Raw genomic sequence first — 56,692 nt, 5'->3', positions numbered from 1 at the left:
CGCTCCACGCTCTCGCCCTTGTCGTCGACCAGGGCGAGCCAGCGCGAGTACGGGATACGGATCAGAATCCGGCCGGGCGTCTTCACATGGATGGTCAGCTCCCCCGCACCGGCCCGGTCCACCGTGGCCGGCGGATCGGCCAGCGGCACCGGGCTGTCCACCTCGAAGAGCCGCCAGTTGGCGTCCGCCCAGACCGGCTTCAGATACGGCAGCCCCTCGTCGACCAGCTCCGCCTCCTGCACCGCGCCATTGGAGTCCGGGGTCCCCTTGGGCAGCACCACGTAGTGCACCGCCCAGCGGTCGAGCCACTGGCGGTAGCTCGCGCTGTCCAGGGTGTCGTCGTAGAAGAGCGGGTTGCGCTCCATGTCCGCCTGCCGGTTCCAGCCACGGGCCAGATTGACGTACGGCGCGAGCGCGGACGCCTCCCGGTGGCTGCTCGCGGGCACGACCTCGACCCTGCCGCGCTCCGCGCCGACCTCCTGCAGCTCATTGACCAGCGGGGCCAGCTCACGCGCCCAGGAGGCGGTGGGGGCGGTCCGGACGATGTCGTAGACGCCCTTGACGCCGATCCAGCAGTTCAGCCCGACGAACGCGACAACCAACGCGTACCAGCGCCGGGAGCGCGGCGCCGTGTACGGCAGCGCGGCGAGCAGCACCACACCGGCGAACAGCATCGCCATCCGGGTGACGTTCGAGCCGATCTGCGAGTCGATCACATAGGTCAGCAGTGTCCCGACGCCGTACACGGCGGCTGCGGTACGGACCGTCTTCCAGTCGCGCGGTACGAGCACGAAGACGAGGACCGCGAAGAGGAACGGCAGCGACAGGGTCGCGATCGACATCGGCTGCGTACCGGAGAACGGGAACAGCCACGCGGACAGCGCCACGACCACGACCGGGGCCAGGCCCAGCGCGTACGCCCCGGGGCGCCGCTTGTTCAGGAAGAGCGCGGCGGCGACCACACCCAGGAACAGTCCGGCCACGGGGCTGCTCGCCGTCGCGAGCCCGGCGAGCGGGGCGGCGACGGCCGCCTTCGCCCACCGCCTGCGAGAGGCGCAGCGACAGTTGCTCCGGTGGGGCCGGTGCTCGCACCGCAGGTACGGCCAGCAGAACACCGCGGCCACCGCACCCACCGCGAACATCATGCCGAGCCCGAACGTCACCCGCCCGGACAGCGCGTTGCACAGATACGCGAACGCCCCGGCGAGCGAGCAGGTGAGCGGATTACGGACGGCCCGGACCCGGACCAGGATCAACGCGGTCAGCGCCGCCGACACGGTCCCGGCGACCATCATCGTCGTGCGCACACCGAGCACGGACATCAGATACGGCGACACGACGCTGTACGACACGGGGTGCATTCCCCCGTACCAGGCGAGGTTGTACGCGGTACCGGGATGCCGGCCGACGAACTCGGCCCAGGCGTCCTGGGCCGCGATGTCGCCTCCGCTGTTCGCGAAGAAGAAGAACCAGAGAAGGTGGGTGACCGCGGCGGCCGCCGTCGCGATCGTCACCGGGTGCCGCAGCAGCCGCTCGGCGCGGGCCCGCCGGGACGGGGCTGCGCACGGCTCGGAGGCGTCCGGGGCGGGCGCGGCCGTCCGCATGCTGCCGCTGCTGCTACCCGTCGCACCTCTGCTGTCGGCCGCTTCGCTGCCGGGCTTCGGCTCCGCGGTGGTCACTACGGCTCTCCCCGTCTCCCCGTATCCGCCGGCCTCACGCCCCGTACCCCGTACCTCTGTGAGGACGCCGTCCCGGCATCCTTGAGGTGCTTGGGGACGCTAACACGTACGCAGCCGGGAAGGGGGCGCCGGGATCGGCACCCCCCTTCCCGCTACCAGGCCGTTTCGGCCATCGGCCGGTCAGCCGAGCCGGGTCAGCTTCTCCCCGGACGTCGGCTCCGCCAGATCGCTCTGCAGTGCGACGGCCACCTTCACCTGACTGGTGCCCTCACCCACGGTGAGCGTGCCCACGTGGGTGCCGGCCGCCGCCGAGTGCGGGATCGTCTTTCCGCCGTCGGACAGTTCGAGCTTGACCGTGAGACCGGGCCAGCCGACCGCCGACACGTCCTTGGTCGCGACCACCGGAGTGCTGCCGCCCAGGCCGTCGGAGACGGTGCCGACGACATCGCCCTTCTTGACGACCTTGGCGCCCTCCAGCAGATCCTGGGTCGCCAGCATGGCTTCCTTGCTGGCGGCGTTGACCGTGTCGATGATGGACTGCTTGTGCTGGCCGAGGATGGCGCCGACGATCAGCTGGTCGGTGTCGCCGACCATCTTGTGCGCGGCGAAGAGCAGGTTGCCACCGGCCTTGGTGGTGGTGCCGGTCTTGATGCCGAGCGAGCCGTCGAACGGAACGAGGCTGTTCCAGTTCCGCCACTCGTGCCCCGAGGGGTCGGTCCACGACGGCAGCACGGTGATCGCCATCAACGCCGGGATCTCCACCAGCTTCTCGCCCAGCTTCACCTGATCCTCGGCCGAGCTCATCGTGGTCTCTTTGAGGCCGGACGGATCGGTGTACGTGGTGTTCGTCATGCCGAGCGACTTGGCGGTGTCGTTCATCTTCTTGACGAACGCCTCCTCGGAACCCGCGTCCCAGCGCGCCAGCAGCCGCGCGATGTTGTTCGCGGACGGGATCATGATGGCCGCGAGCGCCTGCTTCTCGGTGAGCCTGTCACCCTTCTTCACGGTGTCGAGCGTCGACTCGTTCACCGCGTTGAGCTTCCCGTCCTCCTCGGCCTTGGCGTCGACCGTGATGGACGGACCGTTCTCGCCCTTCTTCAGCGGGTGGTCCTTGAGCACGATGTACGCGGTCATCGCCTTGGCCACACTGCCGATCGGCACGGCCTTCTGCTCGCCGAACGAGTCCACTGTGCCCAGGCCGGTCGCTGTCATGTGGCCCTGGCCCTCGCCGGGCCACGGCAGGGACGGCTTGCTGCCCTTGAAGGTGTACGTCGGCGTCGCCGACATCTGGAGCTCGGGGTTCGGCAACGGACGCACCATCTGCACGATCGCAAAGACGATCAGCAGAAGCAGGACCAGCGGGGTCCAGATCTTGACCCGGCGGACAGCGGTGCGGACCGGCGTCTGAGGCGGCGGAGGCGTGTTCGTCAGCTCGGCCAGCAGGTCGAGCGGCGGCTTGGGCGGCATCGGCTGCTGCGTGGTCCGCTCGGCGCTTGCGAGCGAGGGAGCGGGGGGCGTGCCGGGCGTCGCGGCGGAGGCGGCGGCCGGTGCCTCGGGCTTGCGGGGTACGGGTGCCGGTCGTACGTCGTCCCCGCGCAGGGGTACGAACGTACTGGTCCGCTCGGCGGCGGACTCGGGCTCCGACTCGGGCTTCGAGGCAGGCGGGGTGATCTTGAGCGCGGTCGTCGGCTGGTCGACCTTGACCGCGGCGGGCGCCCTGAAGACGGCGGTCGGCTGATCGATTCCGCGCTTGTCATCGGCGGCGCCGGCCTTGTCGGCGTCAGCGGTGTCCTTGGCGTCGGCTTCCGGGCCTTCGGCGTCTTCCCCGTCCTCCGCACCCTCGGTGGCAGAGGTCTCCGTGCGCGATTCCTCACGCGTCCTGGGAACCCGGGCCTCGTCGGCCGTGTCGTCGGACGGCTCGTCTGCGGCATCGCCATCGCCCGACGTGCTCGCCTTGCCCGTCGACGCTCCGTCGGCCGGAGCAACCTGCCCAGGCACATCGCCGTCCGCCACGCCGTCGCCGTCCGTGTCCGCGTCACGCACCGCCTCGTCCTCGGACGTGGCGGCCTTCGCGTCGTCGCTCTTCGGGCCCTCGTCGCTCCCGCAGTCGTCGTCCTTCGTCACCCAAGCGGCGACCGCCGCGCACAGCCGCGCATCGCCCTCCTCGGGCGCCGCGGCATCGGCGGGCTCGCTCCCCGCGTTGCCGTCGGGCTCGACAGCGTCCACGGCCTTCGGGGCTCCGGCGCCATCCGCGTCCGAAGACCCGTCGACGCCCACGCCCTCCGATGCCCCGGCAGCATCCACGCTCCCGGAGTCCTGGGAGGGCTCGGATGCCTCCTCCGGGCCCTCGGCGGCCTTCCCCGTCCCGCCGGCCGCCTTGGCCCCTTCAGCGCCCGTAGAGCCGTCAGCACCCTCAGCAGCCGAGGAGCCCTCCGACTGCCCCGCGCTCTCACGGTCCTGGCCGCTCTCGTCGCGCTCACGGCCCTCGCCGTCGCCGGACGGCTCCGTACGGAAAACTGCCGTTGCCGTGTCCGTCCGGCCTCCGGCCTCTTCCCCGGCCGATGATTCACGGAAGACGGCAAGCCGCGGATCATTCACGCTCCGAGCCGTCCCCGACGACTTCTGCTGCTTCGACTTGTCGGGGGACTCGCCCGCCACCGATGCCTCCTCCATGCGGCGCGGGAACATCCCCCGCGCTGTCCGAACCATCTACCAGTGTCCTGTGTGAACCACCGGCCCGGCTGCTAGACGAGAACGACATACCTACCGGTTCCCTTACAAAGCACCCAGGCACTCTCGACAGACCAATGTGAGAGGGGTCACCCTGTCACTCATCCACGCGGGGAGGCATGGATGGGCAGGAGCCGCAGAACAATTCCGGAGGAGCTTCTGCTGCTCGCTCTGGACCCGGCCACGGGTACCACAGCGCAGCCGCAGTCGCTCGACCTCGGCCTCGCCGGAGCTCAGCTAGTGGAGCTGGCTCTGGCAGGACGGATAGCCCCTGACGGGGATCGTATCGCCGTGGTGATGCCACGGCCGACAGGAGATCCGACTCTGGACTCCGCACTGGAACTGCTGCGCCGACGCGGCAGCCCGGTTCGGGCGGTCCACTGGATTGGCGGGCCCCGGCTGGGGCTGCGCCAGATCTACCTCGCTCATCTGGAGCGATGCGGCATGGTGCATGCCGTGGCGGGCCAGATGTGCGGAGTGCTGCCGACAACTCGCTACCAGGCGACGGACACGGCAATCAGCCGGGACATCAGAACCAGGCTGGACAGTGCGATCCGCACCGGCGTACCGCCGGACCCGCGGACCGCGGCGCTCGCCGCGCTGGCCCACGCGGTCGGACTCGGCAAGCACCTGTATCCCGGGAACGAGGGGCGTTCATCGCGCTCCCGGCTCCGGGACCTGATCAGACACGACCCGATGGGCGGACTCGTGGCGCATGCCGTGATGGACGTCCAGAACGGGGCGGCCGTACAGCCGCGCCGTAACCAGGCGGCCGGAATGCCGTTGCAACCGCAAGTGCAGTCGCAGTCACGCCGCGGCAGCATGGCGCACACCGCGGTTCACTAGGACCGCACCTGTCGCCACAAGCACCGCAGCACCGCAGCACCGCAGCACCGACCGAATACCGCCGCACCGTCGTCCCCAGGACCCGGTTCGGGAGCCGCACCAAGCGCGGGGCAGCCGGAATCACGGCTGCCCCGCGCGCTTGCGTGTGGCCATTTGCCAGCGCGGCCGGGGGCAGGGGTGGCAATCTGCTCAGCAGTAGATACGCACAGCTACATAGCCGGAGGTGCCGTTTCCGTGCCGTCCAACGTCAATCCCACCGTCAGGCGACGCCGGTTGGGTCAGGAATTGCGCAGACTGCGCGAGCTCAAGGGCATGACGGCCGAGGAGGTGGCGGAGCGGCTGCTGGTCTCGCAGTCGAAGATCAGCCGCCTGGAGAACGGCCGCCGCTCCATCAGCCAGCGCGACGTACGTGATCTCTGCGGGGTGTACGAGGTCGAGGATCACCGTATCGTCGACTCGCTCATGCAGATGGCCAAGGATTCGCGCCAGCAGGGCTGGTGGCATGCCTTCGGCGACATTCCGTACAGCGTCTACATCGGCCTGGAGACCGATGCCGAATCGCTGCGGGTGTACGAACCCCAGGTGGTTCCGGGCCTGTTGCAGACCCGGAGTTACGCCGAGGCGCTGATTCAGGGCGCGTTGCCGGAGGCCCCGCCGACCGACATCGAAAAGCGCGTCAGCGTCCGGGCCCGCCGCCAGGACCGGATCACCTCCCCGGAGCATCCGCTGCGGCTGTGGGCGGTGATCGACGAGTCCGCGCTGCGCCGGCTGGTCGGCGGCAAGCAGGTGATGATCGAGCAGTTGGAGCGGCTGGTCGAGCTGTCGCACCTGCCGCATGTGACCGTGCAGGTGCTGCCGTTCGAGATGGGTGCGCACCCCGGCATCAACGGGCAGTACGCCGTTCTGGAATTCCCGGACGCCGCGGACTCCAGTGTCGTCTATATCGAGGGCGTCACCAGCGACCTCTATCTGGAGAAAGCCAATGATGTGCAGCGGTACAGCGTCATGTACGAGCACCTGCGGGCACAAGCACTGAATGTGGAGCAGACCCGGGACTTCATCAGCGACATCGCGAAGGAGTACGCCGGGCGCCCGAGGGGGCAAAGTACACCGCCGCTCGCCCGCAATGGAAGCCCTTAGTGGTTCATACCATCCGGTCGAGTGAACGACCCCTTCACTCAAGAGTCTTGGCGAGTAGCGTCGATCACGCCAACCGGAACGCTGTTGGCGTCTTTCACACGACTCTCTGAACCGGAGTGAACATGGCCATTCGTCAGGGTGCTACGGACAAGTGGACGAAATCCTCGTATTCCGGGGGCAACGGCGCGTGCGTCGAAGTCAAGTCCCCTCTCACGCAGGCCATTGCCGTGCGCGACTCGAAGGCCCCCGAGGGCCCTTCGATCACGTTCGTCCCCGCCGCGTGGAACGCCTTCGTACGTGACGTCGGCAAGGGTGCCGTCGACGTCTGACCGATGCATTCCACCGTTCGCACAGCAGCATCGATTCCGGTGTTACCGGTAGCCCTCTCGACTGGTCCGCCGTCCTGGCCGAGGGGGCTCGATGCTTGACCCGGAGAATGCTTGCCCCGGAGAACACTTGACCGGGAAATACCCGACCGGGAAATGCCTGCCCCAAAGATCCGGGGCTCTCGGCGCAACCGGTCGACGTGGAGATCGGTGCCGGGCACGGTCGGAATGAACGGCGCCACCAGCTCCACCCGCCCCGGGCCGAATTCCGCGACCATCGCGTCGAGACCGGTGAAATGCCCGTACCAGCAGTCCCGCGGGTCCTCCTGGAGGAACCACAGCAGGGTCAGCCGGGTGTCGACACCGTCGACCTGCTTCGCACAGGAGCTGCCGCGAGGACTCCCACAACCGGACTTTGCCTCAGTTGCGGGAGCCCTCGTCGTCCCAGGATCAGTGCCCTACCCCAGCCCCATGGCCGGGTAGGGCCGGGATGGAGTTGCTGCTACAGATCCCGCTCGATCCGGTTTTCCGGAACTTGTTCCTTCTGCCGGTTCTGCTCGTTCTCGATGGTGTACATCGCCTGCTGCCCGCGACCCTGGACGTTTCGGACCGTGCCCTGGCACTTCTGGTTGTTGTTGTCCCGGTACTCGACACGCTGACCCTCGCTGTGAGGCATTGAGCTCTCCACTTCTCGATGTGAATTGGGCCCGGCTCTTCGGCGCGGGCCACATTCGTCCGGCGCCCGCTCCAGTCGCGGTGCGCCATCACCAGACCACCCTGTGAACGCCTGACCGGCGACCCCAGAGAGCCGGTTGGGGGAACTTGCGAAATCCCCCTACTGGACCAGCGGCTTCACCGACGGCGAGGGCCCGAAGCTGTCGAGGACGGTCACGAGCGCCACTACCAGCGGTCGGCAGACGGGTGACTCCCGAAGTCGTGAACACCGACCTCGCCGCCCGGCGACGTACGACGCCGACCCGGGGTCGGCGTCGGGCAGGCCACGCCCCTGCTCCGGGTTGATCTCCAGCGCGGCCCCGACGGTCTCGACGGCGGCCCGCGCCCGTACTTCGGGGCTCAGCCGCGCGGGTAGCGGGTCAGCCAGCCCGGTGCGGCGGCCGACGGGCTGTGCAGGGCCGGGCCCTGCGTCATCTCCATGGCGAAGTCGTCGGCGAGTTCCAACAGCGTCGCCCGGCCCTCCAGTTCGGCGAGCCAGGCGGGCGGCAGCGCCGTCTCGCCGTGCAGTGCGCCGAGCAGCGCCCCGCACAGGGCTCCGGTGGCCGCGGAAGGGCCGCCGTGGTTGACGGCCAGCCGCAGCCCGTGCCGCACGTCCTCGCCGACCAGGGCGCAGTACACGGCGACGGCAAGAACCTCCTCGGCGGAGTCCGTATCACCCAGCGACTCGATGAGTGCCGGTCCGGGAATTCCCTGTCGTACGGCTCCGAGGGCGTGCCGCAGCGCCTCGGTGACGGGCTCATGCCCCGGCCGCTCGGCGAGCAGGGCCAGGGCGTGCTGCACGGATCCGTCCAGGGTCTTGCCGCGGGCCAGCCCGTGCATCATGACGGCGAGGGCGCCCGCGGAGAGCAGCGCGGTGGCCGCGGCACCGTTCAGACCGCGACGGACTCCCAGCAGGCGATCAGTTTCCGGGCGAGCGATGGGGCGCCCGCGGCCAGGACCGGTGATTGGGGGCCGAACTCCCGCCCGCCCGCACCCAGTACCGCCCCGCCACGTTCTCGTACGAGGGCGGTGCCGGCTGCCACGTCCCACGGCTTGGGGCCGAGGCATACGCAGGCGTCCAGCCAGCCCTCGGCCACCCCGACCAGATCCAGGCTCATCGCGCCCTGCAGCCTGATGCGGTAGGCCTCGTCGTACAGGCGGCCGATGAGCCGCGCCGCCCGGGGATTCCCGCGGCCCGTCCCCGTCAGACCCACGACCGCCCGGGAGAGGTCCTGAGCACCGGCCGGCCCACCCGAGGCCGTTGTGGCCGCCTCCCCGGTGCTCCATCGCCGCCCGAGGGCCGGCGCATGAATCACGCCCAGAACCGGCGAGCCCTCCTCCACGTACGCGAGCGAGAGGGCGTATCCCGGCGATCCGCGGGTGAAGTTCATCGTGCCGTCGATGGGATCCAGCAGCCAGCACCTGGCGGGCGGGTAACCCACACCACCAGTCGACTCCTCGCCGACGACCGGAACCCCGGGCGTACGGTCCGCCAGGACCCGCGTGACCCGACGCTCGACCTCGACGTCGGCAGCCGTGACCTCTTCCCCGGACGGTTTGAACCGCACGCGCGCCCACCGGTCGCCCGCGCCTTCCCCGGCAAGCCACCGGACCCCAGCGTCCACGGCGTCGTGGGCGGTGCGGTACAGGGCGTCCCGCTGGTTCACGCGGAGGCCAGCGGCAGCTCGACCACCTTCTCCGCATGGGCGCCGTGTTCACCCATCACGTAGAAGCTGAGCCGGTCGAAGGTCCACTCGGCGGGCACGTGGGTGCGCTCGGGCGCGGTCCGGACGAGTTCAAGGGCCGCCTCCTCGTCGGTGCGGCCGAGCGTGATGTGGGGCGCGTAGGCGTCGCCGGTGTAGCGGTACCCGTACTGCGTGAAGCTCGCGCGCTCGGTCTCCGTGAACCTCGACGTGTCCTTCGAAGTGTCGAACGCCTCCCGGTCGAGATGGGGTGCGAGACGGTCGAGCACCGCTTCCTGCAGCTTCTGAAGCAGCACCGGCCTCTCGACCGCCATGAACAGCCAGCCGGTCGGCTGATGGACGATACCGACGGACGCCAGGGACAGCTCCTTGGGCAGATTCACCGAGGCGCTGATCCTGGCCAGCTCCCGCTCCGGTTCGAGGGTGCCTTCGAAAGGACCCTGGAACACGGTCAGATGGGGCAGGTTGCCCTCCTCGCTCAGCGGAGGCCGAAGCGGCCGGTCACCGCCCAGGCTCTTCTGCAGCTGGATCGCCGAGCGTGTGTGGTCCGTACGGGGAAGCAGTGCGACACCAAGCCACCTGGTCATGGATGAGCTCCTATCTTTGTGATCACATGCAAAGCCGCGTCGAGCCCTCTGCGCAAGCATGCCCTCGGGGGTTCGCCGAGCAGCCAACCGGCGACAACCCCTGCGTTGAAGGCGTCACCGCCCCCGGTCCGGTCCACCGGCTCCACGGCCGTCGTCGGCTCGCGGACCACTTCGCCGGATGCCGCGGCCCATAGAGCGCCGTCGGCCCCGAGCGTCAGAATCACATCTCCCGCGAGCTGTTGCGCGTACCGCCGCGCGTTGGCGGCGGCGTCGCCCGGCCGGGCCCCGGGCAGACGACCCGCCTCGTCGGCGTTCATCAGGTTCAGCCCCGGTCCTTCGGCGAGCGGGCTCATGTCCCGGCCGTTCCACTCGACCGAGACGGAACGGCCGACCCGGCGCGCGAGGCCGACGACACGGCCGAGCGCCGCTGTGGGTTCCCCGACGACATGCACATGGTCCACCTGCCGCACGTCGGCCTCCGTCACGGCGTCGAACGCCAGGTCACGGTCGGCCCCCGCGAAGGTCATCATTCGTTTCCCGACGCCGGACGAGATCACGATCGCCATGCTGGTCCTCATGGCTGTGTCCACCCGTATCAGCGCCGTGTCCACACCCCCGGCGCACAGGTCGTCGAGGCACAGCCTGCCGAGCGCGTCGTCCCCCACTGCCGACACGAGCCGGACGTCACAGCCCTGCCGGGCGAGCCCCAGAGCGGTGTTGGCGGCGGACCCTCCGGGCAGCGCCGCACACTCGTTGCCCCGGACCTTCTCGTGCTCCTGCGGAAACCTCTCCGCCTGAACGATGATGTCGAAGTTGGTTCCCCCCAGCACGAGAACACGCTTCGTACCGGTCACGGATCCCCCAGGCGATAGCTCTCGAACAGGACGTGACGCACCAGCCGTTCACGGCTGGCCTGGCTGTTCTGGAGGGGGAACGAGGCGTGCGCGATCAAGTCGTCCACCACGCCCTCGAAGCGGCCCTGGTCGGCACCCAACTCGTGGAACCGGCGCATCAGTTCCCGGTACAGATCGTTCGGTCGGGTACCGAGTGCCGAAAGCCAGGCCTGGTTCGCGATGAGCACATTGGCTGCGGCGGACCGTAAACGTGCCTGCGTCGCGATCGGAAGCACGTCGGAGTTGAGCAGCTCGAAATAGTCGTCCTCGTCGCGGGCGTGCATCCGCAGATTCTGCCCGCCGACGGCCAGGACGTCCCGGTTCAGGTGAAAGAGTTCGAGGCCCAGATGGTGTGGCACGTCAAGAACACGAACACCCAGGTCCCGCAAGCCTGCCTCGTCGGTGGAGAAGACCGAGAGAACATTGGCGAACATGTCGCTGTACTTCGGTACGGCGATTTCCGCACCGGCCGGATTCGCCAGGAACTCCTCGGCCGTCGCCCGGCCCCAGCGGCCACCGCGTGCGGCGAGAAGATAGAAGTTCCGGCCGCCCATCGAGTGACCGACACGACCGACGGACACCACCTTGGACTTCAGCTCCTCCTCGCCCTCGATCATGCTGGTCAGCCGTTGTTCGTTGTAGATGGCAAGGTCCAGCCGCCCCTGCGCGACATCGCGGACCAACTGGTCCGACCAGGGAAGCTGTATGGGCACCACCCGGTGGTTGTGCCTCGCCATCACTTCCTCAAAGCCACAGCCCAGAAGCAGGGCCTTCACTACGATCAGAGTGGAATCGGCCAGACGTGTCGTCCCGGCCGAGCGGTGCACAGCGGCCAGCGCCTCATGCCCTTCGTTCTCCGCCAACGACGAAACGGTCCGCCCATACCAGACGGCCAGCTGTGTGAGGGCGTTGAGGCAGGGCTGCACATCCTCCGCGGAGATTTCCTCACCCGACGCGTCGAGAGCGTGGCTCCCGTAGTTGCCATAATTCTGGATGGTGCGGATGGCCAGCACCATTTTCTGTGGCAGGAGCCCCTTGGCGGTGAGTACCGTGAGCAGGGATTCGAGCGTCGGCTTCGAACCGACGGCTTCCTGTATGGCAATGTCCAAAAGAATCGACTCCGCCGCTCGTCGTGCCGTGCTGAGAAACACCTCTGGATCCGATTCGGCATATCTCAGAGCCTTCTTGTAAAGCCGGAGCGACTCGCCCTCGTTGACCGTCACGTCGACCGCGTCCTGTTCGGCAGCTTGTACCCGATGCTAACAACTCGACTTCTCCGTGGTTCAGTTGTCCGTCATTCTCCAGGGGTGGGACCGCCGCGCAGAGAAGCCAGAACCAGACGCCCGTACCGGGTGGTGAAGGCGGCCGCCGTTGCGACGAGGGCGGCGCCGAGCGCGATCAGCAGATGAACGGGATCGCCGTCGCCGAGCACCTGGAGAATGCTCAGTGCGGTGCCGAGCGGCAGGCCGAGAATGGCGAGCACGCCGAGGGCCCCGGCGATCTGCTGCCCGTCCTGTGTCTGGACGAGCCGGGAGTAGTCGGCGGCTTCCGCAAGGATCTCCTCGAACCGTGCGGGCAACCGGTACTGCTCGTGGTAGGCGAGGAGCAGTTCATTGGCCGGACCGTGCGCTGTGAGGTGCTGGCGCCAGTAGGTGCTGCGGAAGCTCGCGATGTCCCGCTCCAGATCGGTGACGCGGCGAGCGAGCCCGGGGCCGTCGAAGACCCCCGAGAGCCCGTCGGTCAGTTCGTCGATGTGGTCCCGCTGCGCGATACCGAGGAGCAGGGCGTCCAGATAGACGGAGCGGACGTGAAGGGCCGCGAAGTCGTAGAAGTCGCCCTGCCCCTGATCCGGACGATGGCCGAGGAACGCGGTGCCGTGCCGAAGGACGAGAGCACTCCAGTCGGCCGAGATCCGGACGGCGCGCTCGGTCTGGCTCGGCAACTGCTCAGGGGCGGTGGGGAAGTCCGATTCGTTGGACCGGGAGGCCAGGGCCCAGAGCCACCGGTCCGCGGTGAGCGGCAACTCTCCGCCGGAGCGCAGTGCCGCGGTGTCGGCGCCCCCGGGGGTCAGGAACGCGACGGTATAGGGGTGCGCTGCGGCAAAGGGCGCCCCCGTGCTCGTCGGCGAAGCGACGCCGTCGAGCAGGGTATCGGGAGCGAGGGGCCCGCTGAGCGGATCGGGCCCGGCCCCGGCACGGTGCCCGAGCGCGCGCAGTACATCCAGTAGCACCGCCGACCGCACGGTGAGGTGCAGGACGGCCAGGGCGTGCCACGGGTGAAGAGCGGTCGGGGTGCGCAGGATCTCCATGCCGTGCAGGTGCATGGCCCCATGCGTGACATCGACGAACAGATGCCAGCGGCGCGGCCTTTCAGGCGTTCCGTACAGCGCGCGTCCCGCGGCATGCGTGAAGTACGACTGCCGCGCGGCCACGTCCGTGCGGTGACCGCCGACCTCGAAGGGGATGGGGCCCTCGGTCCACGTCTCCGGGTCGGCGGGAAGGCGGACCGGGATGATCAAGGTGACCGACTGCCGTACGCCTACTGCGGATCCGATATCCGCGGTCATCCGTGCCCTGCCCCAGCAGGACGACACCCGTACCTACCGTGCCCTCGGTGTTCGCGCACCGACACCCCCGTATTCAGCGCTTGCAGTACGACGCCGGGCAAGATTACCCGGATCCGCCGTCAGCCGGGGAGTCCCGCGAACCAGGGCCACCTCACCCGCCACCCCGTCCGTCGGCACCGCCGCTGCTCCCGCCAGTACGTCATCCCCGCAGTCGAGTTGACCGTCCTCCATCTCGTCGGCCGGCCGGGAGAGCCTGCTGTGAGGGTTGTCCGTACTCAGGCAGGCAGGGCCTGCCTTCGGGGGCGTCCAGGGGGCAGGCTCCTGGTATCATGCCGGTCATCGCTTGAGCCTCCTCGGTGCGGATTCGGATCCGCCGGGGAGGCTTTTTTCATGTCCGGGGCCCTCTTGCCCCGGTTCAGATGGACCCGCCGCAGTGGTGCTGGTCCTGCCGGTGACCTGGACAGGAACAGCACCCGTCATCCGTTCCTTCCCGCAAAGGAGATTCATGCCAGACGTATGTGTGCGCCTCGCGACGGTCGACGATCGCCCCGTTGCGGAGCGTCGTTGGTCGATGTTCCGCCACGACATGTGCGAATTCCGTGGCATCGCGCCCCACTTGCATGGACCCTTCCACGCAGCCGCAATGCGTTTCTGCCGTCGCGTCGCGAGCGGTGTCGCCGGCGGCAACCGGGTTGAGGAGCACCGGCCCGTGCCAGGTCGGGCGGAACTGCCGCCCGGCATCCGGACCCCGTTCGCTGCTCCGGTGAGGGTGTGTGGCTGACCATGACCTCACAGACGAACACCGCACCGTTCGCGGATACCTGGAAGCTCGGTGACCTGACCGTCAACCGCATCGGGTTCGGCGCGATGCGCCTGACGGGCAACGCCCCCTTCGACCTCGGCGTGCCGAGCGACCGCGAGCGGTCGATCCGTGTGCTCCGGCGCGCGGTCGAGCTCGGTGTGAACCACATCGACACTGCCGCGTTCTACTTCTCATCGAGGCGCTCCGCCAACGAGCTGATCAACCGGGCGCTGGCGCCGTACCCGGATGACCTGGTCATCGCCACCAAGGTCTGGCCCGGCCGGGACCCCTCGGGTGCGTGGTGGTGGGCCACGCCGGAGCAGTTGCGCGGCCAGGTCGAGGAGAACCTCCGCCAACTCGGCCGTGATCACCTGGACCTCGTGAATCTGCGCATACCGCCAAGCCGCAGAACCAGCTCGATCGCCGAGCACTTCGCCGCGTTGGCCGAGCTGCGCGATGCCGGGCTCATACGCCATCTCGGCATATCCAATGCCACCCCCGAGCACCTGGCCGAGGCCCGGGCCATCGCACCGGTCGTCTGCGTGCAGAACTCCTACGGTGTCGGCGCGCCGAGCAATGAGCAGGAATTCCTGCGGGCCTGTGGCGAGCTCGGCGTCGCCTTCGTACCGTTCTTCGCGATCGCCGGCAGCGGACGCGAGGCAGGCGCGAGCACCGCCGACAGCGAAGCCGTGCTCGCCGTCGCCCGTGCGCATGCCGTGTCGGCCGCGCAGGTTCGGCTGGCATGGACTCTGCGGCAAGGGCCGCACGTGCTGGCTATCCCAGGTACCGGCGATCCGGACCATCTCGTCGAGAACGTGGCTGCCGGCGCGGTGCGGCTCTCGGACGACGAAATGGCACGCCTCCAGTCCCTCCATCAGGACAGCGAGTAGGCAGCCATCGACCGGAACCCGTCCTACCGTTCCAGGTCACCGTCACCGGCCATCACGTGCGCCCACCGATACCGGGGCCGCTGTCGTGACCGGCGAACAGGCTCGCCGCGAGGCTCAGCTCAAGCACGCCCAGGGTGTGCGTACCGGTGAGCCGGAAGGTACCGACACGACGCAGTCCGTCGCCGAGGACGGTCGCCATCGGGAGCGCCGGAAGCCGACGGTGAGGGCGAGGCAGCGGAGGTCCATCAGGCCGGCCAGGACGGTCGGGTCGGGGATGCCGGGTCGGGGATGCCGGCTCCGGAGAGGTCAGGGCCGCGCAGGTGGGGACGGTGCGCAGCGGCGTGAGAACGGCTGAGCGGCGGCGCTGCCGGGCCGAGAGCATGCGGCTCAGTCCGGCAAGCACGGGAAGCAGCTCCGGAAGGTGTCCGTCGGAGGCGGCAGCCGCCGCCACCCGCTCCTGCGGCACCTCCCCGTACAGCGTCGTACGCGGCTTCGCCGGGGGCCCGCGAGTTCCGCGATCGCGACGAGGTCCTGGATGGACCGGTAGGAGCCGTAACCGGAGCCTGCCATACGGGAGATGGTCCCCTCCATCAGCGTGCCGCCCCGGTCGTTGGCGCCCGGGCGCAGCATCTGCGCCACGCCCTCCGTGAGCCCTTAGCCGCTGGTCATGCTGCGTGCCGAGGAGTACACATCGAGGACGGCCAGGCAGAGGGGGACGAGCGCGAGGAGGAGAACCACCTCGGCCAGGTCGGAGAGACGGCCCCAGAAGGGTGACAGTCCCTTCTTCGGAATGATCAGAGCGATACCGATCAGCAGGGCTGCACCGGCCGTGACGGCCGCGGCAAGCCACAGCGTACGGATGTCGAGCGGCCCCCGGTCCTGTTCCGTCAGAAGCTTGATGACAGCGTCGGTCGGCGGATTGAGCGACAGCCCCAGCACCAGCAGGCCGAGGGCGGCGAGGCCCGCGCCCAGCACGGCGGCGACTTGGGCGGTGTAGCGGAAGAGCCGTGCTCGCAACAGCATGGCCAGGCCTGCGACCAGCGCGAGGGTCTGGCCCCAGACGTCACTGGAGAAGCCCAGGACAGCGGCGGCCGCGACGACCACGACGCAGCAGCCTCCGACAAGGCCCAGCAGCAGCTCGTGCCCGCGCCGGGCCTGGGTCGCGATGCGTTCGGCGTCGACAGGATCGGGCTCGCCGATGCCCGGCTCGTTGTCGAGGTCGGCGTCCGTCGTGGGGCGGGGGGCGGCGTAGCCGATCGGCAGGTGGGCCACCCTCGCCGAGAGCCCGGGCAGGAAGGCGATGGCGCCGATCGCGACGACCGCGCAGACAGCGGCGGTCTCGCTGGGACGGGCTTCGGTGAGGATCGAGCAGAACGTCGCGAGGGTGCCGACCGCTGAGGCGAAGACAACGGCGACGAAGGGGGCGTCGCCGGTCGGCATCGCGGCGACGAGCCCGGCCGAGGCGAAGAGCACCGTGGCGCAGCCCAGCATGAACTGGAGACGTCCGATACCGGCGCCCGGGTCGAGCGCGAGGAGGCCTGACCCGGCGATCATCAGGTGCGGCAGAGCCGCGAGGCCGAGCGCGATCGCGGAGGCCCGGTCGGCGTAGCTCCGTGCCCTGACACCGGCGAGCGTGACGAGCAGCGTACCGACGGCGGCGGCAACGATGCCCGGCAAGCCGTGCATGTCGTGCTGGACCGGGTCGGCGAACCAGAGCACAAAGCCCATGAGCACGAGAAGGAGGGCGCCGCCGAAGAGACCGGAGACGCCGAACAGTTGGTCGTTCCAGAGAGCGCGGTCGCGGCGGACGGCGGACGCGACCGCGTCGGCGACATCGTCGAAGACGGCCGGGGGGAGTGATTCGGCGAAGGGCCGAAGCCGCAGTACGTCACCGTCCAGGACCCGCTGGACGGCCAACGGGTGGGTGGCGTCCAGGAGGGTGCCGTCGCGGCGGGCCAGATGGTAGCCGGGGGGTGCCCCCGGGGGTGTGGCCTGGCCGGTCAGCCGCAGGATCTCCGGAAGGAGATCGGCGACAGCGACATCGTCCGGGAGGGCGACATCGATACGGCTGTCCGGCGCCACGACCGTTACTCGGCAAAAACCGGTTGTCAGGGTCGAACTCACCTGATGGATCCCCTCGTTCGCTGTACACCGCGCTCCTGGCCAAGGGCGCCACCCTATCGGGGTCCCCTCCATGGCCTACACGTAGGATTGTCGGCGCGCGGAGGTAGGTCGCTGCCACGGGGGTGCCGGCCCGCAACTCTCCGGGCCGCACTGAGGGATTGATTCGCCGGTGACCCAGATCGTCGTCAAGCGCCTGCCTCGGGCCATGCCACCCGAGACATCAGCGGCGGAGGTGCGACTCGAGTCGCCTCCTGAACTGCCGCGTGGGCAGCAGGAGGGCATGGCCATGCAGTTGCTGCCGATGCTCGGCATGGGCTCATCGGTGGTGTTCTTCTTCATGCCCGGCTCACAGCCGTTCATGAAGATCATGGGCGTCATGATGCTGCTGTCGACAGCGGCCATGGCGATAGCGCAGGTGATGCGGTACCGCAAGGGAACCCAGGGCGAGGCCTCGGAGGGCCGCCGGGACTACCTGAAATATCTCGCGCAGACCCGGCGGAAGGTACGCCGTACCGCGCGGGCCCAGAGGGACGCGCAATTCTATCTGCATCCGGATCCGGACCAGCTGTGGTCGCTGGTCGCCGAGGGCGACCGGCTCTGGGAGCGGCGGATCGGCGACAAGGACTTCGGACAGGTCCGCATCGGTCTGGGACCACAGCAGTTGTGGACACCGCTGGTGGCTCCGAGCACCGCGCCGCTGGATGAGCTGGAGCCGCTGTCGGCCGGTGCCATGCACCAGTTCCTGGCCACCCATGGTTCGCTCGACCGGCTCCCCATGGCGGTATCCCTTCGCGCCTTCTACCACGTCGTGATCTCGGGCGAGCCGGGGTCGGTGCGCAATTCCGCACGCGCGCTGGTGGCCGGCCTGGTCGCGCTGCACTCACCTGACGACCTCGTGGTCGCGGTGGTGGCATCTCCGGATGTGACGGACCAGTGGGACTGGACGAAGTGGCTGCCGCACACCCAGGTTCCCGGGTCTTCCGACGGAGCCGGCACGAAGCGGCTGTTCGGCGACAACCTGATGGAAGTCGAGGCACTGCTCGAAAACACCCTGGCGGGCCGGTCGAGGTTCAACCGCGAGGGATCACCACTCCTCGACCAGCCGCACGTGGTCGTCGTGCTGGACGACAGTCTCGTGCCGGCGGAGTCGTTGCTCGCCTCTCCGGAGGGGCTGCAGGGTGTGACCGTCGTGGAGATCGTTCCGGAAGAGCTGGACGAACCCCGCGGCGGACTGCACATCGCCGTACGGCCGGGCCGGCTGCGGCTGGAGTCGGCCGCGGCCACCTATCACGGCACGCCCGACCTCCTGCCGGTCGAAACCGCAGAGGCCCTGGGCCGTCAGCTCGCCCCGTTGCGGATGGGAAGCGGCGCGGAGGACGACGAGCCTCTGCTCGCCAACCTGGATTTCACGGATCTGCTGGGAATCGGCGATCCGGCCGCGGTCGACACCGCCACCGTCTGGCGGCCACGTTCGACGGCCGACCGGCTGCGTGTACCGATCGGCATCGGCGAGGACGGCTCGCCCGTCATGCTCGACCTCAAGGAGGCCGCGCAGGAGGGTATGGGCCCGCACGGGCTGTGTGTGGGAGCGACCGGTTCCGGCAAGTCCGAGCTGCTGCGCACCCTGGTGCTGGGCCTGGCGGTCACCCACTCCTCCGAGACGCTCAACTTCGTCCTGGCCGACTTCAAGGGTGGCGCGACGTTCGCCGGGATGTCCGAGCTTCCGCATGTCGCCGCGGTCATCACCAACCTGTCGGACGACCTCACCCTGGTCGACCGTATGCGGGACTCCATCACGGGTGAGCTGCAGCGCCGCCAGGAACTCCTGCGGTCGTCGGGCAATTACGCGAACCTCACCGACTACGAGAAGGCGCGCGCCGCCGGGGCCCCGCTGGAGCCCCTGGCCTCACTGGTCCTGGTGATCGACGAGTTCAGCGAACTCCTCACCGCCAAGCCCGATTTCATCGACATGTTCATCCAGATCGGCCGCATCGGGCGGTCCCTGGGCGTGCACCTGCTGCTGGCCTCGCAGCGTCTGGAGGAGGGTCGCCTGCGCGGCCTGGACACCTACCTGTCCTACCGGATCGGCCTGCGCACGTTCTCCGCCGCCGAATCCCGTACCGCCCTGGGTGTGCCCGATGCCTACCACCTGCCCTCGGTCCCCGGCTCCGGATTCCTGAAGTTCGGCACTGAGGGGATGACCCGCTTCAAGGCCGCTTACGTGTCGGGTACCTACCGGCCGGGAGTCGCCCCGGTCACCGGCGGCGGGGGGCTCCCCATCGACCGGCGCCCCGTGCTGTTCACCGCGAACCCGGTGGCGGTCCACTACCCCGAGCCCGATCCGGATGTGTCCCTCGCACCGGGACAACGGACCGACGACGCGCTGGCGGACACCGTTCTCGACGTCATCGCACGCCGGTTGGAGGGTCAGGGGCCCCTCGCCCATCAGGTGTGGCTGCCGCCTCTCACCGAAGCCCCTTCCCTCGATCAGATGCTGCCCCCGCTGGCGACGACGCCCGAGCGCGGACTCCACTCCCCGCAGTACGCACAGAACGGCGCTCTGGTCGTTCCCTTCGGTCTGGTGGACAAGCCCTTCGAGCAGCGGCGCGACTCCCTGGTGCGGGACTTCTCCGGCGCCGCCGGCCACATGCTGATCGTCGGCGGCCCCCGCTCCGGCAAATCCACCCTCCTGCGTGCCCTCATCGGCTCCTTCGCCCTCACGCACACGCCGCACGAAGTGCAGTTCTACGGAATGGACTTCGGCGGCGGCGGCATGATCGCGGTCGAAGGTCTGCCCCACGTCGGAGGGGTGGCTTCCCGGCTCGACCCGGAGAAGATCCGCCGCACGGTCGCCGAGGTCTCCGGGATCCTCAATCGGCGCGAGGAGTTCTTCCGGGACAACAACATCGACTCGATCACCACATACCGCCGGCTTCGCGCCGCCGGCCGGCTGCCGGGCGAGCCGTGGGGCGACGTCTTCCTGGTCATTGACGGCTGGCAGTCCTTCAAGACGGACTACGAGTTCCTGGAGCCCGTCGTCGCCGACATCGCCGCACGGGGCCTCGGACTGGGCGTACACCTGATCGCCACCGTTGCCCGTTACATGGAGATGCGGGCGGCGCTCAAGGACCAGCTGCTCAACCGGCTGGAACTACGCCTCGGCGACCCGACCGACTCCGAACTGGACCGCAAGGTCGCGGTGAACGTCCCCATCGGCACCCCGGGCCGCGGCCTCACGGCGGAGAAGCTCCATTTCATGGGCGGGCTGCCGCGCATCGACGACTCCGCGGGCGCCGGCGACGACCTGTCCGAGGCCACCGCCGCCTTCGTCCGGGCCTCGGCCGACAACTGGCCCGGCCCGCACGCCCCGCAGGTCCGCATGCTGCCCAGGAAGCTGTCCGCGCGGGAGCTGCCGAGCGGCCCCGACCAGTCGCGCGGTGGTGTCGCGATCGGCATCGACGAGATGAACCTCGCACCGGTCCTCGTCGATTTCGACACCGATCCGCTGTTCGCGGTCTTCGGTGAGTCGGAGTCCGGGAAGACGGCCTTGCTGCGGCTGCTCATCAAGCAGATCACCGAGCGGTACACCCCGGAGGAGGCGTTGATCTGCGTCGGTGACTACCGGCGCAGCCTGCTGGAGTGCGTGCCCGAGCCGTACCTGGTCGGATACGCGACGACGCACAACGCGTTCGAGACGTACCTCAACGACATGAACACCCTCATCAGCAGCCGCATCCCCGGCCCGGATGTGACCCCGCAACAGCTGCGCACGCGCAGCTGGTGGCGAGGGCCCCGGGCGTTCATCATCGTCGACGACTACGACCTGGTCGCCACGTCCTCCAACAACCCCATGGCGATGCTGGTCGACAATCTGCCGTACGCCCGCGACGCCGGGGTGAACTTCATCATCGCCCGCAGCAGCGCGGGAGCGGGCCGCTCCTCGTACGAGCCCTTCATCCAGCGCTTCAAGGAGCTGGGCGCCCAGGGCGTCGTCCTGTCCGGTCACCCGGGTGAGGGCGAGCTCCTCGGCGACGTGAAGGCCCGCCCGCTTCCGCCGGGCCGCGGCCTGTTCGTCTCCCGCCGCGGCGCACCTGCCCTGATCCAGACGGGCTGGCTGCCGACGGAGGCGGACTGAGCGGGTCACCGCAGAACGGAGGAGGGGGGCAGCCCGGTCACGGGCTGCCCCCCTCCTCCGTGTTCCTGGCGCGGAGGCCCCGGTGATGCCGGCGTCGCACGACGATAGTGGCCGGCTGTTCCACGACTGCCCGGCGGGCAAGGACGCACTACTGCTCGCTGTCGCCCAGTTCGAGGCCGACCAGGTCCTGGAGGACTCCTGAAGGACCAGCAGCCCTATCTGGGCCGCCTCGACTCGTGGGAGTCCTGGGAACAGTGGCGGGACGCGGTGATCAGGCGCTGCGAAGCGCAGGGTGACCAGTGTCCGCTCGGCTCGCTGTTCCTTCAGATCGGGCGCTCGGTCCCCGGGGCGCGGGCGATCGTGGCCGAGCTGCTGCGCCGCCGGCAGGAGAGCCTCGCGGCGGGCGTCCGGGCACTGCAGGCCACCGGTGCGCTTTCCGCCGAGCTCGATGCCGATGTGAGGGCGAGGACTCGTCACTGGCGAGGTACACGGCGGCGTTCGCGATGGCGTCGCGGGTGCCCGTCCGTCCTGCGGGGGTGCCCTTCATCATTAACTCGCCGGGGTGGGTCCCACCGGGTGCGGGCGCCTGAATCACGCCCGGGAGGATCGCGTTGCCCCGAACACCCTGCGGCCCGAACTCGGCCGCCCAGGCCCGGGGCAGGGCCTCCACCGCTCCCCTTGGTGGAGCTGTAGAGGGCGCCGGGAATGCCCAGCCGCGCGATCCAGGAACCCAGGTTGACGATGACCCCGCCACTGGCCTCCACCATGGCGGGCGCGACACCAGGGTGTCCCGGACTGCGCATATCTCGACTACGCCGAGGCGCCCGCCCCTGTCGCGCCGCCCTTGCCCAGGCTCAAGGGCTCGACGGTGTACCTTCCCGGGCCAAACCGCTCGACCGCGCCAATGATCAAGTCGGCGTGAGTCGGCCTACGTCGGCGCCAGAGGGAGTTTCCGAGCGAATACACCACAACCGCCCTAGGCCCGCCAATGGCGTTCGGCTGCTCCGGGAGTGCGCCTGCCTTCAGCACCAGCAGCAGGTAGCTCCGCCTGCTGTTGAACTGGACCTTGTCGATATCAGCCCAGCGCACGGTCTTCGTGCGGCGAGGCCACACGTTGCTGATGCCCATTGAATCGATGCGCAGGGCCGGATATCGCGACGCAATGGCGATCAGCAGCAGCAGACTCACTACTCCTCCCAGCACCGGTAGTCCCGCATATAGGCCGACGCCGACACTGCCCATAAACTCAATACCTTCACCCAAGATCAGCACGCAGGTAACAAACACCACGAGTGCTTCCAAAAGCACCAGGCAGAGCATCGCAGCGAGGATCAAACCGAGGTAGAACCCGCCGCGGCGCGCCCGCTCAGCGGGGAGCAATAGCCCTTCGGTGGAGCTAGGGGGTGTTGACATGACGTTCCCTTTATTGAGCCTCGGGCGGCGCGTGCAGGTCACACAACTCTCGGCGAGCGAAGCGTGATTGGACATCATCTAGTAGTAAGGCAGCGCTACCCGTCGCCCGACGGTAGCCGTACCGGAACAGGGCCGTCCTACGGTGTGCGCACCCACAACTCGCGGGCTCACGACTCCTTGATCAGTGTCGCGGCCATATCGATCGGCATCCCCGGATACTGGCGCCTGATCTCGCGGACCGCGCTCAGCAGCCCCTCCTCATCGCGTATCCGCCGGAGCCCCGGCCCGTCGATGACCTGCCGCAGCTCGTCGACCGACCCGAACGTCCGGATATAACTCTCCCGCTTTTCGCGCCGCTTGCGCACAGTCGCATAGATCTCAGCGGCCAGCACGAATGCGAAGGCGAGCACGACGCAGAGTAGAAACGGAAGCACCGGTGAAGCGACGCCCGCACGGTAGAAGAGAAGTATCGCCACTCCGGTGGCCACGATTCCAGCGGCCCAGAGAGCTATCCGCCACCCATACATGAAGTCCACCTGCCTGTTGATCCGAGAAATCCACGCGCCCGGTCATACACCGGGCGAAAGTCCGGCGTCGGACGGTGCCCAGGAGAAGACAACGGAACCCGGCGCCACGATCGCGCCGATCAGGGTCACGATGTACTGAGCCAGCATGACGTAGAAAGCGACCCCGACAGCACCGCACAGCGCCGGGCTCATGGCGGCCTTGTCAGTGCTTGTTCCGACCTTGACGGGCGCGGTGAGCGAGTGGAGTGGTCACAGTGACTGGATCATCTTCAGAGCTTCAGGCAAGGGGCACCGAGGGAATTCGCGCCTGAACCGGCGGGCAGCCACCAGCAACCCTTTTTCGTCACGAATCCGCCGGAGCTCCGCCTCGTCCGTCACTATCAACCGCAGTTCGTCGACGGACGTAAATCTCTGTTCGTACCAATCTCTCTGGCGCCGCCTTTGCGCGTATCCCTCGAACCAGCTCGGGAGGAAAACGCCCAGGCCGTAGAGGAGCGCGAGCAACGCCACGTTACGAGGCGGATGGAAGAACGTCACGTAAAAGCAGGCCAGGGAGGCACACCAAAGCGGTACTCGAATCCAGTACATGCGAAACCATCACCCGTCATTCAGAAGATCCTGCCTTCCCGGCGTCATCAAGCACTGCCGAGCCAGCAGAATCAATTCGGCAGCGCCGCACCTGCATCAAACAACTGCGGACGGCCACTTACCTCCCTTGGGAAAGGCACTGTTGTCGTTTGCTTCACCCTTGGCAACGGCTATTTGAGTAGCCTGCGCTGTGAGCACCCCCACCAGCGTTACCACAAGTCCCATGATGATGCCAGAATCCTGCAGCGCTTCGCCTACAGCAGCCAGAAAGCCCACCGGCGCCCCTACGCCGGTGGCCGCGGCAGCGGCTGCCGCGATCATAACAAGGATGGCCTTGACCAGAACGGCCAGCAGCGCCAAATAGAATGCCGCTCCGGCCGCCGCGCAAACCGTCAATGCCGTGGCAAGCTTATCGGAAGTCGTCTCGATCTGAGTGGCTGCGATGGGCTGACCCTTCACGGCCCCGACGTACGCTGTGGCGCCTTCGCCCGTCCAACTGAGGGGCGCCTTGAGCGCTTCCCCCGCAACGTTTCCGGCAACGCCCGACACCTTCCCCCGGATCGACGGACCTTGCCATTCCTGCGCATCCAAATAGAACAGCACTGGCGCGGCAGCGCCCTTGAGGCATTCGATGACCTTGTTCAGGATCCAGCTTCCGATCTCTATCAACTTGTTTGCAGCCCAGATCAACGGCTTGGCGATGAAATCCGGAACGTACCAATGGTTCACCGCCTTTTCGACGGCCGGGCCGATGAGATCCAGCTTGGCCGACATCTTCGTGACGCCGGAGTTCAACTTCTCTATTGTCGCCTGTGTTTGAGCCACATTGAATGCCATTGCGAATTCCTCTTATCAGTAGGCGTCTTCGACGGATTTGGTGGTTTCCGCCTCGTGATTGTCGTAGGCGTTCGCGTTCTTGATCAATGCATCCGCGACCTCCGCCATGCGGCTTTCTCCCTCGAAGCATCGGGCCGAGACGTGATCGATGGCCTCGTTGTAGTGGGGGACAACCAGGAAGAAGATGCCGCCTTCGAGGCCTGTCAGCCTCATCCCGTCAGTCGTGCGGGCCACCTCCCCCAAGGAAACGCTCTGTTCGTCCCACATTCCCGCTTCGGTCCGCAGCGCATCGGTGATGTGCTTGAGATCTGCCATGTCGACCTGCCCTTCGAAACTCAGTCAATGAAACGCTGCGGATCGCGGAGTATGGCCAGAGCCTCGTCCACCAAACTGTCCACCTGCAGGCCTGCAAGGCCGTCCGCGGCTGCAGCCTCAATGCTGCTCAGCTTTTCCCTGGCATCACCGAGGGCCTCTTCGAAGGCCTGGTTCAGCCCGATGTACGACTGACCGGCCACCCATTGCCGATCTACCTCGCAAGAGCGCAGAGCCCCCTTGGACACGACGAGGGTCACATGGCGGCCCGCGGACGTTCCGTTGACCTCGTCCGGTCCTGACGCCGTCTCGTCCATCCGTTCCAACGCGTCGAAGGCCGAAAGAACATCCTCGGCCAGCTCGTCGAGGGGGCGAGAGACGACGTAACGCAGATCCCGCTCAGGAATGTCGGGCTGCGCTGCAGAAGCGGCCGGTTGACCGAACTGGCTGTCCAGTTGGTCTGCCTTGCTCTGCCAGTCGCCGTCCTCGAGGGCCTGGCCCCATGCCGTCATCTGCTCGCTCACGGCCGCTCCGTAAGCTTCGCTGACGGCTGCCCCGATGGCCTCGGGCGGCTGCCTGCGCTGCCAGTCCGATGCGGCCCTGATGAACTCTGGGAGCCCGTCCGCCGCCAGTCGTACGGTCACGGCACCCTGGGTGTCCGTTCCTTCGGCACCCTGGGGCACCATCCGGTTCTGCATGTCGGTCATCATGCTCTGCAGGTTCAGTGCGTGCTGCTGGAACTGCTGCAGGCCGCGTATGAATTCGTCGTCCACAATGCCTCCTCCTGACCTATGCGCGCACAGGTGAATTCGAATGGGGCGATGGTGCGTGATCGCACAAGTTCAACGCCGGATACCGACAGTTCTCCGGCGCAGCAGGAGCACCGCGCCAACAGCGACGACCACGCCGACTCCAACGGTGATCCAGACGATCGCGCCGACGCTCTTGCCGTCATCGGCCTGAGCCGAGGCAGCGGGTGAGGCCGACGGCTTCGAGGGGTTCGAGGGGCTGCCGGATCCGCTTGGGGCGGACGGCGACGCGGACTTCTTCGGGGATCGGGCAGCCACCAGGGGGTTCACGTCGGCGGGGCCCGGATCTCCCGGGTCGCCGAGGACGGCCACGCGTGGGCGGACCGTGCCGTAGCCGATGTAGCGGCTGGGGATCGCGCCTTCGGTCGGTTTGCCCGCGGTGTTCATCAGAACGCGGAGAACCTGGTTCCCGGTCCAGGACGGATGCTTGGACCAGATGAGGGCGGCTGAGGCGGAGGTGATGGCGGTCGCCTGGCTCGTGCCCCAGCTGCTGCAGTATCCGGGCGTGCCGCCGCCACAGAGGATCGGGATGTCCTCACCCGGGGCGGCGAGCGCCACCTGGGGTCCTGACACCGAGAACTTCGTGACCGAGGACGTCTTGTCGACGGCCCCGATACCCGCGACTCCGGCGGTAGCCGCCGGATACCCGACGTAGTTTCCCGAGTCGCCGGTGTTGCCGCTTCCTGCCAGAAGCAGCTTTCCGCGCATCACGGCGTAATCCACTGCCTGTTGGATCTGGGCCCGCTCGTCCTTATCGAGCATGAAGTACTCCCAGGCCAACGACATGTTGATGATCTTGGCTTCACTGTCGGCGGCGTACCGAATGGCCTCAAGCAGGGCCGAGAGGTGATTGGTGCCCGCTTCTTTGGAAGATCCAAAAACGGTCAACGGGAGAATGCGCGCGTCCGGGGCAAGACCCTTCACACCCGAACCGTTCACCCCGTTCCCCGCGATGAGCATCGCCATGGCGGTGCCATGCCCGTCCTTGTCCTTGTGGGCACCCCGCTCAGGTTCGACGAAGTTCTTCCCGGGAAGCACTTTCCCCGTCAGTTCAGGAACGGAAGGAATCACGCCGGTATCGATAAGAGCAACAGTTATCCCTTTACCGGTGCTGACTTTCCACATCTCAGCGGCCTGCATCCGGTCCAGGTACCACTCGCGGTCGCGCATGGTGTCCGCGGACGCGGCCGGGGCGATGGCGCCACCGATGAGAAGCAGGGAACCCAGCGCTGACACCACCGCCGACGCTCGCCTGCGTTGACGCCTGACCGTTGACCTCATGCCACCCACTCGTTCTCTGTCCGCGATCCGGCGTCGCTGCTCCGGAACCGGCTCTAGTCGATCACGGGGGGAACCACACCGTCGTCCCCCGTGGCCCAGGTCTCTTCGTCCTCGGCGAGATATCCCGGATTCCCGCCATCACGTCGCTGTGAACGTCCCCGTGTGCCCTGGGACCCGCCGCCCATCGAACCACCCATCGGGCCGCCCATCGCACCGCCCGTTCGCGGCGATTCACGGACGAGCCCGGTGCCGCCCGGGGTGAATTCCCGTCCCGCCCCCGGCTGCGTTCCGCGTGGTGCCCGCACGGTGCCACCCGGCTCGGTAACCAGGCGTTGCGAGCCGCTGCCGGGGCCGCCTCCACCGGACCGCCCGCCAGCCATCCCGGGGCCGCCACCACCGTGGCCCGGCATCATTCCGTGGCCGGTCGGCTTCTCGCCGCCGATCACCGTTCCACGCGCCGTGCCCCGGACCGGGCCGACCCCGGTCCGGCCCTGAGCCGGCGTGCCGCCGTGGACGCCGGTGTCGGTCCGGGTGGTCATGGGAGGCCGGACGCCTTCGATGCCGCCTCTGCCGGGAGTGCCCACGGGAGGCCGGACGCTTTCCACGCCGCCCCTGTCAGGGTTGATCGTCGGAGGCCGGACGCGTCCGATGTCACTCTTGCCACCCGGCCCGGTGGGAGAAGTACGCCCTGGGCCGCCTCCGGGACCGAATGGACCCGTACGCGGGGGCATCACCACGGGCGGAAGAGGCGTCTGGTGCCCGCCACCACTCGGGCCCTGCGGCGGAAGCCCACCGGTGGGCGGGACCGTGGTAGGCGTCGGGGTCTGCGGCATCGTCACCGTGTCGATGTTCGTCCCCGTGTTGTCCGGGGCCCCGGGCACCGCGGTGGCGTGCTGCGGCGTGTGGACGACGGATGTGCCGTCCGGGGAGGACGGGGTGGCGTCGGGGCGCACGGTGGTGTACTGGTGGCCGACCGTGGACGTGCTGCCGTTCTGCGCACCTGTCCCCGAGTCCGTACTGCCGGAGTAGCTTCCGGGAGTCGCGTACCTCGCCTTGCCGCCGTCGACCGGCATGTCCGGCACTACTTCACTCGGCAGCGGCTTGAAGTTCGGCTCCTCCTGCGAGGAGATCGACTGCTGTGCCATCAGGTAGTACGAGGCGAGCTTGTTCATCTGCGGAATGGCCTCGTTCCGCGCCGTCTCTACGGCCGCGATCCGGGCCTTTTCCTTCTTCTCGTCCGCGAAGCACATCTGCACGGCGTCAGGATGTCCCTGAATCACCTTGGCAACCTCGCTGAGCGCCTGGCCCGCCGTCTGCAGCGAGGTGCCCGCGGCGCCGGCGTAGTCGGCCAGCTTCAGGGTTTCCTTGGCGAAGTCGTTGCCCCACTCACGGAAGGCGTCACCGCCCGCGCCCTTCCAGGTGGTACGGCCGACGTGCTCCTTGAGCTCGGTGCCGATCTTCTCGATCTCGGTCTGCGCGTCGACGAGAGCGGTGCCGCGGCTCATGATCTCCGTGGCGTTGACGCCACGGACCATGTTGAGCATGTCCTGGTACGACGCGTGCTCGAAATTGCTGGTGTTGTAGCAGGCGTTGAGTGGTGGCAGCTTCTCGCCCATGGTTATCCCTGTCCCCCGTTCACTTCACGTGTTACAAGCCGTCTGATCCGCTGGACGAACCCCCGCCGGTATTCCCCTTGTCCTCTGCAGGCGCTCCAGGAGCCTTGTCGGTTCCCGGCTTCTTGTAGTAGATCTCGGTGCGCTGCTGGATGGCGTGCAGACGCTCGGAATGTTCCTGGTCGACGTTCTCGTAGCCGCGGTCGGCCAGATCGACGGTGATGCCCATCGCTTCCAATTGATCACCGAGCGTCTGGGAGAGCAGCGTCAAGCGCGCATGCACCATGTCGTAGGCGCTGGACAGCCCTATGGCCTCCGGAAAGCCAGTGCCGTACGCGGCGGTGGTGACCTTCTGTTCAGTGATGCGGCTGTGCGCGGCCGGTGACGCGTCGAGCTTCGTGAGCAGTTTGTCCACGCGGATCTTGAAGTTCTGCAGAGACTCGCTGGGCGTCGCCAGATCCGGCGTGCGCGACCCATCGCCCGGAAGTTCAGGTCTCATGGAAGCACCTCCCCTAAAGTGCCACGGAACCGCAGGCGTGGGTGTGGGATGCGCTGACCGCATCCCACACCCACAGCGTGCCGGTTCCGTCGTGATTCATCTGAGCCTGGGTCAGCCGTGGAAGCGCCGGGCCTGGGCGAGGTCGTTCGCCCGGTAGCCCTCGGTGGCTTCCAGGAGCTTCGTCGAGATCGTCATCAAGGTCTCGTGCATGTGGTTCACCTTGATGTCCCAGCCACTGTGCCGGTCGTGGAACGCCTGCTGCGTCTCACCGTCCCACGTGGCAACGACTGCCTTGACCTTGGTGTTCAGCTCGTCGAGCTGGGTCTTGATGGTGTTGGCAGTCGACTTGACCTGGTTCGAGGCTTCGACGACCCCGGAGTACGTAATCTCCATGGAACGGTCTCCTGATGCGAGGCGGGATGAGGACGGGTTACGAAGAGACCTGGAACCGGTCCAGGACGTTGTTGCTGCCCAGGTTGCCGCCGTCGACGCCCTTGAAGCTGTTGAGTCGCTCCACTTCCTCCGCGTCGAAGCCGTCACGGCTCATCTGAACGGCTTCCTTGGTGAAGGCCAGGAGCTCCTTCAGGTTGCGCACGTCGAGATTGACCTGCGTCTGGAGGCCGTTGTACGCGTTGGCCGCAACACCCTTCCAGTGGCCTTCCACGGCGTCGATGACCCCGTTGAGGGCGTTGATCCTGCCTTCGAGCGTGTCGTGCATGTTGCCGAGCTCGATGATGAGCTTGTCGATCTGATCGGCTGAAAGCTTGAGCTTGTCTCCCATAACGCACCTTCCCCCATGAATCGGATGTCGCGGCTGCCCGATTGTCGGGTACCACGCGTACATCGGACCAAAGTTATCGAAAATCAGTTTAGCTGCGGCCGCCACTCATTCCAACAGCCTTAGTCCTGAGTTAAGTTGTCGGATATTGACCTAATTATCGGCGGCGACGGTCCCGCAGCACGATTGCGGTGCCCGCGATCACTGCGACGAGAAGGCCCGTGGCGGCCAGCACATAGATCGAGATCCGTGTGGTCCGCTCCTGCCGGGTCTCACCCACCTGGAGGGCGATCGGTTCCGGTCCGACGGGGCCGTCCGAAACCGCACGATCCGGAGTAGGGGCGTTCACCGGGTGTTCGTCGTCGTTGAGGGCGCGCACCGGATCGACCACTCCCCACCCGATGAAGTCATCCCGCCCCTTGACCGCGCGTTCGGCGGTCTGCTCGATCTGGGCGACCACCTGGGACTGCGTCCAGCGCGGGTGCTTGGCCCGTAGGAGGGCGGCGACTCCGGCGACGTAGGGGGCCGAGAAGCTTGTGCCGTTGTCGACACACTGGCCGCCCTTTGGAACGGTGGACACCATGTCGACGCCCGGCGCCGCAACCCCTACGAAGGTTCCGGTCTGAGAGAACGGCGCCCGCTCGTCGTTGCGGTCCGACGCGGCCACCGCCAGGACGCCCGGATAGGCCGCCGGGTACGTCGCCTTGACCTTGCCGGCGAGACCGTCGTTACCCGCGGAGGCGACCACGACGATGTCGTTGCTCAGAGCCTCGCTCACAGCAAGCGCCAGGTCGGAGTCGGCTCGCAGGGGCTTGGCGGTGTCCTGGGAGATGTTGATGACGCGGGCGTGCTTCGCGATGGCGTGACGGATGGCCGCAGCCATCGTCGCGGCAGTGCCGGTGCCCTTGTCGTCGTTCTGCCGGATGGGGATGATCGTCGCTCTCGGAGCGAGACCGACGAACCCCGTGCCCGGACGCGGGCGGGCCGCGATGATGCCGGCGACCTTGGTGCCGTGGCCGACGAGATCGGTTGTGCCGTCACCACCGCCTCCCTTGCCCTTGGATTTCGAGGCATCCGTGGCCGGGTCCTGAGACCCGTCCTGCGACGGCGGAAGCAGATCGGTCCCGGACGCCCGGTCGACAGCGAACTTCAGCTGCGGATTCGTGTCGTCGACACCGGTGTCGATCACCGCGACCCGGACCCCCTTGCCCTTGGTGTCCTGCCAGAGCTGGTCGAAGACCAGCCGCTGGAGCGCCCAGGGACGGCCCTGGATCTGCTTCGCCATCGGAAAGGTGCACTCACCGCTGCCCTCGGAACCCGATTGCGAGTCGGAACCCTGTGCTGCCGCGGGCGCCTGTGCGAACCCCGGCAGGCCGACGCCCGTCGCGCACATCAGGAGCAGCACGACGGCCGAAGAACGGAATCCGTTGCGAGTGATCATCACGCGCTTCCTCCTCTCCGTCCTCAGGAACTCTGCGGCTGTTTGGCACTGTTTGTGTCGAGCCGAGGCCCCTTGGGCAGGAGGCCGGACCAGTTGTCCGGCACCGGCAGCGGCCGTACATCCTTGTAGCCGAGCCTGGTCTGGGCCTGGTTGACGTCGGCAGCCTGCTCCTCCGCCGTCGGGGGCTTCGCGTCGGCCCCGATCTTGGAGGGGTCCGCACTGCTGTCGTTGTTCGTCTGCACGGCGTAGCGCAGCCCGGTGTCCGTCACCAGGAACAGCGATCCGGTGGTGGGGGACGCTCCGTTGAACTGCCGGTACAGCACACCGCTGCCTGGCGTGACGTACGCGCTGGTGGCCCCGTCCAGGAAGCGGACGGGATACCCGGGGCCGGCCCAGGTGGTCAGTTTCGGCACACCCGTCGGGCTGACGCCGTGCAACACATTGCAGACGGATCCGGTCCGGGCCGAGGTGTCGTTGGCCTGTGTCGGGACGCTCTTCGGCCAGCCGTACTTCGCGTAGAACTCGTCCGGGGAAGAAGTGAAGGACTGTGGTCCGACTTCGGTGGCCTGCGCCTTCTGGCCCAGCACCTCCGCCTCCGGACTCGTCAGGAGCAGCCTGGCGACGAGGTCGGACACGGGCGCAACCGCCCCCGGCAGGACGACGTACTGCTGCATGCCGGTACCGGCCACGGCCTTGAGCACTGTGCCCACCTTGTTCAGGCGGGGGTCCAGGCCGCTGACGCCGGCCGGGTCACCGACCTTGCCGGGCAACCGCGGGAAGTCGATGGGAGTGCCGGCATGCAGTGTGCCGAGCCAGTCCTTGGTGACTTTCTGGGGCTGTGCGCCCTCGCTGAACAGTGAGCGGCGCAGTACCTCGTCCCGGGCCGAGGGCTTGTCGCCGCCGGTGGTCCCGATGACGTGCTGCGTGCCGTCCGCGTCCACCAGGTATCTCGTGCCGCGCCCGCCGTCCGCCTCTACGTAGAGGGCTTGGCCGCCGTGGAGCTGCCGCTTGCCGCCGACCTTGTCCGCCTCTCGGTCGGCGAGCAGGAAGACCGCCTTCTGTACGGTGTCACCGGCGCCGGCGCCCGGCTGTTCGCAGACCGCCCAGAGCTTGTTCCGGCCCGCTTCGTCCGCGCTGGGCAACCGGTCGGGGGCGTACGGAATGCCGAGCATCGGACCGCGCTGCAGCTTGCCGTTGTCCAGTTCGGACTCCGCCACCTGAAGCACCGAGGAATTGTCCGGGTCCAGGAGCAGTTTCGCGGAGGAGAAGTTCAGCACCGGGTGCAGACGCTTGACTCCCTTGGTCTCCAGGACAACGTAACGGGTGGTCGATTCACTGCCGACGATGACGTGGGCACCGGGGTCGTCCCAGCCGTCGGGAACCTTGGGCTTGAAGATGCCCCAGGCCCCGAAGCCCGCCACCAGCAGGGCGCCCACCACCACTCCCGGCAGCACGGCGCGCAGCGGGCGCGGCGCCGCCTCGTCCGTACCGGCTGCGGACGGCTGCAGAAAGGCGGCGACCAGCCGCTTCTTCGCGAAGGTGTAGGCGTTGAGTTCGTCCCGCCGTGATGCCATCTGCCCTACTTCTCCCCGTGGTTGTAGATGCCTCGCGAACCGCCCCCACTATGCCCGCCGACGCTTGTTCACCGACGTGCGGGTACATGCTTCAGGGAGTCGGCCAACGCCCCTGCCCGACCGGGCGGGCAGCGAGCCCCCATTCGAACCCCTCATCGCCGGTCGTGGGACAGTTGGCGGTCGCGGGCCGGTGTGCGAAACGCGTCGGTCCGACTTGCACACGCCGTAGTGCCGTGACACGGAGGGACATACCGGGGGATGAGCAGCGCGACGACCGCAGTGATGAGTGTGCACCCGCAGCCGGGACGGATCGGTGGGGTGCGGCTGCACCAGGTGGTGTTGATGGAGGTCGCCGGCGCGCTGATGCTGATCGCGTGGGTGACGAACAGGGTCCTGTTGGTGCCGATGGGCCTGGTTGCGGCGGCGCTGGTGTTGCTGGCGGTTCTGCGGCGGCGGGGACGGCCGGTGATGGAGTGGCTCAACGCGGTCATGGCGCTGCGCGGGCGGCTGAGGGCCGCGCGACAGCCGTGGTCCGCGGAAGGGGTGGATCCCGCGCTGGCGCCGGTCGTCGAGTGCGAGGCCGCGCTGCGGACATACACCTACACCGACCGGCAGCGCGAGCGCGGTATCGGGATGGTGGGTGACGGAACGTTCCTGACAGCCCTGCTGCTCGTGCAGCCACGGGACGAACCGCTGCGGATGGCCCGGGACGCCCGGCCGCTGGAGCTCGGTCTGCTGCACGACGCCCTGGAGGTGGACGACATCCGGCTGGAGTCGGTACAGGTCGTGCAGCACACGCAGCCCGCCCCCGGACCGCACCTGCCTGAACAGGCCGCGGCGACACGGTCGTACGGGCCGCTCCAGGCCCAGGCCGGTACCCCCGCGATCCGGCTGACATGGATTGCGCTGAAACTCGCCCCGGAGCTGTGTCCGGAGGCGGTGCGGGCACGTGGCGGCGGGATCGGCGGAGCGCAGCGCGCGCTGTTGCGGGCCACGGATCAGCTGGCGAGCCGGCTGGCGGGGGCGGGGTTCGACGCCTCGGTGATGACCGAGGCGCAGGTGACGTCCGCCCTCGCGACCTCGGCCGGGGTGAATCCGCAGGCCAGCGCGCTGGCGGTGCGGACGGATGCGCCGCAGCGGCGCACCACGGAGTCCACCCGCGCCTGGCGCTGCGACGACCGCTGGCACACGACCTACTGGGTCGGCCGCTGGCCGCACCTGGGCGCGGGGGCGGCGCCAACGGCACAACTGGTGGCCCTCCTGACGTCGATGCCGGCGCTGGCCAGCACATTCAGCCTGGCCGTGTCGCGCGGGACCGGTGGCACACCGGCCGTCAGCGGACACGTCCGCCTCACGGCGCGCGGAAGCGACGAACTGGTCTCGGTGCGGCGGCAGTTGGAGCGCGCCGCACGAGGAGTGAAGGTCGGCCTCGTACGGCTGGACCGCGAACAACTGCCCGGTGTGCTGGCCACCTTGCCCCTCGGAGGTACCCGTTGACCACCCACCGTATGACGTCCACCGGCACCACCGGTCCGGCTGCTGCCGCCCCACCGGCGGCCGGACGGGGCAGGGCCGGGTTCGGTCTGCTCGGCCCGCGCCGCGACCGGCACGTACTGCCCGTGGAGCAGCTCGCCGCGCTGAGACTGCCGCTCGGTGACGACGGTGTCGTAGCGGGCGTCGACGCGAAGGGGCAGCCCGCGGTACTCGGCTTCTTCCGCCCCTCCCAGCTCGATGTCGTGGTCATCGGCAGTGTGTGGACGGCGCAGGTACTGGCGCTGCGCACAGCCGGCACCGGTGCGCGCGTCGCCGTCGAGACGGCCAGGCCGCAGGCGTGGACGGGACTCGCGCAGGCCGCGGGCGGCGGGCAGCAATGCATGACGGTGCACGACGTCAAGCAGGTGAGCCCGCAGGGCGCGTCGGTCACCAGTCCCGTCCTGGTCGTGAGGGACTGCGGTATGCGCCCGCCGCGCAGCCGGCTGGCGGCAGGACCGTGGCAGTCCGTGCTGACGCTGCTGCCGTTCCTGGGCCCGACAGCGCCGAGGCTGCTCGACAACGCGGGACTGGTCGGGATCCAGCGGGTCTCCCCGGAGGAGGCCGCGGTCCTGGCCCGGATTCTGCGGCTGCCCCGGGCGCAGGCGGACGCGCTGCCTTCACTCGGCGACGACATGGTGCTGTGGTGTACGACTCAGCACCGGAAGCTCGTCAAACTGCAACCGACTGACATCGAGGCCGGACTTCTCGGAGTCCCGCGCCGCCTGGACTGACGTGATCCCTGCCCTGCGCGGCGGGCACGGACCACGATCACGGCACGGTCCGGGAGCGGGCCGTCGGCGAACCGCTCGTGATCGACGCCGTACCGGCCGGTCACGAGCGGTTCGGCTGACGAGCCCCCGCCCTGCTAAGGCAGCACCGGCAGCAGCTCCGGCAAGTGGCCGTCGGACGCCGCAGCGGCGGTTACCCGCTCCTCGGGCACCTCTCCGTACAGCGTCGTACGCGGCTTCGCCGGCCGGCCCGCGAGCTCGGCGATGGCCACCAGGTCCTGGATGGACCGGTACGAGCCGTAACCGGAACCCGCCATCCGGGAGATGGTCTCCTCCATCAGCGTGCCGCCCAGGTCGTTGGCACCCGAGCGCAGCATCTCGGCCGCGCCCTCCGCACCGAGCTTCACCCAGCTGGTCTGGATGTTGGTGATGTGCGGGTGGAGCAGCAGCCGGGCCATGGCGGTGACGGCACGGTTGTCCCGGTCGGTCGGGCCGGGGCGGGCGATGCCCGCCAGGTAGACGGGGGCGTTGGTGTGGATGAAGGGGAGGGTGACGAACTCCGTGAAGCCGCCCGTCTCCTGCTGGAGGCGGGCAAGGGTCCTGAGGTGGCCGAGCCAGTGGCGGGGCTGGTCGACGTGGCCGTACATCATCGTCGACGACGATCGCAGGCCCACCTCGTGGGCGGTCCTGATGACCTCCAGCCAGGTCGCCGTGGGCAGCTTGCCCTTGGTGAGGACCCAGCGGACCTCGTCGTCCAGGATCTCGGCCGCCGTGCCGGGGATCGAACCGAGCCCGGCCTCCTTCGCGGCGGTCAGCCAGTCGCGGATGGACATGCCGGTGCGGGTCGCCCCGTTGACGACCTCCATCGGGGAGAAGGCGTGCACATGCATGCCGGGTACGCGTTCCTTCACCGCCCGCGCGATGTCGAAGTACGCGGTGCCGGGCAGGTCCGGGTGGATGCCGCCCTGCATGCAGACCTCGACCGCGCCGACGTCCCACGCCTGCGCGGCCCGGTCGGCGACCTGGTCCAAGGAGAGGGTGTACGCGTCGGCGTCGGTGCGCCGCTGGGCGAAGGCACAGAAGCGGCAGCCGGTGTAGCAGACGTTGGTGAAGTTGATGTTCCTGGTGACGATGTAGGTGACGTCGTCGCCGACCACGTCACGGCGCAGGGTGTCCGCGATCCGGCACAGTTCGTCGAGCGCCGGGCCGTCCGCGTGGAGCAGGGCGAGCGCCTGGTCGTCGGTGAGTTTCGTCGGGTCGTCGGCAGCCCGGCCGAGCGCCTGGCGTACGTCGGCGTCGATGCGGGACGGGACCATGCCGGGGGCCGCCGCCTCGCGCAGCGCCTCCCAGTCCCCGTAGACCACGTCGAAATCCTCGCGGCGGTCGCCGGTGCGGCCCTCGGTGTCGATGGTGCGGTGCAGGTCGGTGCGGCCGGTGGCGCCGAACTCCTCGTCGGGCTCCTGCCAGGGCAGGCCGACGGGGACCGCTCCTTCCTTCGCGAGGCCCGTCTCCGGGTCGGCGAGGGCACGGACGTGCGGGAGGAGGCGGGGGTCGAGCCATGGCTCGCCACGCTGGATGAACTCCGGGTAGATGGTGAGGCGTTCACGGAGCGTGAAGCCCGACTCGGCGGTCTTCGCGGCGAGTTCGTCGATGTGGGGCCAGGGCCGCTCGGGGTTCACGTGATCGGGGGTGAGCGGCGAGACGCCGCCCCAGTCGTCGATGCCCGCGCCGATGAGCAGCGCGTACTCGGCGTCGACGAGGTTCGGCGGGGCCTGGATGCGGGCGGACGGGCCGAGGATGTGCCGGGCGACGGCGATGGCCGCGGCCAGTTCCTCCAGCTCGGCGTCCGGCATGCCGCGCATCGCCGTGTCCGGCTTGGCGCGGAAGTTCTGGACGATGACTTCCTGGATGCCGTGGTAGGCGCGGGCGGTCTTGCGGAGCTCGAAGAGGGAGTCGGCGCGCTCCTCGTACGACTCGCCGATCCCGATCAGGATGCCGGTCGTGAACGGGACGTTGGAGCGGCCCGCGTCTTCGAGGACCCGGAGGCGTACAGCCGGTTCCTTGTCCGGGGAGCCGTGGTGCGGGCCGCCCGGCTCGGACCACAGCCGGGTGGCCGTCGTCTCCAGCATCATGCCCATGGAGGGGGCTACGGGCTTGAGCCGCTGGAGGTCGGTCCAGGTCAGCACGCCGGGGTTGAGGTGCGGGAGGAGGCCGGTCTCCTCCAGGACGCGGATCGCCATGGCGCGCACGTACGCGAGGGTGTCGTCGTACCCCTCGGCCTCCAGCCACTCCCGCGCCTCGGGCCAGCGGTCCTCGGGCCGGTCGCCGAGCGTGAACAGCGCTTCCTTGCAGCCCATGGCCGCGCCCTTGCGGGCGATGTCCAGCACCTCGTCGGGCGACAGGAACATCCCGTGGCCCTCGCGCCGGAGCTTGCCGGGGACGGTGACGAAGGTGCAGTAGTGGCACTTGTCGCGGCAGAGCCGGGTCAGCGGGATGAAGACCTTGCGGGAGTACGTGATGGCACCCGGCCGGCCGGCGGCTTCGAGGCCGGCGTCGCGCACCCGGGCGGCCGAGGCGGCGAGGTCCGTCAGATCGTCGCCTCGTGCCTGGAGCAGAACGGCGGCCTCGGTCACATCGAGTGCGACACCGTCGCGGGCCCGCTTGAGGGCGCGCCGCATGGAGTTGGTGGTCGGACGTCCGCGCTGAGGATCGGTCATGGAGCGAGCATACGAGCGGGCCACATGCCGCGGACGAGGGCCTCTGTGGTGGGGGTCCCGCTCGGTGACTCTCACGCACGGGTGCATTCGAGCGCGCCTTTGGAACCTTTGCCCGAGCATGCCGGGACGACGGTGGTGACGGCTCCGATGGCCAGGTAGTAGCGCAGGGCTGTACGACGACCGGGGCTGCGAACAGCTGTGTCACGTAACACGCGGCTCCCCCGTTTCCTTGCCAAAGGTGCCCGCGGCGCAAGGCTCCAAGTCGCCCGGTCGGCGAAGAACCGGGACAGCGAACCGGGAACGTCCTCGGGTGTGCCGACTCGTCCGCCACGCTGGCGTTCGACCACGCCGACGAGACGGACCGGACCACCCGCTACACGGACTCCACCGGCGCCACCACCGCATTCCGCTTCGACGCCCGGCTGCGGCTGGTCTCGTGGACGGACGCCCTCGGACACACCAGCCACACCTCGTACGACGACCACGACCGGGTCGTCTCCGCCACCGACCCGCTCGGCGCGACCGTCCGCATCTCCTACGACGACGAGGGCCGGCCCGTCCGCGTGATGCGGCCGGACGGAAGCGCCAGCAGCGTCTCGTACAACGCGCTCAGTCTGCCCAAGACGGTGACCGAACCGAACGGCGCCACCTGGCGCCACCAGTACGACGAGCGCGGCAACCGCACCGTGCTGACCGACCCCGGCGGTGCGAGCAGCACCTACACCTACGACGGGCGCGGAGCCGTCGTCTCCGTCACCGATCCGACCGACAACACCGTGGTCATCGGCCGCAATCCGGCCGGGCTGGTCGTCTCCCTGACGGACCCCGCCGGCGCGGAGACACGGTGCCGGCACGACGCGTTCGGCCGGATCGTCGAGCTCGCCGATCCGCTCGGCGGCGTGACCCGCCTGACCTGGTCCGTCGAAGGCCACCTGACCTCGCGCGAGACCGCCGACGGCGGCACCGAGCGCTGGACGTACGACGGCGAGGGCAACTGCACGGCGCACACCGACCGGCAGGGCCGGACCACCGTGTACTCCTACACCCACTTCGACCTGCCCACCGAGATCCGCAACCCGGACGGCACCCGGCTCGCCTTCTCCCACGACACCGAGCGGCGGCAGACCCGGATCACCGACGCCCGGGGTCTGACCTGGGAATACGCGTACGACGCGGTCGGCCGGCAGATCGCCGACACCGACTACAACGGGCGGACCACCACCTACGCCTACGACGCGGCGGGCATGCTCATGGGCCGCACCAACGCGGCCGGGCAGACCACCGCCTACCGGTACGACACCGTCGGCAACCTCGTCGAGAAGGACATCGCGGGCCACCGGATCCAGTACACCCACGATCCCGACGGGCGCCTTCTGCGGGCCGTGTCACCCGACTCCGTCCTCGAGTACACCTACGACGCGGTCGGCCGCGTCGTCGCCGAGACCGCCGAAGGCCGGACGGTGGCCACCACCTGCGACGTCTCCGGGCGGCGGCTCACCCGCACCACCCCGTCCGGCACGGTGACCCGGCAGTCGTACGGAGCGGCCGGTCACCGCGACACGCTCACCGTGGCCGGCCGCACCCTGCGCTTCACCCACGACGCCATGGGCCGCGAGACCACCCGCACCCTGGACGAGGTCTGCCGGCTCGCCCAGACCTGGGATCCCGCCGGCCGGCTCAAGGCCCAGCTCCTCACCCGGCTCACCCCGGCCGGCCCGGCCACCGGAGACGGCCCGCCCGCGCCCGTACCGCTCCAGCAACGCGGATACGACTGGGACGCGGAGGGGCGCATGCTCGCCGTCACCGGATCCCGCGCGGTCAGCCGCTCCTTCTCCTACGACGGCGTCGGACGCGTCGTCGACACCGAGGGCCCCGGCTGGCGGGAGCACTACGCCTACGGCACGTCGGGGGACCAGCAGGAAGCCGTCTGGCCCGCCGTCATACCCGGCGCCGAGGCGATCGGCGAGCGCCACTACGAGGGAGGCCACCTCGTCCGCGCCGGCGGTGTCCGCTACGAGTACGACGCGCAGGGCCGCGTGGTGCTCCGTCAGAAGACCCGGCTGTCCCGCAAGCCCGACACCTGGCACTACACCTGGGACGCGGAAGACCACCTCACCGCCGTCGTCACACCCGACGGAATGCACTGGCGATACCGGTACGACCCGCTCGGCCGACGGGTGGCCAAACTGCGCATGGCACCGGACGGCGTGTCCGTGGCCGAGGAGACGCTGTTCTCCTGGGACGGCAGCACGCTGGTCGAACAGACCACGCGCGCCGCGGGAACCGGCGCGGACGTCCACCTGACCTGGGAGCACGACGGCTACCGGCCACTGCTGCAGGTGGAGAGCAAGTCGGCCGCCGACACCCCGCAGGACATCGTCGACCAGCGCTTCTTCGCCATCGTCACGGACCTGGTCGGCACCCCGACCGAGCTGGTCGGCGAGGATGGGCTGCTCGCCTGGCGCAGCCACAGCACCCTCTGGGGCGTCACGGTCTGGAACCGCGACGCCGACGCGTACACGCCGCTGCGCTTCCCCGGCCAGTACTTCGACCCCGAGACCGGACTCCACCACAACTACTTCCGCCACTACGACCCCGAGACCGCCCGCTACCTCACCCTCGACCCGCTCGGTCTCGACCCCGGCCCCAACCCGTACGCCTACGTCGACGACCCGCTCACCCTCCACGATCCCCTCGGACTGAAGCCCTGCGACGAGAGCGACCCGACCTGGGGCGGCCGGGTCCGCTTCAGCAGCGGGCCCGGCGGCCGGGCGGGGACCATGCGGGCGAGGATCGAACCGGGCATGACCGGCGGCACGACCAACCCGCCCACGAATGTCGTGGGCTACCAGAAGTACAGGGGCTGGAACAAGACCCACCTGCTGGGCGCCCAGATCGGCGGCTCCAACAAGGACCCGCGCAACTTCGTGGCCATGCACCGCAACGCCAACAGCCCTGTGATGAAGGCGATCGAGGACCAGATCCGCACGGCCGTCGACAAGAACAACGAGACGATCCACTACACCGTCACCCCGATCTACCGGACGAACGACCCGACCGACGTCGTCCCGGTCGCGCTCACCATCCACGCCACGGGGTCCAAGGGCTTCCGGTTCACCCCCTACGAAGGCGGAGCCCCGACCAATCACGTCACTATCCTGAACGTCCCCAAACCCTGAACCACCCACAGGAGTCACCCCGATGCACCCCGACGTGGAACAGCTCACCCGGATCGTCCCCCCGCCGGCGGAGCCTCGCCCGCGGACCTGGCCCGAGATCGAGGCCCGCCTGGGCACCGCGCTGCCCGAGGACTTCAAGGACCTCGTCGACACCTACGGCGGCGGTGTCTTCGACGAGACGATCTGGATCCTGGAACCCGACTGCCCGAGCCGCGACTACAACCTCCTGGCGATGAAGGACGAGCGCGCCGAGGTACTGGCCCGCCTGTGGGAGATCGGCCCGGAGCCCCGGCCCGAACAGCTCGCGGCCGAGGGCACCGGCCTGCTTCCCTTCGCCTACATCGAAGGGACCGGCGCCTACCTCTACTGGCTCACCGGCAAGGACGGCAAGCCCGAGGAGTGGACGGTGCTGGCGAACGCCGGGCGAGGGCCGGAGTGGGAGCACCACCCCGTACAGGCCACCCGCTTCATCCGGTCCGTCCTCACCGGCGAAATCCACTCCGGGATCCTCGGCAACCTTCCCGCGGACGAGCACTCCTTCGACTCCAACGACGACATCCTAGAAGCCTGACCCGGCCTGCCGTGAAACGCGGCCGTCACCGTGACGACCAGGGACAGCGGGCGGCAGCGTCCGTCCGCACTCAGGTGGAGCTTGCTGGTGAACCCGCCCCGCGAACGGCCCAGGCCCTCACTTCCCGCACCACCTCCACCAGGCGGGCGTGAAGGCTCTGCCACACGGTTTCGCCCTGATGTTCTGAGACTTCGGCCCCTTTTGAGGCGGGAGCGGGCGGCGGATCAGTGCGGGCGCCAGCCGCGGATCAGTCACGTGATCGGCCGGACAAGTCCTAGGGCATTTCGGCAACGCAGCGAGCGTGCGTGCCAGACGCCGCGAGCCGGGCGCCCATTTTGTGAGCTCCTCTAAATCGCTGGCCCCGCGCTCGGGGCGTTGTTACGGTGCTTTGACCTCGACCGCGGTGTGGACCGTCGGTGACGTATGGGCGCTTGCCCTGGAAAGCAGTTGATGTATGCCCTGGCCAGTAGTTCCGAGCTTCCCTCGTCGCGCCCCCATGTGCGCCGGGGCGACCGGACCTGCGCGCATGCGCACGCTCGCGGCATCCCACTGACACGCGTCCGCTGATCGGCACGCGTTTCCTTCTCATCAGTACGTGATTCCCGGCTGACGTGCCATGCCTCCGAGGCCCATGCCCCCGAGGGCTGCTCGGTACTTCCCTGCTGCATTGCTCATCCTCTTCGGCAAGGAGAAACCCGGGTGTCCACCGACAACCCCCAGCACCGTCCGACCAAGTCCTCCAACCACGGCGCCAGCGCCTTCCTGAGGACCGACACCTTCACCTGCCTGTGGTGCGGGCTGACCGTCGCCACGCTCGCGCCCGACGGCAGCCGCCGCAACCATTGCCCCAGCTGTCTGCACTCCCAGCATTGCCTCGACCACATCGAGGGCGGCCCGTCCGACTGCGGGGGGCGTATGACCCCGATCTCCATCGCGGTGCTCCGCACCGGCGACTGGATGGTCATCCACCGCTGCACCCGCTGCGACGAGCTGACCTCGAACCCGGCCTGCGGGGACGACAACCACCTGATCCTCATGCGGATGGCCGTACGCCCGCTGGCCCAACCGCCCTTCCCGCTCGAAGCGTTCGGCGATCTGTGACCCGCCGCCAAGGACCGAGGACCGGACGGAGAATTCACCATGCCACGACGTAGACCCCGACGATCGGCCCACCGCCCGCAGAGACGAAAGGACGTCCTGCACGGTCCCGGCGGCGCCCACGGCGACGCGTTCCGTTGCGTCGGCTGCCGGCTCGACGTGCCGCTGATCGCACCGGGCACCGCCCATCGCAATCACTGCCCGCACTGCCTGACCAGCCTCCACGTCGACCAGCGGATACCGGGCGACCGGGCCGCCGACTGCCGGGGGCGGATGACGGCACTGAGCTTGTCCGTACGGCAGGACGGGGAGTGGACCATCATCCACGAGTGCCTGACCTGCGGCGAGCTCAGCGCCAACCGCATCGCGGGGGACGACAACGCCCTCGCCCTGATGCGGATGGCAGTACGTCCCTTGTCGGACACCTTCATCCCCGTACGAGCACTGCTCACGCTTTGACACGGGGCGGCCGGCCCTCGCCGTCTGCGCGGCGAGGCCGGCCACCTGGAAGCACCGCGCCGCTTTCGGATGTCCGGGTACGCCGACACTGCAGATCACGGAACCGCAGCCGCGCGGCCGGATCGCGCCGGCCTGGCGGACGAACGGCCCCGCGACCGAGGCCCTCTCGGCCCGGTTCAGGCGTCATCCGGGTGACCGCTACTCTGTCCTCCCCCTGCCACTGGGCGGGGAGAACAGGGGTGGGACATGCGAAGAAAAATCATGGTGGCCTCCGTGGTCGCGGCAGTGGCCACCGGGATCGCGGTGGCGCCGGCCGCTCACGCGGAGGGACGGGGTGACATCAGGGTCACCAAGACCGTCGTGAACGGTGGCAGCAATGTGATCGTCGGGGTCAAGAACGTCAAGCGGTTCACGATCGCCATGACGATCAAGGACAACTCGGGGGTGAAGGGGGTCGCCGACGTGTCCGCGTTCAACGCGACCAATGGTCTCGGGCCGGTCGACCACCTCGGCACGACGTGCACGAAGGTCAGCACGACGACGTCCGTGTGCACGGCGACGATGCAGATCGATCCGACGTGGATCGACTCGTACGGAAGCGGCAACGAGGGCTGGGACGCCAACGCGGTCGCGGGGAACTGGCAGGTCAACGCCACGGTCCAGGCGAATGACCGCGACTACTGGATCTCGGACCGCATCGCCTTGTTCAAGGTGAAGCGCGCCGCGACCCTGACCACGGACGCGACGCCCGAGCCGGTCAGGAAGGGAGGCACGCTGACCGTCACCGGAAAGCTGTCGCGGGCCAACTGGACGGACCTCAAGTACCACGCGTACACCAAGCAGGTGGTGAAGCTGCAGTACAAGAAGCCCGGCGGCGCGTACAGCACCGTGAAGACGGCGACCACGGACAGCAAGGGCCATCTCCGCGCGACGGTGAAGGCCACCGCTTCGGGCAGCTGGCGCTGGGCGTTCCTCGGTACGACCACGACCATGAAGGTCGTCGCCACCGGCGACGCCGTCACGGTGAATTGACCACGCGGCGGGCCGGAAAACGGCCCGCCGACAGGTTTACCTGCGCGGCCGCGGCGCGCCAGGCCTCCCGGACGGACGGGACGGCCCGAGCGGCCCATGCCCGCCCGGCAGCGCCACCACGGGGGAGCCACCTCGCTGATTTCGACGTGCGGATGCGCCGCCCGGCGGGGGCGTCGTGCCCGACGGGGCGGGACGATCCGGCACACCGAAATCGCGTGGGACGCTACGCGGTGGCCCGCCGCGCGTACACCTCGATCTCGATCTTCATGCGAGGGTCGGCAAGGCCGCACATGAGCATCGTGGCGGCGGGCCGGACTTCGCCGAAGCAGCGGCGCAGGGCCGGCCAGCAGGGCTCGAAATCGGCCCGGTCGGGCAGCAGATACCTCACTCGCACGACGTCGGCGAAGGTGCACTTCGCCTCGGCCAGCGCGGCCTCGATGTTGCGCAGGCACTGCTCGGCCTGCTCCACCACGTCGTCGGAGATCGTCATGGTGGTGTAGTCGAAACCGGTCGTCCCGGACACATGCACCCGGTCGCCGTCGACCACGGCACGGGCATAACCGATCTGCTCCTCGAACGTCGAGCCGCTGAGGATCACACGTCGCTCTGTCACGTGCCGAACGCTAACGCCGTTGTCGGCTATTGATGTTCGGGTACGCGGGCGGCTGGTGGGTGATTCAGCAGGTCGTCGTGTGGACGGGCACGAGTTCGGTGCTCGTCCACACGGCGGGTGGGCCGCTGGGCGGCGCGGCCGGAGACCAGGGCGGCGATGGCCCGGTGGGTGGCCGCGTAATTCTCGCGTCGGCCGAGGAATCGTTGCAGCGGACGCCACTGCACGGCTCCCCCACGCTGCGACGCGTGCACGTCGGGCGCTATCGAGTGCTGTACGAGATCACAGAAGCCCAGGTCACTATTATCGTGATCCACCTCGGCCGCGTCGGCTGACCGTCACGGGGTCGTGGCCAACTCGGCCCAGACCGTCTTGCCCACGAGCCGGTCCTTCACGCCCCATGACGTCGCCACCACCCCGACCAGATGCAGGCCGAACCCCGATTCCGCGTCGGGCCGGGGAGGTTGTGGCTCGGGCCCCCGCTCACCCCGAGCGTCCGACACCTCGATGCGGATCGTGTCCGCCAGGCCCAGCAGTCTCAGTTCGAAGTCCCGCCCCTTCACGTTCCCGTGCAGCACCGCGTTGGCGGCCAGCTCGGCCACGACCACGGCGGCGTTGTCGGAGAGTTCGCTCCCGTACGGCACACCCCACTCGTCGAGTTGATACACAGCGAGCCGACGGGCGAGCCGCGCCCCGCGGCGGGTGGCGCTGAACCGCTGGACGAACTCGGCGCCCACAAGAGTGATTTCGACGTTCATGTGACTCAGCGTGTCCGGTTCCTCGTACGCTGACCAGGAGTGACACCACGACTCCGAGGAGCTGTACGGGCACACCCGGTCGGCTGTACGGGGCGTCGGCCGTGACCGGGCGGACAGAGAGCGGTGCGGGACAGATGGCGAACGCGGAACGCGAAGAAAGGCCGGAACGGCCGGGTGAGTCGGACGGCACGGCACACCTGTTCAGGGCACTGGGCAGACAAATCAAGGTGCTGCGCGAGCGCGCGGGACTGAGCCAGAAGGAACTGGGGCTTGCAGCGCATTGCGGGGAGGACCTGATCTCCGCGATGGAGCGTGGCGTAAGAACGCCGCAAGTCGATTTCCTTGACCGGGCCGATGATCTGCTGGGGGCAGGAGGGGTACTACGGGCAGCGATCCCCGACGCTCAGGAAGCACGGAACAAGGCGCGCACGCGACATCCAGAGTGGTACCGCAGCTACGCCAAGTTGGAGGCGGAGGCCGCACAGCTCTACGTCTACAACAACCAGTCCGTGCCTGGACTGCTCCAGACAGAGGCCTATGCACGTGCTCTCTTCACTCAATGGCGGCCGCTGCTGAGTGAAGACACCATCGAAAAGAGGGTGGCCGACCGGCTCGATCGCCAGGCAATCTTCGCCCCCTGGCCCTCGCCAACGTTCCACTTCATCCTGGACGAAAGCGTGCTGATGCGCCCCATCGGCGGACGGGATGTACATCGGGAGCAGTTGCGGAAGCTCCTGCACATCGGCCGTCTCCGGACAGTTGAAATTCAGCTGATGCCGCTGGACCGCACGGAACAGCCAAGCTTGGACGGCCCGTTCACCCTGGTCACGCCCAAAGGCCGACAGCAGGTGGCATACCTGGAGATCCACACGTACCCGCGGCTGATCACCGCAATGGAGGAGGTCCGCGTGCTGGCCGTCCGCTATGGAATTATCCAATCGGCGGCTCTCACCCCCCAGGAGTCCCTGACGCTGATCGAGAAGATGCTGGGAGAGCGATGAACACCAAGCAACTGCACTGGTTCAAGAGCAGCTACAGCGGCGGCGAAGGTGGAACCTGCATCGAGGTCGCCTACGACTGGCACAAGTCCAGTTACAGCAGTGGTGGGGGCGGCGAGTGCGTCGAGGTCGCGTCCTGCCCCACCACCGTCCACATCCGCGACTCCAAGAACATCCAGGGCCCGCACCTCGACGTCACCCCCGCCACCTGGTCCGCCTTCGTCACGTACGCGCAGCAGGGCTGAGCCACCCGCGCGGCACCGGGTCGCGACAGCCGCGACCCGGTTCACCGCGACCCGGCTGACCGCGTCGAGGCGGTGCCCGACGTAAAGGCTTTCAAGGGAATAGACCGAAGGGGCGCTGCGCTCGTGGCGATCATTGCCCCTGTTGCGATCGCAGGAGCGGCACCCAGGGGTCACGGGCGGGGTGTCGGCCAGTTCTGGGCGTCCGCCCACGCCGCGTACGCGGTCCAGGGAACGCCGGGGAACTGCGCCCGCAGGGCCTCCAGGTCCACCTGGTATCCGGTGTCCGTCAGGAACCTGTACATGGCGAACATGTCGGGGTTGATGGTGCGCAGGTCCTCCAGCGGCGTCCGCCGGAACGCGACCGTGCCCCCGGCGGCCCGGCCGATCTCCTCGGCCATCCGGACCGGTGTGGGATCGTCGCCCGCCACCTCGATCCGCTGCCCGGTCCAGCGGTCCGGATCGGCCACCACCGCGGCCACGACGCGGCCCAGATCCTGCCGAGCAACCTGCTGGAGCGGGGTGTCGCCGGGGAGCGGCATAGTGAGGAGGCCGGCGGCGACCTCGTCCATGGCTCCCAGCGCGTTGTCGTAGAAGTAGGTCGGTGCCACCACCGTCGCCGGAAGCCCGGAGTCGGCGAGCAGTTCCTCGGTCCTGGCCTTGGTCTCGAAGTGCGGGACCCCGGTGTCCCGGTCCGCACTGGCGACGGAGGCCAGCACCAGATGCGGCAGTGCGGCGTCCGCGGCTGCCCGGACGATCGCCGCGCCCTGGGCCACCTCCGCGTCCAGACCGTCCTGGAACGGGGTGGTGACGGCGAACGCGGCCGTCGTGCCCCGGAACGCCTCGGCGAGCGAGGCCGCGTCGAACAGATCCCCGGGAACCACCTCCGCTCCGGCCACCGCCAGCGCCTTGGCCCGTCCGCTGCCGGGGTCGCGCACCACGGCGCGCACCCCGTACCCGGCCTCCAGCAAGGCGCGCGCCACCGCGCCGCCCTGGCCTCCGGTCGCTCCGAGTACTGCGATGGACATGGGTTCTCCTTGATCGAGGGACATGCGTCCATGCTGACCAGCAGTGGCCCGAACTGCCACCGGTAGGGGACGGTCGTGACCCACCCGGCCTCGGTCCTGTCCCCCTCGGCCCTGTTCTCCTCGCGCCTTCGCCGACCGTCGGCCCGTCCCTATCCTGTCCGGATGACCACGATGGCTGCACCTCCCCTTGAACTCGTCATATTCGACTGCGACGGCGTGCTCGTCGACAGCGAACGGATCGCCGTCCGCGTCCAGGTCCAGGTGGGTGCCGAGCTGGGATGGCCGCTGACGGCGGAGGAGGTCGTCGAGAAGTTCGTGGGCCGGTCGAACAAGTCCATCGGGGAGTTGGTCGACGCCCGCCTGCCCGGGCGGTCCGCCGCCTGGCAGCAGCGGTTCGAGCAGCTCCACCGCGATGCGGTGGACTCCGAACTCGTCGCGGTCGACGGCATCCACGAGGCGCTGGCCGCCCTCACGCTCCCCACGTGCGTGGCGTCGAGCGGCAGCCACGAGAAGATGCGCCACACCCTCGGCCACACGGGGCTCTACGCACACTTCGAGGGCCGCATCTTCAGCGCCTCGGAGGTCGCCCACGGAAAGCCCGCCCCCGACCTCTTTCTCCACGCGGCCCGCCGGATGGGCGTTCCCCCTGCCGCGTGTGTGGTCGTCGAGGACAGCAAGTACGGGGTACGGGCCGCCCGTTCGGCCGGGATGCGGGCCTTCGGCTACGCGGGCGGGCTGACCCCGGGGCACTGGCTGGAAGGCCCGGACACCGTGGTCTTCGAGGACATGCGCAAGCTGCCGATGCTGCTGTCCGGGAGTGACGCTCCACTGACGTCCCGCTGACGTTCGGCAACAGGCCGCGAACGCCGGACGCCCTTACGCGCAAGGGCCGGGCGCCGCACCGTCTGGTGCGGGTCGCCCGGCCCTTGCGTTCACCCCACCTGCGTCAGCGGGCAACCGCCTTGGTCGCCTTGCTTGTGGCGGAACCATTGGCGTGGCCCGTGCGGCGGGCGGTCACCTTCACGGTGATCTTCTTGCCGCGCTGGGCGGACTTGAGCGTCAGCGAGGACTTGGTCGCGCCGGAGATCGCCTTGCCGTTCGCGTACCACTGGTAGCCGTACGAGGTCGGGGCGGGCGTCCAGGTGCCGTGGGCGGCCTTGAGGGTGCGGCCCACCTTCGCGGTGCCGGAGATCGTGGGCTGCTTGGTGACCTTGGGCGCGCTGCCCCTGGCGACCTTCACCGAGGCGGGCGTCGCGAAACCGTCGGCGTGACCGGTGCGGTGGGCCGTGACGGTGATGGTGATGTACTTGCCGAGCAGCGACGCCGGGACAGTGTACGTGGACGCCGTCGCGCCGGAGATCGCCTTGCCGTCGGCCTTCCACTGGTAGCCGTAGGAGGTGGCAACCGGCGTCCAACTGCCGCTCGTGGTGGTCAGCTTGGCACCGACCTTCACGGTGCCGGTGATATCCGGCGTGGTCGTCACCCTGGGTGCCGCACCCTTGGCGACCGTGAGCGCCGCCGAGGTGGCCGGGACATCCGCGGTGCCGGTGCGGCGGGCCGTGACGGTGACACCGATCTTCTTGCCGAGCAGCGAGACCGGGACGGTGTACGCGGCGGCGGTCGCGCCGGTGATCGACTGCCCGTCGGCGTTCCACTGGTAGGCGTACGACGTCGGGGCGGGGGCCCAGGTGCCGGGGGACGCGGTGAGGCGGTCGCCGACGCGGGCGGTGGAGCCGATCGTCGGCGGTGCGCTGTTGCGGAGCGGGGCCGAGGTGACGGTGAAGTCGCCCCGCGAGTACTCCCCGCCGCTGAGGGTGATGACGCTCGCGCTCCAGGCGCCCTCGGCCGCGCCGGTCAGGTCGACCTCGGCGGTCAGGGTGCGCCGGTCGGGCGAGACCGAGACGGTGGTCGCCGTGATCTCCCGGCCGGAGTTCCGCAGCACGAGGCGGTGGTCCTTGTGCAGGGCCGAGCCGGTGACCGTGACCGTCGTCCTCGTACCGGCGGCCCCGGTGGCCGGGGTCAGCTTCGTGACGGTCACCCGCTCCATGCCGCACAGACCCGAGCAGACCGCCTCGGCCTTGTAGGAGGTCTGCGAGGCCTTCTCCGGCAGCGAGAGGACCAGGATGCTCGGGGTGAGCTCCCTGGAGATGCTCTCGATCACCCGGCACGCGTAGCCACCGGAGGTGGAGTACGTGCAGCCGTTGTCGAGGCTCGGGTCGTACAGCGCGGGCACCGCCGTATCCGTGGCGCCCGTCGTGTCGCCGATCTCCATCTTGAAGCGGTCGCTGTACACGGTGGGCAGCGCGGCGCAGACGGCGGTGTGCTGCTCGTCGAGGGTGCCGGTGACCGGGCCGTACCCGTAGGCGATGCTCGCGACCTTCTCGCACTCGGCGGCCGGACCCTCGGGGCCCGCGATGCGCAGGGCGTCGAAGCGGTACGAGTCGGCGGCCTTCAGCGTCGGCGGGACGGTGACCACGACCTGGTAGTGCGTGGAGCCGGTGACGGCGCACGCCTGGTTCTTCTCGCAGAGGGGGGCGCCGCCGTCACCGTTCACCACGACATTCGCGGTGCCCAGCGGGTCGCGGACGTTGATGTGCAGGGTGTCCTTGGCGTCGGTGGTGGTGACCTGGCGGCAGCGCAGCTCGCCGGGGGCGCCCATGGTGCCGCCGGTGGACGGGCCGCCGGGCTTCGTTGCCGGGTTCGCGGTGCAGCCCTTGGCGGTCGCGGTGACGTCGCGACGGGTCAGCACGTACTCGCCGGGGGTGTTGCGGCCGGTGACGAGGACGGTGTGGGCGACACCGGGGGTCAGGGCGCAGCTCGTCCAGCTGGAGACGGCGGGGAAGGTCGAGCAGATCTGCTTGCCCTGGACGTCCATGACGGTGAACTGGGCGAGGGCCGCGGTGGCGGAGGTGGCCTGGAGCTGGATGATCTCCTGGGCGCTGTGGTCGCCGGCCGGGATGCTCAGACAGTTCGAGAAGACGCCGTTGCCGGTGACGGCGCGGGCGGAGCGGGTGGCCGAGGTGAAGTCGCCCGCCGGAACCGCCGGGCAGTCACCCGCCACGTCGGTGCGGTGCAGGGCGAGTGTGTACGGGCCGGTCGGCTTCGACTCGCTGTCGTTGGTGACCAGGGCCCGGAACGGGGCCTTGCCGGTGAGTCCGCAGGTGCCGTTCGCGGGCCGGGAGGGCTCGCAGATCTGGACGCCGTCGGCGTCGACGACGGTGACGGCCGGGTGCGGCGCGCCGTTGTAGAGGGGCTCCAGCGCGGCCATCCGGGAGCCTGCGGGCAGCGGCAGGGACAGGCAGTCGATCTCGCCGCCGACGGTGAACTCGGAGCGATGCACGCCGAGTTCGACCGGCTCGCAGCCGGTGGTGGCGGTGTGATCGATGATCAGCGTGGCGGAACCGGTGTAGACGGTGTAGTCACCGGCGGCCGGGAGGGTGCAGACGTCCCAGGTGACGCAGGCAATCCTGCCTTCCCGGTCGTAGACGGGGAGCGCGGAGCGCATGCCGTCGTGGACGGCGTACGCGTCGAAGCGTCCGGCGGCCGGGGCGGTGAAGGTCCGGCAGCCGGGGGACGGATCGGCGGCCGTGGGGCCGGAGTTGTACCCGTTCAGCGCCGGGTGCGTGCAGCCGGCCGGGTCGGAGATGCGGCGGACGGTGAGGGTGTACTCGGCGGGGAAGCCGCGCTCGGCCTCGCTGACCCGCGAGAGCACCCGGTAGGGGCCGGCGGCGGGCAGTACGCAGCCCTCGCTTTCGCCCGCGTTGAAGTGCGGGCAGATCCGGGCGCCGGTCCCGTCCGTGATCCACGACAGGCTCTGGCCGGACGCGGTCGTCCTGATCTTGCTGGTGATCCGCTCACCCGGCTTGCCGGTGAACAGCTGGCACTGGATGGCGGTCGGCCCGGCCGCCGAGCCGACGACGGGTGCGGTGTCCCAGGACGTGCCGGTCTCGGGCGCGCAGCCCTCGGTGGTGCCGAGGGGGACGACGGCGACGGTGGGGCTGCTCGACTCGGACCAGCCGTTGTACAGCCGGAGCGTGAAGTCGCCCGAGCGGGGCAGGCGGCACCAGCCGGCGCCCCACTGGGGGTCGTAGCAGTCGATCTCCGTCCCGCCGTCGTAGACGTGCGTGTACGTGCTGGCGTTGGCGCCGCCGACGAGCACGACCTTGTGCAGCCCGGCGGCCCCGGCCGTGAACGTGAAGCAGGCCGTGCCGTCGCCCGGGATCGTCGGCCTGCCCTCCGCCGGGGCGGCCTCGCCGAAGCCGGAGAGCGGCAAGGCGGGACAGTCCTCGTCGGCCGTGGCGTCGGCCGCCGGTACGGGGGCCGCCCCGGCGGCGTACGCCTGGGCGGCGGTCGCGGGGATCAGCAACGAGAGCAGGACAGACAGGGCGAGCAGCAAGGCGGTGTACGCCACGGATCTCGCGGCCGTACGTGGGTGGCTGGGCATTCCGTTCCCCCGGACCGGTGAAGTAAAGGGTGTGCGCCGGGACTTCACGAACGACGCACGAACGCGGCGCGGCGCGGCGCGGCCCGGAACGCAAGCGACATGTGCGCGAATTGTAAAGAGCGCACATGATGATCGCACACATGTCCAGCAGAACGGGCGGGCATTTCCGCCGGGTGACGGGTGCCCGGGGAAGGCCAATGCACGGCCCGTCGTGGTGGCGGCCACGAGCGCCGCAGTCCGGTGAGCGCCTCGGGTTCTGTGTGGTCGCACACCAGGGCGCGTACACCGATCTCCTCGGCCGGCCGGCTGAGCGGCTCGGCGACGACGGCATCACCCAGGTGGGCCAGGACTGACGTCCGATGCGGCTACAGGTACTCCGCGTACGCGTCCAGTGCCCGCAGCACCTCCGGCTCGCCCGCCGGGGGCAGTTGCAGCACGACCTCCTCGATGCCCAGGTCCGCGTAGTGCGCCAGCTTGCCCGCGCTCGGGAGCACCGCGTACGGGACGACCTGGAGGTGCTTCGGGTCGCGGCCTGCCGCCTCCCAGGCCTCGCGCAGCTTCGGTACGGCCTCCGTCAGGCCGCGGCCACCGATCGGGAGCCAGCCGTCGGCGTACTGCGCGATGTGCGCGAACAGCTTGGGGCCTGCCGCGCCGCCGATCAGGGTGCGGGGGCCGTTCACCGGGCCGCGGGGCGTCTGGACCGGCTTCGGGTACGCGTGGCTGGCCCGGACCGAGCCGAACTCTCCCTCGTACGCCGTGGGTTCGGCCGACCACAGGGCGCGCATCAGGGCCAGCCGGTCGCGGACGAGTTCGCGGCGGGCCGGCCAGTCCACGCCGTGGTCCGCGGCCTCCTCGACGTTCCAGCCGTAGCCGACGCCCAGCGTGAACCGGCCGCCGGAAAGGTGGTCGAGGGTGGCGATCCGCTTCGCCAGGTCGATGGGGTCGTGCTGGGCGACGAGCGTGATGCCGGTACCGAGGGCGAGGCGTTCGGTGACGGCGGCGGCCTGGGCGAGGGCGACGAAGGGGTCGAGGGTGCGGCCGTACTCCGGCGGGAGTTCACCACCGGCCGGGTAGGGGGTGTCCCTGCTCACCGGGATGTGGGTGTGCTCGGGCAGGTAGAGCCCGGCGAAACCGCGCTGTTCGAGCTCGCGGGCGAGCCGCAGCGGCGTGATCGTCTCATCGGTGAGGAAGATCGTTGTGGCGATCCGCATATGAGGACACCTCCGTCGTGATCCGGTGACAGACCCTGGAGCCCCAACGTATGCCGTGCAGTGCGGAAAGCCGAGTGTCGCGGAGTACGGGCCCCGTTCGTGCCTCTCGCCGTTCTTCCGGAGTTCACGGCTTCCCATCAGGGTCGAGTACGTCATCCTCGCCACCCACGACACCCCGGGGAGCCACTCGTATGTCCGTATCGCAATCCGCCCACGGCCGTCCGATGGCCAGGCGCGGCCTTCTCGTCGGGACGGCCGCCACCGCTCTAACGTTGGGCACTGTGAGCTTCGCCGACGCCGCGACCGGCAACGACGCCCCGGACCGGACCAGGACCGTGCGCGGCACCCTGCCGACCGGGTCGCCCGACTATGTGTATCTGCCGGTCGAAGTACCGCGCGGGGTACGGGAGATCGCCGTCTCGTACACGTACGAGAAGACTCCCGTCCCGGCCGGGACCCCGGGCAACGCCCTCGACATCGGCATCTTCGACGAGCGCGGCACGGAGCTGGGCGGGCGCGGGTTCCGGGGGTGGTCCGGCGGGGCGCGCAGCAGCTTCTTCGTCCGGGCGGACGAGGCGACGCCCGGTTACATCGCGGGGCCGGTACGCGCAGGGACCTGGAACATCGCTCTCGGGGCGTACACCATCGCCCCGGAAGGGCTCCCGTACGAGGTGACGATCACCCTGCGCTTCGGGCCGACGGGGTCCACGCCGAAGCCCGTGTACCCGCCGGAGCGGGCGAAGGGGCGCGGGCGCGCCTGGTACCGCGGGGACTGCCATCTCCACTCCGTCCACTCGGACGGCAAGCGCACCCCGGCCCAGATCGCCGCCGCCGCACGCGCGGCCGGGCTCGACTTCATCAACAGCAGTGAGCACAACACGTACTCCGCGCACAGCGCGTGGGACGGGCTGTGGGGTGACGATCTGCTCATCCTCACGGGCGAGGAGGTCACCACCCGCAACGGGCATGTGATCGCGCTCGCCACCGACCCGGGGACGTTCGTCGACTGGCGCTACCGGGCCCGCGACAACCGGTTCGGGCACTACGCGAAGGCCGTGCGCCGGGCCGGCGGCCTGGTCGTGCCCGCTCATCCGCACGCCACCTGCATCGGCTGCCACTGGAAGTTCGGCTTCGGCGAGGCGGACGCGGTGGAGGTGTGGAACGGGGCGTACACGCCGGAGGACGGGATCGCCCTCGCCGAGTGGGACAACTCCCTTGTGGCGGCGGTCCGTACGTCGAAGCCGTGGGTTCCGGCGATGGGCAACAGCGACGCGCACCGGGAGCCGGACAAGGTGGGGCTGCCGCAGACCGTCGTCCTCGCCGACGAACTGTCGCGCGAGGCGATCACGGCCGGAATCCGGGCCGGGCACTCCTACATCGCCGAGTCGTCCGCCGTCACCCTGTCCTTCGGGGCCTCGGGCGGGCGCGGCCTGCATGCGGGAATCGGTGAACGGCTGCGGGTGGACGGGGACGACACCCCGGTCACCGTACGGCTGGAGGTGACCGGGGCACCCGGCTGCACCGCGCACTTCGTCACCGACCAGGGCACGCTGTTCACGGCCACGCTGCCGGAGTCGGGGACGGGGACGGTTCAGTGGCGTACGACGCCGGTCCACGCCGCCTATGTGCGGGCCGAGGTCCGGCACCCGGCGACGGTGCCGGGGCTGCCGGGCGCGCCGGCGGCGCTCACCAATCCGGTGTTCCTGGAGGGGTAGGGGGCAGCCCCTGGCCGTCGATCCGCCGACTCACGGGGGACCATCTCGACGTCAAGACACTTGATGCCGACATACCTCTCGTCCATGCCGACACACCCCGCCCCTGTGCGCTTCACAGCCGGGAGCGTCACAGTGGAAGGGGGGCACCGGGCGGGCCTGCCCGAGGAGGTGTCCGGATGGATGTGACCGGCGAAAACGACGACCGGCTCCGGGACTACCGCAGCAGACGGCACTTCGACGCGACCGCGGAGCCACGCGGCGACGGCGGGCGGACGGGTGCGGCGCTCTGTTTCGTCGTACAGATCCACCAGGCGCGGCGCATGCACTTCGACTTCCGGCTGGAGGTCGGCGGCGTACTGAAGTCGTGGGCGGTGCCGCGCGGACCTTCGGAGAACCCGCGCGAGAGGCGGCTGGCCGTCCCCACGGAGGACCACCCGCTGGAGTACCGCACGTTCGAGGGAGTCATCGCGAAGGGCGAGTACGGCGGCGGCACGGTGATCGTCTGGGACCAGGGCACCTACCGGCCGCTCAGCCACGACCGCTGGGGCGCACCCGTGTCGTTCGAGCAGTCCCTGGAGGACGGGCACGCGACCTTCTGGCTCGACGGCATCAAGCTGCACGGCGAGTTCGCCCTCACCCGCTTCAAGGGAGGCGGTGGGAGCGACGCCCCGGGCGAGGAGATATGGCTGCTGATCAAGGCCAAGGACGGGCGCGCCACCCATGACGGACCGGACGCACCGGACCCGTACCTGGCACGTTCGGCCCGCACGGGGCGCACCCTGGCGCAGGTCGCCGCCGAGGAAGGGGGCGGACCCTCGTGACCGCCCGCAGGACCGTGGAGGTCCTTCTCAGCCGCTACGGCACCACCTATGCCGCCGAGGCCGGCATCCGGCTGCGGAACACACCGCAGCCCCTTTACCAACTCCTCGTGCTCAGCGATCTGTTGAGCGCACGCATCCGGGCGTCCGTAGCGGTGTCGGCGGCACGCGCGCTGTTCACCCACGGCATGCGATCCCCGGACCGGATGATCGGGACGACCTGGCAACAGCGCGTCGACGCGCTGGGCGAGGGCGGCTACCGGCGCTACGACGAACGGACCGCCACCCAGCTCGGCGACGGGGCAGAGCTCCTGCTGGTCGAGTACGGGGGCGATCTGCGCCGGCTGCGCAAGGAGGCCGACGGCAACCTGGACATCCTCCGGTCCGGGCTGCGCAGAACCCCGGGCATGGGCCCGGCCGGTGCGGACATCTTCGTACGCGAAGTGCAGGACGTGTGGCCGGAGGCGGCACCGTTCCTCGACGGGAAGGCCCTCCAGGGCGCCGAGAAGCTGGGGCTGCCCGACTCGCCCGCGAAACTCGCACGGCTGGCGGAGCAGGCCGACGACCGCGGGCCCGCCGTGCTCGCGGCGGCCCTGGTGCGCGCCGCGCTGGACAAGCACGTCGTGGACGACGTCGGAGCGCGGGCCTGAGAGCCTGTCGGGTGGCCGGTTGGTTACGCTGCGATGAGGTCCTCGACGGTGCGGGCTCGTGCGGTCTTGCGGTGGGATTCATGGCTCCACCGCA

48 protein-coding genes and 6 pseudogenes (1 of these 54 cut by a window edge) are annotated in these 56,692 nt (G+C 69.2%); 20 read left to right on the top strand and 34 right to left on the bottom strand.

What is annotated here, in order from left to right:
- Both ABTZ94_RS06085 and ABTZ94_RS06080 read right to left on the bottom strand, forming a co-directional pair.
- A protein-coding gene (locus tag ABTZ94_RS06085; RefSeq protein WP_351197961.1) for a DUF8823 domain-containing protein crosses the window boundary here: on the bottom strand, nt 1–1,679 show its 5' portion. The gene continues 208 nt to the left of window position 1, outside the view; 1,679 of the gene's 1,887 nt are visible here — the first part of the coding sequence; the start codon lies at nt 1,677–1,679; its stop codon lies beyond the left edge, outside the window.
- Between the two features lie 180 nt (nt 1,680–1,859).
- On the bottom strand, nt 1,860–4,388 hold the full coding sequence (locus ABTZ94_RS06080) for a D-alanyl-D-alanine carboxypeptidase (RefSeq protein WP_351197959.1): 2,529 nt from the start codon (nt 4,386–4,388) through the stop codon (nt 1,860–1,862).
- 144 nt (nt 4,389–4,532) lie between these two features.
- Here ABTZ94_RS06080 and ABTZ94_RS06075 point away from each other — a divergent pair, with 144 nt between their 5' ends.
- The 3 genes from ABTZ94_RS06075 to ABTZ94_RS06065 all read left to right on the top strand — a co-directional run bounded on the left by ABTZ94_RS06075 (nt 4,533) and on the right by ABTZ94_RS06065 (nt 6,724).
- Entirely contained in the window at nt 4,533–5,255 is a 723-nt protein-coding gene (locus ABTZ94_RS06075; RefSeq protein WP_351197957.1) for a GOLPH3/VPS74 family protein, read from the top strand.
- Nucleotides 5,256–5,489: 234 nt separating this feature from the next.
- Complete coding sequence (locus ABTZ94_RS06070; protein WP_351197955.1) at nt 5,490–6,395, top strand: helix-turn-helix domain-containing protein; 906 nt, start codon at nt 5,490–5,492, stop codon at nt 6,393–6,395.
- 122 nt (nt 6,396–6,517) lie between these two features.
- Nucleotides 6,518–6,724 (top strand): DUF397 domain-containing protein, encoded by a 207-nt coding sequence (locus ABTZ94_RS06065; RefSeq protein WP_351197953.1) that lies wholly within the window; start codon nt 6,518–6,520, stop codon nt 6,722–6,724.
- Nucleotides 6,725–6,906: 182 nt separating this feature from the next.
- Here the strand turns inward: ABTZ94_RS06065 and ABTZ94_RS06060 are convergent.
- The 8 genes and pseudogenes from ABTZ94_RS06060 to ABTZ94_RS06025 form a co-directional block, all read right to left on the bottom strand.
- A pseudogene (locus ABTZ94_RS06060) lies at nt 6,907–7,098 on the bottom strand (hypothetical protein); the annotation flags it as partial.
- A 125-nt stretch (nt 7,099–7,223) separates the two neighbouring features.
- Nucleotides 7,224–7,397 (bottom strand): hypothetical protein, encoded by a 174-nt coding sequence (locus ABTZ94_RS06055; RefSeq protein WP_351197951.1) that lies wholly within the window; start codon nt 7,395–7,397, stop codon nt 7,224–7,226.
- Between the two features lie 398 nt (nt 7,398–7,795).
- Nucleotides 7,796–8,308, bottom strand: a pseudogene (locus ABTZ94_RS06050) (ADP-ribosylglycohydrolase family protein); the annotation flags it as partial.
- A gap of 17 nt (nt 8,309–8,325) precedes the next feature.
- Nucleotides 8,326–9,102, bottom strand: coding sequence for an inositol monophosphatase family protein (locus ABTZ94_RS06045; RefSeq protein ID WP_351197949.1), 777 nt, complete (start codon nt 9,100–9,102; stop codon nt 8,326–8,328).
- A complete protein-coding gene (locus ABTZ94_RS06040) occupies nt 9,099–9,725 on the bottom strand; it encodes a 2'-5' RNA ligase family protein (protein WP_351197947.1) in 627 nt (208 codons plus the stop codon). The genes ABTZ94_RS06045 and ABTZ94_RS06040 overlap by 4 nt, the downstream gene beginning before the upstream one ends.
- Complete coding sequence (locus tag ABTZ94_RS06035) at nt 9,722–10,579, bottom strand: carbohydrate kinase family protein (protein WP_351197945.1); 858 nt, start codon at nt 10,577–10,579, stop codon at nt 9,722–9,724. Before ABTZ94_RS06035 ends, ABTZ94_RS06040 begins: the two co-directional genes overlap by 4 nt.
- Nucleotides 10,576–11,841, bottom strand: a complete 1,266-nt coding sequence (locus tag ABTZ94_RS06030) for a DUF4145 domain-containing protein (protein WP_351197943.1) — start codon at nt 11,839–11,841, stop codon at nt 10,576–10,578. The genes ABTZ94_RS06035 and ABTZ94_RS06030 overlap by 4 nt, the downstream gene beginning before the upstream one ends.
- Before the next feature lie 71 nt (nt 11,842–11,912).
- Complete coding sequence (locus ABTZ94_RS06025; RefSeq protein WP_351197941.1) at nt 11,913–13,184, bottom strand: hypothetical protein; 1,272 nt, start codon at nt 13,182–13,184, stop codon at nt 11,913–11,915.
- Nucleotides 13,185–13,967: 783 nt separating this feature from the next.
- On the opposite strand from ABTZ94_RS06025, the gene ABTZ94_RS06020 reads away from it, so the two are divergent.
- On the top strand, nt 13,968–14,876 hold the full coding sequence (locus tag ABTZ94_RS06020) for an aldo/keto reductase (protein ID WP_351197939.1): 909 nt from the start codon (nt 13,968–13,970) through the stop codon (nt 14,874–14,876).
- A 52-nt stretch (nt 14,877–14,928) separates the two neighbouring features.
- Here the strand turns inward: ABTZ94_RS06020 and ABTZ94_RS06015 are convergent, their stop codons facing one another.
- The 3 genes and pseudogenes from ABTZ94_RS06015 to eccD all read right to left on the bottom strand — a co-directional run bounded on the left by ABTZ94_RS06015 (nt 14,929) and on the right by eccD (nt 17,000).
- Complete coding sequence (locus ABTZ94_RS06015; protein ID WP_351197998.1) at nt 14,929–15,075, bottom strand: hypothetical protein; 147 nt, start codon at nt 15,073–15,075, stop codon at nt 14,929–14,931.
- Between the two features lie 198 nt (nt 15,076–15,273).
- A pseudogene (locus ABTZ94_RS06010) lies at nt 15,274–15,524 on the bottom strand (hypothetical protein); the annotation flags it as partial.
- A gap of 6 nt (nt 15,525–15,530) precedes the next feature.
- Nucleotides 15,531–17,000: a type VII secretion integral membrane protein EccD gene (gene eccD / locus ABTZ94_RS06005; RefSeq protein WP_351197937.1), complete on the bottom strand. Its 1,470-nt coding sequence runs from the start codon at nt 16,998–17,000 to the stop codon at nt 15,531–15,533.
- 169 nt (nt 17,001–17,169) lie between these two features.
- Here eccD and eccCa point away from each other — a divergent pair, with 169 nt between their 5' ends.
- Nucleotides 17,170–21,135, top strand: a complete 3,966-nt coding sequence (eccCa, locus tag ABTZ94_RS06000) for a type VII secretion protein EccCa (protein WP_351197935.1) — start codon at nt 17,170–17,172, stop codon at nt 21,133–21,135.
- A gap of 454 nt (nt 21,136–21,589) precedes the next feature.
- Here the strand turns inward: eccCa and ABTZ94_RS05990 are convergent.
- The 14 genes and pseudogenes from ABTZ94_RS05990 to eccB all read right to left on the bottom strand — a co-directional run.
- A pseudogene (locus ABTZ94_RS05990) lies at nt 21,590–21,914 on the bottom strand (SDR family NAD(P)-dependent oxidoreductase); the annotation flags it as partial.
- 31 nt (nt 21,915–21,945) lie between these two features.
- The gene (locus ABTZ94_RS05985) at nt 21,946–22,548 is read right to left on the bottom strand and encodes a PH domain-containing protein (RefSeq protein WP_351197933.1); all 603 of its coding nucleotides are present in this window, start codon (nt 22,546–22,548) and stop codon (nt 21,946–21,948) included.
- A gap of 167 nt (nt 22,549–22,715) precedes the next feature.
- A complete protein-coding gene (locus ABTZ94_RS05980; RefSeq protein WP_351197931.1) occupies nt 22,716–23,036 on the bottom strand; it encodes a hypothetical protein in 321 nt (106 codons plus the stop codon).
- An 81-nt stretch (nt 23,037–23,117) separates the two neighbouring features.
- The gene (locus tag ABTZ94_RS05975) at nt 23,118–23,267 is read right to left on the bottom strand and encodes a hypothetical protein (RefSeq protein WP_351197929.1); all 150 of its coding nucleotides are present in this window, start codon (nt 23,265–23,267) and stop codon (nt 23,118–23,120) included.
- 492 nt (nt 23,268–23,759) lie between these two features.
- Nucleotides 23,760–24,500 carry a hypothetical protein gene (locus ABTZ94_RS05970; RefSeq protein WP_351197927.1) on the bottom strand — a complete coding sequence of 247 codons (741 nt, stop codon included), beginning with the start codon at nt 24,498–24,500 and terminating at the stop codon, nt 23,760–23,762.
- Nucleotides 24,501–24,515: 15 nt separating this feature from the next.
- Entirely contained in the window at nt 24,516–24,815 is a 300-nt protein-coding gene (locus ABTZ94_RS05965) for a hypothetical protein (RefSeq protein ID WP_351197925.1), read from the bottom strand.
- A 20-nt stretch (nt 24,816–24,835) separates the two neighbouring features.
- Nucleotides 24,836–25,585, bottom strand: coding sequence for a hypothetical protein (locus tag ABTZ94_RS05960; RefSeq protein ID WP_351197923.1), 750 nt, complete (start codon nt 25,583–25,585; stop codon nt 24,836–24,838).
- A 69-nt stretch (nt 25,586–25,654) separates the two neighbouring features.
- Nucleotides 25,655–26,791: a type VII secretion-associated serine protease mycosin gene (gene mycP / locus ABTZ94_RS05955; protein WP_351197921.1), complete on the bottom strand. Its 1,137-nt coding sequence runs from the start codon at nt 26,789–26,791 to the stop codon at nt 25,655–25,657.
- 164 nt (nt 26,792–26,955) lie between these two features.
- On the bottom strand, nt 26,956–28,518 hold the full coding sequence (locus ABTZ94_RS05950; protein WP_351197919.1) for a WXG100 family type VII secretion target: 1,563 nt from the start codon (nt 28,516–28,518) through the stop codon (nt 26,956–26,958).
- A gap of 31 nt (nt 28,519–28,549) precedes the next feature.
- Nucleotides 28,550–29,014, bottom strand: a complete 465-nt coding sequence (locus ABTZ94_RS05945) for a DUF2563 family protein (protein ID WP_351197917.1) — start codon at nt 29,012–29,014, stop codon at nt 28,550–28,552.
- 111 nt (nt 29,015–29,125) lie between these two features.
- Nucleotides 29,126–29,407 (bottom strand): WXG100 family type VII secretion target, encoded by a 282-nt coding sequence (locus ABTZ94_RS05940; protein ID WP_351197915.1) that lies wholly within the window; start codon nt 29,405–29,407, stop codon nt 29,126–29,128.
- Between the two features lie 37 nt (nt 29,408–29,444).
- Nucleotides 29,445–29,795, bottom strand: coding sequence for a WXG100 family type VII secretion target (locus ABTZ94_RS05935; protein ID WP_351197913.1), 351 nt, complete (start codon nt 29,793–29,795; stop codon nt 29,445–29,447).
- A 154-nt stretch (nt 29,796–29,949) separates the two neighbouring features.
- Nucleotides 29,950–31,077, bottom strand: coding sequence for a type VII secretion-associated serine protease mycosin (gene mycP, locus ABTZ94_RS05930; protein ID WP_351197995.1), 1,128 nt, complete (start codon nt 31,075–31,077; stop codon nt 29,950–29,952).
- A 179-nt stretch (nt 31,078–31,256) separates the two neighbouring features.
- Nucleotides 31,257–32,807, bottom strand: a complete 1,551-nt coding sequence (gene eccB, locus ABTZ94_RS05925; RefSeq protein WP_351197911.1) for a type VII secretion protein EccB — start codon at nt 32,805–32,807, stop codon at nt 31,257–31,259.
- Nucleotides 32,808–33,125: 318 nt separating this feature from the next.
- Here eccB and eccE point away from each other — a divergent pair, with 318 nt between their 5' ends.
- Together eccE and ABTZ94_RS05915 are read left to right on the top strand one after the other, a co-directional pair.
- Nucleotides 33,126–34,304 (top strand): type VII secretion protein EccE, encoded by a 1,179-nt coding sequence (gene eccE / locus ABTZ94_RS05920; protein WP_502967186.1) that lies wholly within the window; start codon nt 33,126–33,128, stop codon nt 34,302–34,304.
- Between the two features lie 11 nt (nt 34,305–34,315).
- The gene (locus ABTZ94_RS05915) at nt 34,316–35,071 is read left to right on the top strand and encodes a hypothetical protein (RefSeq protein ID WP_351197993.1); all 756 of its coding nucleotides are present in this window, start codon (nt 34,316–34,318) and stop codon (nt 35,069–35,071) included.
- A gap of 134 nt (nt 35,072–35,205) precedes the next feature.
- Here the strand turns inward: ABTZ94_RS05915 and ABTZ94_RS05910 are convergent, their stop codons facing one another.
- Nucleotides 35,206–37,785: a bifunctional FO biosynthesis protein CofGH gene (locus ABTZ94_RS05910; RefSeq protein WP_351197907.1), complete on the bottom strand. Its 2,580-nt coding sequence runs from the start codon at nt 37,783–37,785 to the stop codon at nt 35,206–35,208.
- Between the two features lie 323 nt (nt 37,786–38,108).
- On the opposite strand from ABTZ94_RS05910, the pseudogene ABTZ94_RS05905 reads away from it, so the two are divergent.
- Both ABTZ94_RS05905 and ABTZ94_RS05900 read left to right on the top strand, forming a co-directional pair.
- Nucleotides 38,109–40,964, top strand: a pseudogene (locus tag ABTZ94_RS05905) (RHS repeat-associated core domain-containing protein); the annotation flags it as partial.
- Between the two features lie 22 nt (nt 40,965–40,986).
- Nucleotides 40,987–41,535 carry an SMI1/KNR4 family protein gene (locus ABTZ94_RS05900; RefSeq protein WP_351197905.1) on the top strand — a complete coding sequence of 183 codons (549 nt, stop codon included), beginning with the start codon at nt 40,987–40,989 and terminating at the stop codon, nt 41,533–41,535.
- 29 nt (nt 41,536–41,564) lie between these two features.
- Here ABTZ94_RS05900 and ABTZ94_RS05895 read toward each other — a convergent pair.
- Nucleotides 41,565–41,654, bottom strand: a pseudogene (locus ABTZ94_RS05895) (IS5/IS1182 family transposase); the annotation flags it as partial.
- A 580-nt stretch (nt 41,655–42,234) separates the two neighbouring features.
- Here ABTZ94_RS05895 and ABTZ94_RS05890 point away from each other — a divergent pair.
- The 3 genes from ABTZ94_RS05890 (at nt 42,235) to ABTZ94_RS05880 (ending at nt 44,124) form a co-directional block, all read left to right on the top strand.
- A complete protein-coding gene (locus ABTZ94_RS05890) occupies nt 42,235–42,636 on the top strand; it encodes an RNHCP domain-containing protein (RefSeq protein ID WP_502967183.1) in 402 nt (133 codons plus the stop codon).
- Nucleotides 42,637–42,675: 39 nt separating this feature from the next.
- A complete protein-coding gene (locus ABTZ94_RS05885; protein ID WP_351197903.1) occupies nt 42,676–43,092 on the top strand; it encodes an RNHCP domain-containing protein in 417 nt (138 codons plus the stop codon).
- A 246-nt stretch (nt 43,093–43,338) separates the two neighbouring features.
- Complete coding sequence (locus ABTZ94_RS05880) at nt 43,339–44,124, top strand: hypothetical protein (protein WP_351197901.1); 786 nt, start codon at nt 43,339–43,341, stop codon at nt 44,122–44,124.
- A 223-nt stretch (nt 44,125–44,347) separates the two neighbouring features.
- Here the strand turns inward: ABTZ94_RS05880 and ABTZ94_RS05875 are convergent, their stop codons facing one another.
- Complete coding sequence (locus tag ABTZ94_RS05875; protein ID WP_351197899.1) at nt 44,348–44,737, bottom strand: RidA family protein; 390 nt, start codon at nt 44,735–44,737, stop codon at nt 44,348–44,350.
- Between the two features lie 59 nt (nt 44,738–44,796).
- Between ABTZ94_RS05875 and ABTZ94_RS05870 the strand changes: the two genes are divergently transcribed.
- Nucleotides 44,797–45,069, top strand: coding sequence for a type II toxin-antitoxin system RelE family toxin (locus ABTZ94_RS05870; RefSeq protein WP_351197897.1), 273 nt, complete (start codon nt 44,797–44,799; stop codon nt 45,067–45,069).
- A gap of 3 nt (nt 45,070–45,072) precedes the next feature.
- Here the strand turns inward: ABTZ94_RS05870 and ABTZ94_RS05865 are convergent, their stop codons facing one another.
- Nucleotides 45,073–45,492, bottom strand: coding sequence for an ATP-binding protein (locus tag ABTZ94_RS05865; protein ID WP_351197895.1), 420 nt, complete (start codon nt 45,490–45,492; stop codon nt 45,073–45,075).
- A 134-nt stretch (nt 45,493–45,626) separates the two neighbouring features.
- Between ABTZ94_RS05865 and ABTZ94_RS05860 the strand changes: the two genes are divergently transcribed.
- Nucleotides 45,627–46,493 (top strand): helix-turn-helix domain-containing protein, encoded by an 867-nt coding sequence (locus ABTZ94_RS05860; RefSeq protein ID WP_351197893.1) that lies wholly within the window; start codon nt 45,627–45,629, stop codon nt 46,491–46,493.
- A complete protein-coding gene (locus tag ABTZ94_RS05855) occupies nt 46,490–46,735 on the top strand; it encodes a DUF397 domain-containing protein (protein ID WP_351197891.1) in 246 nt (81 codons plus the stop codon). The genes ABTZ94_RS05860 and ABTZ94_RS05855 overlap by 4 nt, the downstream gene beginning before the upstream one ends.
- Nucleotides 46,736–46,905: 170 nt before the next feature.
- On the opposite strand, the gene ABTZ94_RS05850 is transcribed toward ABTZ94_RS05855, so the two are convergent.
- Entirely contained in the window at nt 46,906–47,760 is an 855-nt protein-coding gene (locus tag ABTZ94_RS05850; protein ID WP_351197889.1) for an NmrA/HSCARG family protein, read from the bottom strand.
- A 171-nt stretch (nt 47,761–47,931) separates the two neighbouring features.
- Between ABTZ94_RS05850 and ABTZ94_RS05845 the strand changes: the two genes are divergently transcribed.
- Nucleotides 47,932–48,603: an HAD family hydrolase gene (locus ABTZ94_RS05845; RefSeq protein ID WP_351197989.1), complete on the top strand. Its 672-nt coding sequence runs from the start codon at nt 47,932–47,934 to the stop codon at nt 48,601–48,603.
- 103 nt (nt 48,604–48,706) lie between these two features.
- Here the strand turns inward: ABTZ94_RS05845 and ABTZ94_RS05840 are convergent, their stop codons facing one another.
- Nucleotides 48,707–52,204: a hypothetical protein gene (locus ABTZ94_RS05840; protein WP_351197887.1), complete on the bottom strand. Its 3,498-nt coding sequence runs from the start codon at nt 52,202–52,204 to the stop codon at nt 48,707–48,709.
- Between the two features lie 140 nt (nt 52,205–52,344).
- Between ABTZ94_RS05840 and ABTZ94_RS05835 the strand changes: the two genes are divergently transcribed.
- On the top strand, nt 52,345–52,557 hold the full coding sequence (locus tag ABTZ94_RS05835; RefSeq protein ID WP_351197885.1) for a hypothetical protein: 213 nt from the start codon (nt 52,345–52,347) through the stop codon (nt 52,555–52,557).
- A gap of 12 nt (nt 52,558–52,569) precedes the next feature.
- On the opposite strand, the gene ABTZ94_RS05830 is transcribed toward ABTZ94_RS05835, so the two are convergent.
- Nucleotides 52,570–53,415 carry an LLM class F420-dependent oxidoreductase gene (locus tag ABTZ94_RS05830; protein WP_351197883.1) on the bottom strand — a complete coding sequence of 282 codons (846 nt, stop codon included), beginning with the start codon at nt 53,413–53,415 and terminating at the stop codon, nt 52,570–52,572.
- A gap of 224 nt (nt 53,416–53,639) precedes the next feature.
- On the opposite strand from ABTZ94_RS05830, the gene ABTZ94_RS05825 reads away from it, so the two are divergent.
- From ABTZ94_RS05825 to ABTZ94_RS05815, 3 genes are all read left to right on the top strand, one after another.
- Nucleotides 53,640–55,130 (top strand): CehA/McbA family metallohydrolase, encoded by a 1,491-nt coding sequence (locus tag ABTZ94_RS05825; protein ID WP_351197987.1) that lies wholly within the window; start codon nt 53,640–53,642, stop codon nt 55,128–55,130.
- 176 nt (nt 55,131–55,306) lie between these two features.
- Nucleotides 55,307–55,951, top strand: a complete 645-nt coding sequence (locus ABTZ94_RS05820; protein WP_351197881.1) for a DNA polymerase ligase N-terminal domain-containing protein — start codon at nt 55,307–55,309, stop codon at nt 55,949–55,951.
- The gene (locus ABTZ94_RS05815) at nt 55,948–56,598 is read left to right on the top strand and encodes an endonuclease (protein WP_351197879.1); all 651 of its coding nucleotides are present in this window, start codon (nt 55,948–55,950) and stop codon (nt 56,596–56,598) included. Before ABTZ94_RS05820 ends, ABTZ94_RS05815 begins: the two co-directional genes overlap by 4 nt.
- The last annotated feature ends 94 nt before the right edge of the window (nt 56,599–56,692 follow it).

This window comes from Streptomyces sp. NPDC002785 (assembly GCF_040295565.1).
In the GTDB taxonomy this organism is placed as follows: Bacteria; Actinomycetota; Actinomycetes; order Streptomycetales; family Streptomycetaceae; genus Streptomyces.
The sequence above is the reverse complement of the archived record's forward strand: the minus strand, read 5'-3'. Positions and strand labels throughout refer to the sequence as shown.

What these genes read in the sequence shown, in the direction of transcription:
- ABTZ94_RS06080 (WP_351197959.1), bottom strand. Translation starts at nt 4,388, where the DNA reads ATGGTTCGGACAGCGCGGGGGATGTTCCCGCGCCGCATGGAGGAGGCA.
- ABTZ94_RS06075 (WP_351197957.1), top strand. Translation starts at nt 4,533, where the DNA reads ATGGGCAGGAGCCGCAGAACAATTCCGGAGGAGCTTCTGCTGCTCGCT.
- ABTZ94_RS06065 (WP_351197953.1), top strand. Translation starts at nt 6,518, where the DNA reads ATGGCCATTCGTCAGGGTGCTACGGACAAGTGGACGAAATCCTCGTAT.
- ABTZ94_RS06055 (WP_351197951.1), bottom strand. Translation starts at nt 7,397, where the DNA reads ATGCCTCACAGCGAGGGTCAGCGTGTCGAGTACCGGGACAACAACAAC.
- ABTZ94_RS06040 (WP_351197947.1), bottom strand. Translation starts at nt 9,725, where the DNA reads ATGACCAGGTGGCTTGGTGTCGCACTGCTTCCCCGTACGGACCACACA.
- ABTZ94_RS06025 (WP_351197941.1), bottom strand. Translation starts at nt 13,184, where the DNA reads ATGACCGCGGATATCGGATCCGCAGTAGGCGTACGGCAGTCGGTCACC.
- ABTZ94_RS06020 (WP_351197939.1), top strand. Translation starts at nt 13,968, where the DNA reads ATGACCTCACAGACGAACACCGCACCGTTCGCGGATACCTGGAAGCTC.
- ABTZ94_RS06015 (WP_351197998.1), bottom strand. Translation starts at nt 15,075, where the DNA reads ATGGCGACCGTCCTCGGCGACGGACTGCGTCGTGTCGGTACCTTCCGG.
- ABTZ94_RS05985 (WP_351197933.1), bottom strand. Translation starts at nt 22,548, where the DNA reads ATGTCAACACCCCCTAGCTCCACCGAAGGGCTATTGCTCCCCGCTGAG.
- ABTZ94_RS05975 (WP_351197929.1), bottom strand. Translation starts at nt 23,267, where the DNA reads ATGAGCCCGGCGCTGTGCGGTGCTGTCGGGGTCGCTTTCTACGTCATG.
- ABTZ94_RS05970 (WP_351197927.1), bottom strand. Translation starts at nt 24,500, where the DNA reads ATGGCATTCAATGTGGCTCAAACACAGGCGACAATAGAGAAGTTGAAC.
- ABTZ94_RS05965 (WP_351197925.1), bottom strand. Translation starts at nt 24,815, where the DNA reads ATGGCAGATCTCAAGCACATCACCGATGCGCTGCGGACCGAAGCGGGA.
- mycP (WP_351197921.1), bottom strand. Translation starts at nt 26,791, where the DNA reads ATGCGCGACCGCGAGTGGTACCTGGACCGGATGCAGGCCGCTGAGATG.
- ABTZ94_RS05950 (WP_351197919.1), bottom strand. Translation starts at nt 28,518, where the DNA reads ATGGGCGAGAAGCTGCCACCACTCAACGCCTGCTACAACACCAGCAAT.
- ABTZ94_RS05945 (WP_351197917.1), bottom strand. Translation starts at nt 29,014, where the DNA reads ATGAGACCTGAACTTCCGGGCGATGGGTCGCGCACGCCGGATCTGGCG.
- ABTZ94_RS05940 (WP_351197915.1), bottom strand. Translation starts at nt 29,407, where the DNA reads ATGGAGATTACGTACTCCGGGGTCGTCGAAGCCTCGAACCAGGTCAAG.
- ABTZ94_RS05935 (WP_351197913.1), bottom strand. Translation starts at nt 29,795, where the DNA reads ATGGGAGACAAGCTCAAGCTTTCAGCCGATCAGATCGACAAGCTCATC.
- mycP (WP_351197995.1), bottom strand. Translation starts at nt 31,077, where the DNA reads ATGGCGAAGCAGATCCAGGGCCGTCCCTGGGCGCTCCAGCGGCTGGTC.
- eccB (WP_351197911.1), bottom strand. Translation starts at nt 32,807, where the DNA reads ATGGCATCACGGCGGGACGAACTCAACGCCTACACCTTCGCGAAGAAG.
- ABTZ94_RS05915 (WP_351197993.1), top strand. Translation starts at nt 34,316, where the DNA reads ATGACGTCCACCGGCACCACCGGTCCGGCTGCTGCCGCCCCACCGGCG.
- ABTZ94_RS05910 (WP_351197907.1), bottom strand. Translation starts at nt 37,785, where the DNA reads ATGACCGATCCTCAGCGCGGACGTCCGACCACCAACTCCATGCGGCGC.
- ABTZ94_RS05900 (WP_351197905.1), top strand. Translation starts at nt 40,987, where the DNA reads ATGCACCCCGACGTGGAACAGCTCACCCGGATCGTCCCCCCGCCGGCG.
- ABTZ94_RS05885 (WP_351197903.1), top strand. Translation starts at nt 42,676, where the DNA reads ATGCCACGACGTAGACCCCGACGATCGGCCCACCGCCCGCAGAGACGA.
- ABTZ94_RS05880 (WP_351197901.1), top strand. Translation starts at nt 43,339, where the DNA reads ATGCGAAGAAAAATCATGGTGGCCTCCGTGGTCGCGGCAGTGGCCACC.
- ABTZ94_RS05865 (WP_351197895.1), bottom strand. Translation starts at nt 45,492, where the DNA reads ATGAACGTCGAAATCACTCTTGTGGGCGCCGAGTTCGTCCAGCGGTTC.
- ABTZ94_RS05860 (WP_351197893.1), top strand. Translation starts at nt 45,627, where the DNA reads ATGGCGAACGCGGAACGCGAAGAAAGGCCGGAACGGCCGGGTGAGTCG.
- ABTZ94_RS05855 (WP_351197891.1), top strand. Translation starts at nt 46,490, where the DNA reads ATGAACACCAAGCAACTGCACTGGTTCAAGAGCAGCTACAGCGGCGGC.
- ABTZ94_RS05850 (WP_351197889.1), bottom strand. Translation starts at nt 47,760, where the DNA reads ATGTCCATCGCAGTACTCGGAGCGACCGGAGGCCAGGGCGGCGCGGTG.
- ABTZ94_RS05845 (WP_351197989.1), top strand. Translation starts at nt 47,932, where the DNA reads ATGGCTGCACCTCCCCTTGAACTCGTCATATTCGACTGCGACGGCGTG.
- ABTZ94_RS05840 (WP_351197887.1), bottom strand. Translation starts at nt 52,204, where the DNA reads ATGCCCAGCCACCCACGTACGGCCGCGAGATCCGTGGCGTACACCGCC.
- ABTZ94_RS05835 (WP_351197885.1), top strand. Translation starts at nt 52,345, where the DNA reads ATGTCCAGCAGAACGGGCGGGCATTTCCGCCGGGTGACGGGTGCCCGG.
- ABTZ94_RS05830 (WP_351197883.1), bottom strand. Translation starts at nt 53,415, where the DNA reads ATGCGGATCGCCACAACGATCTTCCTCACCGATGAGACGATCACGCCG.
- ABTZ94_RS05825 (WP_351197987.1), top strand. Translation starts at nt 53,640, where the DNA reads ATGGCCAGGCGCGGCCTTCTCGTCGGGACGGCCGCCACCGCTCTAACG.
- ABTZ94_RS05820 (WP_351197881.1), top strand. Translation starts at nt 55,307, where the DNA reads ATGGATGTGACCGGCGAAAACGACGACCGGCTCCGGGACTACCGCAGC.